The 45,130-nt window shown below is 38.2% G+C and carries 40 protein-coding genes, 2 rRNA genes and 1 riboswitch; of the genes, 10 read left to right on the top strand and 32 right to left on the bottom strand.

Going from position 1 to position 45,130, the window contains the following annotated elements:
* Positions 1-310 (top strand): IS3 family transposase (locus BM012_RS23735; protein WP_139210422.1); only part of this gene is annotated, 310 nt, incomplete at its 5' end.
* A 68-nt stretch (positions 311-378) separates the two neighbouring features.
* Here the strand turns inward: BM012_RS23735 and gdh are convergent.
* Together gdh and BM012_RS23745 are read right to left on the bottom strand one after the other, a co-directional pair.
* Entirely contained in the window at positions 379-1,164 is a 786-nt protein-coding gene (gdh, locus tag BM012_RS23740; RefSeq protein WP_040060818.1) for a glucose 1-dehydrogenase, read from the bottom strand.
* 52 nt (positions 1,165-1,216) lie between these two features.
* Entirely contained in the window at positions 1,217-2,068 is an 852-nt protein-coding gene (locus BM012_RS23745) for a GRP family sugar transporter (protein WP_019390783.1), read from the bottom strand.
* A gap of 549 nt (positions 2,069-2,617) precedes the next feature.
* Between BM012_RS23745 and BM012_RS23750 the strand changes: the two genes are divergently transcribed.
* Positions 2,618-3,253, top strand: coding sequence for an FMN-dependent NADH-azoreductase (locus tag BM012_RS23750; RefSeq protein ID WP_074842916.1), 636 nt, complete (start codon positions 2,618-2,620; stop codon positions 3,251-3,253).
* Positions 3,254-3,305: 52 nt separating this feature from the next.
* On the opposite strand, the gene BM012_RS23755 is transcribed toward BM012_RS23750, so the two are convergent.
* Entirely contained in the window at positions 3,306-3,953 is a 648-nt protein-coding gene (locus tag BM012_RS23755) for a Bax inhibitor-1/YccA family protein (protein WP_061803847.1), read from the bottom strand.
* 380 nt (positions 3,954-4,333) lie between these two features.
* Here BM012_RS23755 and BM012_RS23760 point away from each other — a divergent pair, with 380 nt between their 5' ends.
* Entirely contained in the window at positions 4,334-5,470 is a 1,137-nt protein-coding gene (locus BM012_RS23760) for an acyltransferase family protein (RefSeq protein ID WP_061803848.1), read from the top strand.
* A 65-nt stretch (positions 5,471-5,535) separates the two neighbouring features.
* Here the strand turns inward: BM012_RS23760 and BM012_RS23765 are convergent, their stop codons facing one another.
* A complete protein-coding gene (locus tag BM012_RS23765; protein ID WP_061803849.1) occupies positions 5,536-6,870 on the bottom strand; it encodes a gluconate:H+ symporter in 1,335 nt (444 codons plus the stop codon).
* Between the two features lie 275 nt (positions 6,871-7,145).
* Positions 7,146-7,442 (bottom strand): hypothetical protein, encoded by a 297-nt coding sequence (locus tag BM012_RS23770; protein WP_061803850.1) that lies wholly within the window; start codon positions 7,440-7,442, stop codon positions 7,146-7,148.
* A gap of 176 nt (positions 7,443-7,618) precedes the next feature.
* On the opposite strand from BM012_RS23770, the gene BM012_RS23775 reads away from it, so the two are divergent.
* From BM012_RS23775 to BM012_RS23795, 5 genes are all read left to right on the top strand, one after another.
* Positions 7,619-8,074, top strand: coding sequence for a DUF1517 domain-containing protein (locus BM012_RS23775; protein ID WP_061803851.1), 456 nt, complete (start codon positions 7,619-7,621; stop codon positions 8,072-8,074).
* 14 nt (positions 8,075-8,088) lie between these two features.
* Positions 8,089-8,406 (top strand): DUF2653 family protein, encoded by a 318-nt coding sequence (locus tag BM012_RS23780; RefSeq protein WP_061803852.1) that lies wholly within the window; start codon positions 8,089-8,091, stop codon positions 8,404-8,406.
* Between the two features lie 310 nt (positions 8,407-8,716).
* Entirely contained in the window at positions 8,717-9,448 is a 732-nt protein-coding gene (locus BM012_RS23785; protein ID WP_061803853.1) for a CPBP family intramembrane glutamic endopeptidase, read from the top strand.
* A 391-nt stretch (positions 9,449-9,839) separates the two neighbouring features.
* The gene (locus BM012_RS23790) at positions 9,840-11,330 is read left to right on the top strand and encodes an FAD-dependent oxidoreductase (protein ID WP_061803854.1); all 1,491 of its coding nucleotides are present in this window, start codon (positions 9,840-9,842) and stop codon (positions 11,328-11,330) included.
* 32 nt (positions 11,331-11,362) lie between these two features.
* Positions 11,363-11,962, top strand: a complete 600-nt coding sequence (locus BM012_RS23795; protein ID WP_061803855.1) for a TetR/AcrR family transcriptional regulator — start codon at positions 11,363-11,365, stop codon at positions 11,960-11,962.
* Positions 11,963-12,146: 184 nt separating this feature from the next.
* Here BM012_RS23795 and rlmD read toward each other — a convergent pair whose 3' ends face one another.
* The 9 genes from rlmD to pcrB all read right to left on the bottom strand — a co-directional run bounded on the left by rlmD (position 12,147) and on the right by pcrB (position 24,516).
* Positions 12,147-13,523, bottom strand: coding sequence for a 23S rRNA (uracil(1939)-C(5))-methyltransferase RlmD (gene rlmD, locus BM012_RS23800; RefSeq protein WP_061803856.1), 1,377 nt, complete (start codon positions 13,521-13,523; stop codon positions 12,147-12,149).
* Between the two features lie 3 nt (positions 13,524-13,526).
* Positions 13,527-14,489 (bottom strand): diacylglycerol kinase, encoded by a 963-nt coding sequence (locus BM012_RS23805; protein WP_019395173.1) that lies wholly within the window; start codon positions 14,487-14,489, stop codon positions 13,527-13,529.
* A 356-nt stretch (positions 14,490-14,845) separates the two neighbouring features.
* Positions 14,846-16,276, bottom strand: coding sequence for an Asp-tRNA(Asn)/Glu-tRNA(Gln) amidotransferase subunit GatB (gatB, locus tag BM012_RS23810; RefSeq protein ID WP_061803857.1), 1,431 nt, complete (start codon positions 16,274-16,276; stop codon positions 14,846-14,848).
* A 14-nt stretch (positions 16,277-16,290) separates the two neighbouring features.
* A complete protein-coding gene (gene gatA / locus BM012_RS23815) occupies positions 16,291-17,748 on the bottom strand; it encodes an Asp-tRNA(Asn)/Glu-tRNA(Gln) amidotransferase subunit GatA (RefSeq protein WP_061803858.1) in 1,458 nt (485 codons plus the stop codon).
* Positions 17,749-17,765: 17 nt separating this feature from the next.
* Positions 17,766-18,056, bottom strand: coding sequence for an Asp-tRNA(Asn)/Glu-tRNA(Gln) amidotransferase subunit GatC (gatC, locus tag BM012_RS23820; protein WP_061803859.1), 291 nt, complete (start codon positions 18,054-18,056; stop codon positions 17,766-17,768).
* A 244-nt stretch (positions 18,057-18,300) separates the two neighbouring features.
* The gene (locus tag BM012_RS23825; protein ID WP_061803860.1) at positions 18,301-19,485 is read right to left on the bottom strand and encodes a CamS family sex pheromone protein; all 1,185 of its coding nucleotides are present in this window, start codon (positions 19,483-19,485) and stop codon (positions 18,301-18,303) included.
* Positions 19,486-19,578: 93 nt separating this feature from the next.
* The gene (gene ligA, locus BM012_RS23830) at positions 19,579-21,588 is read right to left on the bottom strand and encodes an NAD-dependent DNA ligase LigA (RefSeq protein WP_061803861.1); all 2,010 of its coding nucleotides are present in this window, start codon (positions 21,586-21,588) and stop codon (positions 19,579-19,581) included.
* 15 nt (positions 21,589-21,603) lie between these two features.
* Positions 21,604-23,808 carry a DNA helicase PcrA gene (gene pcrA, locus BM012_RS23835; RefSeq protein WP_061803862.1) on the bottom strand — a complete coding sequence of 735 codons (2,205 nt, stop codon included), beginning with the start codon at positions 23,806-23,808 and terminating at the stop codon, positions 21,604-21,606.
* Positions 23,809-23,829: 21 nt separating this feature from the next.
* Positions 23,830-24,516, bottom strand: a complete 687-nt coding sequence (pcrB, locus tag BM012_RS23840) for a heptaprenylglyceryl phosphate synthase (RefSeq protein WP_040060841.1) — start codon at positions 24,514-24,516, stop codon at positions 23,830-23,832.
* Positions 24,517-24,955: 439 nt separating this feature from the next.
* Between pcrB and BM012_RS23845 the strand changes: the two genes are divergently transcribed.
* Complete coding sequence (locus BM012_RS23845; protein WP_019395165.1) at positions 24,956-26,338, top strand: glycine--tRNA ligase; 1,383 nt, start codon at positions 24,956-24,958, stop codon at positions 26,336-26,338.
* 36 nt (positions 26,339-26,374) lie between these two features.
* On the opposite strand, the gene BM012_RS23850 is transcribed toward BM012_RS23845, so the two are convergent.
* Entirely contained in the window at positions 26,375-26,674 is a 300-nt protein-coding gene (locus tag BM012_RS23850) for a YerC/YecD family TrpR-related protein (RefSeq protein ID WP_019395164.1), read from the bottom strand.
* 177 nt (positions 26,675-26,851) lie between these two features.
* On the bottom strand, positions 26,852-28,594 hold the full coding sequence (locus BM012_RS23855; protein WP_061803863.1) for an adenine deaminase C-terminal domain-containing protein: 1,743 nt from the start codon (positions 28,592-28,594) through the stop codon (positions 26,852-26,854).
* A 140-nt stretch (positions 28,595-28,734) separates the two neighbouring features.
* On the opposite strand from BM012_RS23855, the gene BM012_RS23860 reads away from it, so the two are divergent.
* Positions 28,735-28,992, top strand: a complete 258-nt coding sequence (locus BM012_RS23860; RefSeq protein WP_061803864.1) for a YgaP family membrane protein — start codon at positions 28,735-28,737, stop codon at positions 28,990-28,992.
* A 162-nt stretch (positions 28,993-29,154) separates the two neighbouring features.
* Here BM012_RS23860 and purD read toward each other — a convergent pair whose 3' ends face one another.
* The 16 genes from purD to BM012_RS23940 form a co-directional block, all read right to left on the bottom strand.
* Positions 29,155-30,402: a phosphoribosylamine--glycine ligase gene (gene purD, locus BM012_RS23865; protein ID WP_061803865.1), complete on the bottom strand. Its 1,248-nt coding sequence runs from the start codon at positions 30,400-30,402 to the stop codon at positions 29,155-29,157.
* Positions 30,403-30,432: 30 nt separating this feature from the next.
* Positions 30,433-31,971, bottom strand: coding sequence for a bifunctional phosphoribosylaminoimidazolecarboxamide formyltransferase/IMP cyclohydrolase (purH, locus tag BM012_RS23870; RefSeq protein WP_061803866.1), 1,539 nt, complete (start codon positions 31,969-31,971; stop codon positions 30,433-30,435).
* A gap of 51 nt (positions 31,972-32,022) precedes the next feature.
* On the bottom strand, positions 32,023-32,607 hold the full coding sequence (gene purN, locus BM012_RS23875) for a phosphoribosylglycinamide formyltransferase (protein WP_040060850.1): 585 nt from the start codon (positions 32,605-32,607) through the stop codon (positions 32,023-32,025).
* A complete protein-coding gene (gene purM, locus BM012_RS23880) occupies positions 32,604-33,641 on the bottom strand; it encodes a phosphoribosylformylglycinamidine cyclo-ligase (RefSeq protein ID WP_019395159.1) in 1,038 nt (345 codons plus the stop codon). Before purM ends, purN begins: the two co-directional genes overlap by 4 nt.
* Before the next feature lie 18 nt (positions 33,642-33,659).
* The gene (gene purF, locus BM012_RS23885; protein WP_061803867.1) at positions 33,660-35,072 is read right to left on the bottom strand and encodes an amidophosphoribosyltransferase; all 1,413 of its coding nucleotides are present in this window, start codon (positions 35,070-35,072) and stop codon (positions 33,660-33,662) included.
* Positions 35,048-37,276, bottom strand: a complete 2,229-nt coding sequence (gene purL / locus BM012_RS23890) for a phosphoribosylformylglycinamidine synthase subunit PurL (protein WP_061803868.1) — start codon at positions 37,274-37,276, stop codon at positions 35,048-35,050. The genes purF and purL overlap by 25 nt, the downstream gene beginning before the upstream one ends.
* Positions 37,260-37,943 carry a phosphoribosylformylglycinamidine synthase subunit PurQ gene (gene purQ, locus BM012_RS23895; RefSeq protein WP_019395156.1) on the bottom strand — a complete coding sequence of 228 codons (684 nt, stop codon included), beginning with the start codon at positions 37,941-37,943 and terminating at the stop codon, positions 37,260-37,262. Before purQ ends, purL begins: the two co-directional genes overlap by 17 nt.
* Positions 37,940-38,191, bottom strand: a complete 252-nt coding sequence (gene purS, locus BM012_RS23900; protein WP_061803869.1) for a phosphoribosylformylglycinamidine synthase subunit PurS — start codon at positions 38,189-38,191, stop codon at positions 37,940-37,942. Before purS ends, purQ begins: the two co-directional genes overlap by 4 nt.
* Positions 38,184-38,903 (bottom strand): phosphoribosylaminoimidazolesuccinocarboxamide synthase, encoded by a 720-nt coding sequence (gene purC / locus BM012_RS23905; protein WP_061803870.1) that lies wholly within the window; start codon positions 38,901-38,903, stop codon positions 38,184-38,186. The genes purS and purC overlap by 8 nt, the downstream gene beginning before the upstream one ends.
* A 70-nt stretch (positions 38,904-38,973) precedes the next feature.
* On the bottom strand, positions 38,974-40,266 hold the full coding sequence (gene purB / locus BM012_RS23910) for an adenylosuccinate lyase (RefSeq protein ID WP_061803871.1): 1,293 nt from the start codon (positions 40,264-40,266) through the stop codon (positions 38,974-38,976).
* 14 nt (positions 40,267-40,280) lie between these two features.
* Positions 40,281-41,405 carry a 5-(carboxyamino)imidazole ribonucleotide synthase gene (gene purK / locus BM012_RS23915; RefSeq protein WP_061803872.1) on the bottom strand — a complete coding sequence of 375 codons (1,125 nt, stop codon included), beginning with the start codon at positions 41,403-41,405 and terminating at the stop codon, positions 40,281-40,283.
* Positions 41,392-41,880, bottom strand: a complete 489-nt coding sequence (gene purE / locus BM012_RS23920; RefSeq protein WP_061803873.1) for a 5-(carboxyamino)imidazole ribonucleotide mutase — start codon at positions 41,878-41,880, stop codon at positions 41,392-41,394. Before purE ends, purK begins: the two co-directional genes overlap by 14 nt.
* 96 nt (positions 41,881-41,976) lie before the next feature.
* Positions 41,977-42,078: riboswitch (purine riboswitch) on the bottom strand.
* 84 nt (positions 42,079-42,162) lie between these two features.
* On the bottom strand, positions 42,163-42,360 hold the full coding sequence (locus tag BM012_RS23925; protein WP_019395150.1) for an NETI motif-containing protein: 198 nt from the start codon (positions 42,358-42,360) through the stop codon (positions 42,163-42,165).
* A 92-nt stretch (positions 42,361-42,452) separates the two neighbouring features.
* Positions 42,453-44,630, bottom strand: coding sequence for an S-layer homology domain-containing protein (locus BM012_RS23930; RefSeq protein ID WP_061803874.1), 2,178 nt, complete (start codon positions 44,628-44,630; stop codon positions 42,453-42,455).
* A 149-nt stretch (positions 44,631-44,779) separates the two neighbouring features.
* A 5S ribosomal RNA gene (gene rrf / locus BM012_RS23935) occupies positions 44,780-44,895 on the bottom strand.
* Between the two features lie 71 nt (positions 44,896-44,966).
* A 23S ribosomal RNA gene (locus BM012_RS23940) occupies positions 44,967-45,130 on the bottom strand; the annotation flags it as partial.

The following is a 45,130-nucleotide window of genomic DNA, read 5'->3' on the forward strand; positions in this document are numbered from 1 at the left end:
ATCGTCCAGTTGTACGCTGCATAGTGACCAAGGATCTGTGTATACTTCTTATGCTTATCAAAAACAAGTCAAAGAAAGAGGCATGACTATGAGTATGTCCCGAAAAGGGACGCCCGCAGACAATGCCTCCATTGAATCGTTTCACTCTTCTCTAAAGACTGAAACCTTCTACCTCGACAACTTAACCTGTACTACGACCGCCATCGTAAAACAGATTGTCGAAGACTACATCACTTATTATAACAATATCCGTATCCAAACGAAACTAAATAACCAGTCTCCGGTCCAATACCGAAAACTGGCTATTTAGATGGTGTTTTGATCCCTGTCTCAAAAACGGGGGGCAGTTCCTTTCACCTAAAGGGGATTTTTTATTTATTAACCTCTACCAGCTTGGAAAGAAGGATATTTTGTCATACCACCGTCAGCAAATAGCGTAATCCCTGTTACGTAGCTTGCTTGAGAAGAAGCTAAGAATGCTGCAACATTTGCTACTTCTTTAGGATCACCAATGTATCCCATTGGAATCATGCTTTCAACGTCTGCACGCTGCTCAGGATCTGCAAACTTCTCAGCATTAATTGGTGTGTTCATTGCACCTGGTCCAATGTTGTTGACACGAATGCCTTTTGGAGCATATTCAAGTGCTAGGGTTTCAGTCATTAGCTTCATACCACCTTTACTTGCTGCATAATGAACAAATAGTGGCCAAGGAATCATTTCATGAACGCTAGACATGTTGATTACGTTTCCTTTAATATCGTTTTCTACAAAGTATTTAAGAGCTTCACGGCTACCAAGGAATGCTCCTGTTAAGTTTGTATCAATAACTTTATTCCAGTTATCTAATGTAAGCTCATGAGATGGAACAGGGTTTTCAACACCTGCGTTGTTAATCATTACATCAAGTGTACCGAATTCTTTTACAGCTGTTTGAACAAGATTAATAACATCTTCTTCTTTTGTTACGTCACCTTGAACAATGATTGCTTTTCCGCCTGCTTCTTCAACTTCTTTTTTTGCTTCTAACGCTTCTTCTTCATTATTCCAATAGTTGATAACAACGCGAGCTTCTTCTTCTCCGAAACGAACAGCCATTGCTCGTCCTAATCCAGTAGAACCACCTGTAATAACGACAACTTTATCTTTTAAATCTGTATACATTATACTTCCTCCTTGAAATTGTTGAATTTAAAAATTAACTTTCACGTTAACGTTAACTCTTAGCCATTCCTAAGAATACGCCACCTAAAATAATGAGAATAATACCGATTGTAATGAATACAAGCTGGCGTTTTGATTTCTTTTCTCCTAAGAGGAAAATACCGCCTAGTGTTGAGATTACAATTCCCATTTGTGATAATGAGAAGCTTGTAGCAACTCCTACTTTTGGCTGTGAGATAAACAAGAACATATTTCCTGCAGCCCAAATGAGCCCTGGAATAATGTTGCGAATCGCATATTTATTAAATGGTTTATGTTTATACGTTAAAATGAGTCCACCAATAAACATCCCAATTGCTTGTGGAAATAGAGCTACCCATCCATCAACATTAAACAAACGTGCCACAACAACATAAATTAAATACCCGATGGTAGAAATAATAAGTGTAACAATCCCTTTTTTGAACTGAGCATTTTGATTGTCATCTTTCTTATCTTCCACTGATGTAAGCACAATCCCAATAACGATGAAAATTAATGCTAACACACCTAAAATAACGGTCGTTGTTGTTGACCACTCGTGAAATACAATAACGCCAAACAAAGCAGTTGATACAAGCTGCATACCTGTTGAAATTGGCATTGTTTTTGAAACACCAATATAGTCAATAGTTTTCAACTGGTTGCTTTGTCCAAGTGCCCAAAACAATCCTGAAACGATTCCAACTATGAAAATCGTTGGGGTCAACACTGGATGAACAACGAGATAGATAACAACAGAAAATAAAAGTGCACCGATTGTTGTTCCTAGTGTCTGACTATATGGACCTCCGCCTAATTTAACATTAAATAAGACGATACTCCCCCAAAAGATTGCTGGCAGAATAGCCAAGAGGATATCCATTGATCCTAACCTTCTTTCTTAAATAAAAAGATTTAAGTGCTTAACTTTTGTAAGCAACATCACGTTACTAATAGTAACTTAAATTAAATAAAGGAGTCAATCATTTTGTTTAACTTACTTAATTATTAACTTAGTTTGGAAACCTTTTCTTTCTTCTTCTCCCTTCATCTTAAACCTTTAGAAATAAGTATTGGTAGCGATTACGTATAAATGGTCATTTTCAGTGTAAATTTTTTTTATTTTATGACCTTAGAATCAACTAATATAGCGCTACCAGTGGATATATTGCAATGTTAAGAAAATTCCATTCTTTCACTTCACTTTCAAAACTATTCCTTATTTACAAAAGTGAAATGTTTCACAAATTAAAGTTTTCATTTTCTTTCATAACCTTCCTTATTCTTTCTATATATAGAATTATGTTACTGTAAATCAAAATAGTTGACTAAAATAAGTACACAGGTTACTATTAGTAACAAGGTTAACTTTTTGAAACTAACAATACTTTCGCGAGTATACATTTTAAAAATAGAAAGGTGTCGATTCATAATGACAAAAGTATTATATATTACTGCACATCCACATGATGAGCAAACCTCTTACAGCATGGCAGCAGGTCAAGCATTTCTTGAGAGCTATAAAGAAAATAACCCAAGTGATGAAATTGTTCATATTGACTTGTACAAAGAAAACATTCCACACATTGATGCTGACATTTTCAGCGGATGGGGCAAACTTCGTTCAGGAAGTGAATTCACTGAGCTTTCTGAAGTAGAACAACAAAAAGTAAGTCGTCTTGCAGAACTGAACGAACAGTTCATTTCAGCTGATAAATATGTATTTGTTACACCACTATGGAACTTCTCATTCCCACCAGTAATGAAAGCATACTTAGATTCTGTAGCTGTGGCAGGGAAATCATTCAAATATACAGAGCAAGGTCCTGTTGGCTTACTAACAGACAAAAAAGCCCTTCATATCCAAGCGCGTGGCGGCTACTATTCAGAAGGTCCTGCAGCAGACTTAGAAATGGGTCATCGTTATATTGGCATTATGATGAACTTCTTCGGTGTTCCGTCATTTGAAGGTCTATTTATTGAAGGCCATAATGCAGAGCCAAGCAAAGCTGAAGAGATTAAAGCAGATGGCATTAAACGTGCAAAAGAGTTAGGAAAACAATTCTAATCTTAAATTATAAAAAAGAGCGAGACTGTTCAAACAGTCTCGCTCTTTTTTCTTAATCATCGCTACCAAGAATACCGAAGAAGCGAAGTAAATTAATAAACAAGTTAATGAAATCTAAGTATAGAGATAAAGCAAGTAATGGTACGTCTGCTTCTGTAATCTGCATTCTCTTCATTTGGTTAAAATCATATAGAACGTAAAGAGAAAATACGATTGTTCCAATAACAGATAAAGCCATTAAAGAACCTGATGTAAGTCCTCCTGTAAATAAACCAAATAGACTTACAAAAAGCATTGATAGAACAGCAACTAATAAGAATGAAGATAAAAATGATAAATCTTTTTTCATTTTTGATCCAATCACAGCCATTACTAAGAAAATACCGAACGTAGAACCAAACGCCTGCAAAACAACGTTTGCTCCACTCATTGATACATAATAGCTTACAATTGGATATGTTGTAATCCCTGAAATAGCTGCAAAAGCATACACAAAGGCATAGCCAACACGGCTTTTTCGTCTTAACCAAAAAGCTGCAATCAGCATAACAACTTCAGCAACTGCAAGCGGCAGCATTAATGCAGTAGGCACGAATTGCCCTATGTATAATCCAACTGTTGCAATGAGCAGTGTTAATACAAATGTAGATAAGACCTTTTGAAATAGAGGTCTCTCTTGTACTGATACGTCTTTTAACACTCTAATCCCTCCTCTTTTTCCTATATTATATTTTCTATCCCATAATTTCCATCTTTTTTAAGAATTTAGTTCTATGTTTCTGATTAATACTTTTCTAAAAAAAGTTCTTACTATACGGGTAACTTTCAAGAAGAAGGATCAAAAAGCAAATATTTGAATTACCGTAGAAGGGATATTGTTCTCTCGAGAGCTATGTTATCGTAGTAACATATTGCTGTTCTATTTTCTGTTATAGTTTCTATCATATCTAAAGCTTATTTTAATCAAGTAGTATAAGCTAATCTCTCTCCAACACCCTATCCATATATATCCATTGCGAAGAAATCAGACAATGTTTATAATTCTAAGTGTTTTATAACAGAATCGCAAAGGAGGGCACTATGAATAAAAACGATAGGGATTTAGCCCTGGCATCAAATACATCAGTATCAAAAATAGAGCCAAGCTCTAAAAAGAAAAAGAAAGTTTTAAATGAAATTACGATTATAAGAGCCTTAGCATGTCTAAGCATTGTAATGCTCCATTCAACAACATTTACAGTCAACTATGCGCAAGAAGGAATACTTGTTACAACATTAGCAACAATACTTTGTTTTGGTACTCCAACTTTCGTTTTCATATCTGGATTAATTTTAGCTTATTCATATCCTAACAAGCTTCCGAAAGGATTCTATTGGAAAAGAATTAAATTAATTTTATTTCCATTCATTTTTATGGCAATCTTCTATGCTGTATTCTCAGGACGTGCTGTACCTGAACAAATTCCAAGCTTGATTTGGAACAACCTCACAGGTGGATATCACGGCTGGTTTGTATTAGTTATCTTTCAGTTTTATGTTTTACATCATTTATTTACAAAATTCTTTTACAAACTACCAGCTGCGCTTGTTTTAAGCATTTCGTTAATTATTAACGTAGCTTATTTGTCCATCTTCAACTTTATACAACCTACTTCTTACACACCTTTTACAAGTTATCTGTGGAGCGGCGGATACTATATCCCGTTTGTAGCTTGGTTATTTTATTTCTCTTTGTCATATTATTGTGGAAAAAACTTCATGACTTTTGTAGAAAGCTTAAAAAGATTCAAAGCGCTGATTTTCTTTTTCTTAATCGTTTCATTAGGTGTGCTTATATATAATAATGTGAATGAATATTTAGCAGTAGGATCAAAGCGGATTGATATTATTTTCTTTACCGTTATGATGATTCTGTTCCTACTCCTTGTATGCCAAAGCCTTAAGAAGACGCCGAAGATCCTAACGATTGTCAGCCAATATTCGTTCGGTATCTATCTTGCTCATTGGTTCTATCTTACAATTATTCGAGACTTCATTGCTTCACAAGGGTGGAAGCTCGGTTACATGCAAATTCCCGTCTTGTTCATTTCAGCTCTTCTAAGCTGTATTATTACGATTAATATCCTAAATCGTTTTCCATTTGGTAAATATATGATCGGGAAGATTAATCGTAAGAAACAAACTCCTGTAAAAAAAGAGACCGTTGTTACTGGGTAATGGTGTTTAATAAGAAAAGTTTGCTTTATCGAGTGATAAAGCAAGCTTTTTTGTTTGGGGATTTATTAAAGAAACATCCCAAGCAATAGAACACAGGCTAGACCTGTTACAGAAAGAACGGTTGTGAGTAAACTCCATGTTTGAAATGTCTCTTTCATGCTTAAGCCAAAGTACTCTTTTACCATCCAAAACCCTGCATCGTTCACATGACAAAAAATAACGCTTCCCGCTCCTGTTGCTAATACAATTAAAGCGGGATTGACCGTGCTTGCTACCATAAGAGGAGCTACTAATCCTGCTGTTGTTAAAGCTGCTACTGTTGCAGATCCTAAACATAGCCTCAAAAGAGCTGCAATCATCCAAGCAACTAAAAGAGGAGACAGGTTTGTATCTTGAAATAAAGAAGCTACATAGTCTCCGACTCCCCCGTCTACTAGAACTTGCTTGAATGCCCCTCCTCCCCCAATAATGAGAAGCATCATCGCAATTTGAGCAATAGATTTTGATAAAGAATCTCCGATATCTGCCATCGGGATTTTCCTTGCATATCCCATTGTATAAATTGCAAGTAATAGAGAGATCAACATGGCTGTTCCAGGCATCCCAATAAATTCAACCATCTCTTTTATTTTGGATTCTTCGCGAAACAATAGAGACATAACGGTCGCAATTGCCATAAAAATAACCGGAAATAAAGAAGTTAAAACACTAATGCCAAATCCAGGAGTATCCCCAAGCTTAAACTCTTTACGAGGGCCTAATGCTGTTAAATTTCCGCTTCTTTTATAAGCATTTGGAAATACCTTCATCGCAAATTTATTAAACAATGGGCCTGCTACAATCGTGGTTGGGATACCAATAATGATACCTAACAAAAGAACTTGCCCAATGTTTGCTTCATATGCGAGTGAGATAGCTGTTGGAGCTGGATGTGGAGGTAAAAATCCATGTGTCACGTTCAATGCCGCTGCCATTGGAATCCCAAGGTATAAGAAAGGAACCTTCAACTCTTTTGCAATCGCATAAATGATGGGAATCAACAAAACAAGACCAACTTCAAAAAATAGAGCAATTCCAATAATGAAAGAAGAGACTACAACTGCAAACTGAATTCTCTTTCGCCCACACGTATTGATAAGTGTAATCGCAATACGATAACCACCACCTGCGTCTGACACAAGCTTACCAAGCATTGCCCCTAATCCAAATACTAATGCTAAATGCCCTAGCTGACCGCCAATTCCCGCTTCAATTGAAAGCACAATCTTATTGAGTTCCATTCCAAGACCAATCGCAACTAAAAAGGAAACAACAACAAGTGAAACAAAAGTATTTAGCTTTACTTTCATAATTAAAAATAAAAGAATAAGAACTCCTATTGCTACAATCAAAATCGGCATCTTCTTCTCCCCCTAATTATTATTATGTTTTATAAAACCTCAGAAATTTGAAATCACCTCCCTTCTAGATAAGAATATAAATGAATGCGCTTTCATTTATATTCTCTTTTCTTCCTTTTATCGGAAAATGACCAATAAAATAATATAAAGTATTATAGCATCTTTTGGTTAATTTATGATTATTTTTTGATAATATGTTTCTTGTTTATTTTTATATGCAAACAACAAAAAAGCAAGATAGACATGCTACCTTGCTTTCCTTTACACTTTTTATCTTACTTTTTCTGACTTTCTAGCTCTTCCAATTCCATATGTGTTTGCGGGAACCCGTTTGCTACCCAATCTGATTTTAAAACTGAATCATATTGAGTAAGCCCTTCTTCATCTCTTGCTTTATCCGCATCAACGCTCTCTACTTGATCGATTTTTTTACTGTTTCTCATATCTGTATCTGGACGTACTTTAAAAGATGCTTTTCTTTTCTTTTTATATGCAGCAACCGCTAGTGCTGCACCACCTGTTGAAATGAGTGTACCAAGTACCACTTTCTTTTTCTTCGATTTCGTCATCATATTTATTCCCTCCAGTTTTGATATTTTCTCTCTTATTATTTGTTGTACCCGTTTTTTGAATTTTAAAAAGTTTCATTTGTGTAACAAATGAGTTTCCTCTTAAAAGCATTAGACGAGCATTTTATTATTTCATATAGTAAAATATATATATTACTAACAAAGAGGTGCAAAGCATTTTGAAAAAAGTTTTATCAATCTTTACGCTTATGATGGTGGTAGCTGCTATGGTGCTTCCACATGCAGCAGAAGCAAGAGGTTACAGCAGTGGGGCACGAAGCCATTCATATAGCACACCAAGCTCTAGCTATTCATCTAAGAGTACGAGCGGCTACTCTTCTAATAAAAGCTATTCTGGCGGAACATCTACGAGGAAAGACAACTCACAAACATCTACAAACTCAACTCAAAAAAATTCAAACACAACAGCTAACAACAAAAAACCTTCAACAGCTAAGAAAATTGCTTCTTATGCCGGTGCATTTGGGATCGGTGCTTTATTAGGAAGTATGTTCCATCCATTTGGCGGAGCAGGAGCTGGATTCTCGATGTTCGGTCTGCTATTAGATATCGTAGTCATCCTTGTTATCGTATGGCTCATTAAAAAAATCTTCACAAGAAGGAAGTCATCCTAGAAAGAGGTTAAATGATGGAGATTAAATTTAACGAACAAAACGTACACGACAGTGTTTGCGAATATATAGCGTATCATGAAAAAAATGTTTCTCCTTACGAAGTGTCTGTTGAATTATGTACAGACGACTTTGAAGAATTCTATGCTCGTGTAGAATTTGGAGGATATGAAAAAACAATTTATACAAAAGAATTAATTGAAGCCATTCACTTGAACCTTGTTGATAAACATAACTTTGACCACAATATGTTAAAAACAGAAGTTACGTTTGCAGAAGGTGAAGGAATTATTGCTTTTGTGAAGGTTGAGAGAGGGCTTAGTTTAGTAAAATAATAGATAAAAAGCATTGAGTGTAACTCAATGCTTTTTTGTTTTGATATGAATGTTTCCTGATGAAGTATATAAATTTTAAATATTTAACTCCTCTACTACTGTCATAAAATCATATACTCTCTTTATGTTTTGCTTAACACTCCCTTCTACAAACGTATACAGGAAATTAAAAGGTAACAGACACCTTAACAAACGTTTAATTCCACCTATAATAACCCAATTTAGAAATGAAAAGGTATATAATGTTTCAGTATTCGGCTTATAACTTCTATATAGAAGACACAATTAATGTTTGATTGGAGAGAAGGAAGTGACGTTAAGAAATATAATTCGTAACCCCTATATTTGGATGTTCATAGGGTTTTTACTAAGCTATTTAGTTTTAGGAAAATGGGTAGGATATCTATTATTTTATCTAGGAGTTAGTTTACACGGACAGACTTACAACAGTTATTCGCAATTTCGAGCAAATGAGGAAACACTTTTAATTTATCTTTCGTTTATAATAAATATTTTACGATTTGTCGTCATCTTATTTATTGTTTATAAGACAAAATGGTTTACTCATCGCAAACTTATATTAAAGAAGAAAGATTTTCGTTATGCAATCTATGCTTTTTTCATCAAAGCATTCATAAGTATTATACTCGGTATCTTAGCCTCTATCCCTAAAATAGGTGTGTATTTCAATTCAGGTTCACCTAACCAAGACAAAGTAGAACATCTAATACAAAACTATATTTGGGTAGGCATCCTATTTTCAGTTATCATAGCTCCTCTCACTGAAGAATTTATCTTCCGGAAGCTTTTAATTGGAAAACTATTTAAAGATAAGGAATATAGCGGTTTAATCGTTAGTTCTGTACTGTTCGGATCCCTGCATTTAATGGCAGGATTCACTTTACCAGGCTTGATTCTATATATTTCATTAGGTTTTATATTAGGGTGGTTATATATTAGAAATAAACGAATAGAAACCTCTATTATTGCTCATATGTTCAACAATTTTATAGGTACAGTAGCTGTTATATTTAAGCCTTAAATTTACATAATAAACATGTAAAAGGCATGGACTCTTTTTTAAAAGAGTTCACGCCTTTTCCTCATTTTCCTTACTCTTTATTTTTTCTATTCGTGAGTTTAGTTAGGAGGAAAAATAGAATAGAAGTAAGGATAAATGTGATTCTGAAATCACTGAAGAAGAGGATAGAGAATAACTCTTGTTTTTTATCAAGAGCAGCAACTACGACTTGACCAGTAAAGGATGCTTATACCAAAGAGAAGTACCACAATCTAATTAAGTTTTTGTTGACATTTTATATAGTGCCATTTATTCTTTTATTGAATGAATCATTCATTCTAAAATTGTTTTTTCATTACAATCTAATTTATTATTAACAGTTTTACAAATGAGTATATTGGGGGCTATAATGATGATCAAAACAGGGGTATCATTTAAAAAAGGCAATTGGGAAAAAGCAATTGTAATTGGTGGAGGAATGGCTGGATTACTCTCTGCAAGAGTACTTTCTGATTATTATGCAGAAGTCCTTATCATAGAAAAAGATGATCTACCTGTGAAACCGGAAATTCGTGCAGGTACTCCTCAAGCTTTTCACCCACATCGATTTACACCTCGAGGTAAAATGATAATAGAACGACTCTTCCCTGGATTTAATGATGAATTATTAACTTGCGGCGCTCCATCTACACAGAATAAAATGATTCACCAGACTAATCAATATGGATCCCTTGTAATGTCCAATACAGAAAATGATGCAACATTCAGCAGAGCTCTGCTTGAGTGGGTATGTCGTCAGCGTGTGAAAAAGATTTCAAATGTTCAGTTTCTTACAAAGGTTGACGTAATCGGCTTACTAATGACATCAGATCAAACAGTTGTAACAGGTGTCCATATACGAGAGCGAGAACAACTAGGGCAGCAGAAAACACTTGGTGCTGACCTAGTAATTGATACTAGTGGCCGTTCCTCTAAATTGGGAAAATGGCTACAACACCTCGGATTTGATGTACCAAATCCTGATATCCTCAAAGTCTCGCTTGGTTACAGCACTCGCCATTACAAGATTCCCTCTCATTTGTCAGTAAAATGGGATGTCATTCGAATTGCAGGAGATCCTTCCAATAGGACTTTAACTGGGGTATTTTCCACAATTGAGAATAATATAGCTGAAACAGTACTTTATAGTCCTGGCGGGCATTATCCAACCACGAATGTCGATGAGTATGAACAAGAGATTGCAAAGCTGGCTGATCCATTAATAGCAGAAGTGTTGCAAGAGCTTGAACCAATTACAGTTCCTAGAGGTTATAGAGTTACTGAATTATTCCGTCAACACTTTGAAGAAATGGAGCAATGGCCATCAGGATTATTGGTTTTAGGAGATGCTTTCTGCAATTTTGATCCGATTTTCGGTCAAGGAATTACAATGGCTGCAATAGAAGTAGAAATGTTAGAATCGTGCTTGCGTGAACAACGAAATTATCCCTTGCCTTATTTTGAACGTAACCTGCTTCAAAAAATGAATGAAATTGTTGAACCTGCCTGGTGGTTGAATTGTGTTGCTGATCTACCATGGAAAGGAGTATCATATGTAGGAACACCGCTGAAGGGGATTGAATTTGCCCAAAAATACTTTGAATTATATATTAAACATGCCACTACCAAACGTAATTTTGAACTATATGGTTTGTATTGGGCGGTGAATACTTTACTTTTACCGCTAGATAAAATAATAAATTCGCAAATGCTAGCAGCCATTCTTGCTTCTGAAGAAACATCTTCTGAAAGTAAAGAATTGCTCTGTGAACTCTCAAAGGCATCTGGTCAGACACTTGATGAACAATTGTCTCAGCTTATATCCCCCTTTCCCTCAACAGCTTATGAACATTTGAATGCTTAATAATAATGAAAATAATCTAGGAGTGAAACATCATTGCACCTTTAAACGAAGAACAATTGCAGCAAATTCGTGATGAAAGAAAAGAACAAATTATAGAAGCAGCCCTTAAGGTCTTTGCTCGACGAGGAATTATTGGCACGAAAATGAGCATGATCGCTAGTGAAGCTGGAATAAGTGCTGGGCTTCTCTACCGCTATTTTAATTCCAAAGACGAACTATTTACTACACTCGTTCAGCAAGCAATAGACGAATCTATTGCCGGAATCAAGAGCATCTATCAACTACCTGGAACTCCATTAGATAAAATAAAAAATTTAACCGCTGAGATACTCAATGAAGGTTCTCAACTTTATTTCATGTTGATGCATCACGCTCGTACGTCAGATGAAGTACCCATAACTGCCCAAAAGCTTATTGAGGAAAATACAATGAAGACTTACATCGACATATTGGAACCCCTATTCATTGAAGGTCAGGAGAAAGGGGAAATTGCAGAAGATAATCCTAGTGAACTGATATCATGCTATTTATCGCTTCTTTCCGGACTAATGACGTTGAATATTCAGGGAGATGAAAATTATCAGATACCAAAAGTCGATTTATTATTAAGATTTATAGTAAGGCCTTCTTAACAATGAAAAGCTCAAGGTGCTAGTCTTTGGGCGACAAGCATATGCCGATGCGACTAGATGAATTTTTATCCTTTCGGTTTATTACCCAAGGTTCTATTGCCTTGGGAGCTGACAACAAAATCTCTATTTAAAAAGAGCCTTCCGACTCAGGAAAGGCTCTCTATTCACTGTTATATCCTTTAATCTAATCTTTCCTTACAAGTAGTGCACAGCACTCCACATGCGTCGTATGCGGGAACATATCAACAGGTTGAACCTCAACTGTCTTGTATCCGCCTTCCTCTAGCACCTGCAAGTCTCTCGCAAGCGTTCCAGGGTTACAAGATACATAGACAACGCGGTTTGGCTTCATGTCGATGATTGTGTTTAATAACGCCTCATCACAGCCTTTACGCGGTGGATCCACAACAAGTGTGTCAGCGCTAATTCCTTTTTTGTACCATGCAGGAATAACTTCTTCTGCTTTTCCTGCTTCAAATTCTGCGTTTGTAATGTCATTTAATTCAGCATTGCGCTTCGCATCTTCAATTGCTTCTGGAATGATTTCAACACCATACACTTTCTTTGCCTTTTGTGCAAGGAATAGAGAGATTGTTCCGATACCACAGTAAGCATCAATAACTTCTTCTTCTCCTTGTAGGTCAGCGTACTCTAATGCTTTGTCATAGAGCACTTTCGTTTGTGTTGGGTTCACTTGATAAAATGAACGAGCTGAGATGGCAAACTTAATGTCGCCAATGTTGTCGTAAATATATTCTTCGCCCCATAGCACAGTTGTTTCGTCACCCATAATGACGTTTGTTTTCTTCGAGTTCACGTTTTGAACAATTGATTTTAGCTGCGGCAGACGCGCTCTTAGTTCTTCGATGACTTTATTTTTGTTTGGAAGCTCTTTTGTACGAGTGACAAGCACAACCATTTGTTCCCCAGTAGTCGCCCCGTAGCGGACCATAACATGGCGAAGTGTCCCTTTATGCTTTGTTTCGTCATAAGCACGAATACCGTACTTTGAGCAGATTTCACGGACAGCTTGAACAACGTCATCATTTTGTTCTTGCTGGATCATACATCGTTCAATATCAATAATGTCGTGACTGCGCTGTTTGTAAAACCCTGCAACAAGTCCGCCTTCACTTTCACCTACAGGTACTTGTGCTTTATTTCGGTAATTCCATGGATCTTCCATTCCAAGTGTTGGATGTACCGTAACGTCTTTAATATTGCCAAGGCGAGCAAGCACTTCTTTTACTTGCTTTGTTTTGTAGTCAAGCTGTGCTTCATATTTCAAATGCTGAAGCTGACAGCCGCCACACTGTTTGTATACTGGGCAAGGCGGCTCTGTACGGAAGCGGCTTTCTTTTGTTGTTTCCATCATTCTGCCGATTGCAAAGCCTTTTTTCACTTTGATAATCTTCACGTTTCCTTCTTCTTCTGGAAGCGCATTTTGAACAAAAATAGGGAAGCCGTCCACTTTTGCGACGCCTGCTCCTTCATGTGTTAAGTCTTCAAACTTAACCGTAACATATTGATTTTTCTCAACAGGTGGTGTTAGCTTAGCCATTTATTAAACATCCTTCAGTTCATTTTCCATGTTCAATTCTTTTTCTTTATCTCGAATTTCCTGCGCTTTCTCTTTTGGCATATACACATTAATATGACGATACATATTCACAAACTCTCCTGGAAGCAGTCCGCCAAATTCGCCGTCTAAGTTAAGCTGCATTTTCTCTTCTGTACTAATTTTTACTCTGTTCGCTTTTGTATAAATCACGTGGGAATCATGCATATGCTCACCTCGTAGTGCAAGGGTCGCAACGCGAATGAACTCCGCTAAGTTTGCTTTCTTTAAAATAAGCAAGTCAAATAAGCCATCATTTAAAGAGGAATCTGGTGCTAATTTTTCAAATCCACCAACCGAGTTTGTAAGTGATACGAGAAAAAGCATAACTTCTCCATCGTAAACACGTCCATCATATTCAATTCTTACATTTGTTGGTTTGATGAACGGAAGCATCTCCATTCCTTTTAAGTAATAAGCAAGCTGACCAAGCATTGTTTTTGTTTTGCTTGGTACTTCATATGTTAGCTCTGTTAGCTTACCTCCGCCTGCAATGTTAATAAAATAATGGGTGTTTCCTTCATTTGTTACACAGCCAAGGTCAATTGGCATTGCTTCACCATCTGTAATGGCTTGGCATGCGCCCATAATTGTTCTTGGGATATTTAAAGCACGAGCAAAGTCATTTGTTGTGCCAACAGGAATTACGCCAAGGTTTGGACGGTTCTCTTTTCCAGCCATACCGTTTACAACTTCATTAATTGTTCCATCTCCACCAGCTGCAACGATGAGATCATAGCCGCGTTCAACCGCAACCTCAGCTGCAACAGTTGCATCTCCTGCACATGTTGTTGCATGACAAGATGTCTCATACCCGGCTTGTTCGAAATGCTGAAGCACTTCTGCTAGATTTTTTTTAATTAATTCACGCCCAGATGTTGGGTTATAAATAATTCTTGCACGTTTCATCATACATCATCCCACTAATTAGATTTTTCGTTCTTCTATATACAAAGAGATCTGTTTATGATCGTGTTACTACTATTGTCTCCAATATATCGTAAGTAAAACTTCTCTTCTAAAAGCGCCCTAAATCCCCAAAAGCTTAGTTTAAGCTCTTACTGCCCGTTGACCTTACAATATAAGCCTCAACCGGCAGTAAGATGGGGATGCTCGCCTGTTTAGTTTCCAAACGTTAGTATATCGCGAAAAACTGAACCCTTCAACTCACAAGACATAGTAAAGGATAGAATGTTTCCCAAAAAAAGAAACACAACGGCCACGAGATGGTCGTGACCGTTGCTTTCATTTAAACAAACGTTTGACTAACGTTTTTTAATTTCTTCAAGTAAAATTTTGTTAACCATCGGAGGGTTTGCTTGCCCTTTTGATGCTTTCATAATTTGACCAACAAGGAAGCCGATTGCACGATCTTTCCCATTTTTGAAGTCATCGATGGATTGCGGATTGCTATCAAGCGCGTCTGTTACAAATTTACGAAGTGTTTCTTCGTCTGAAATCTGAACAAGACCTTGCTTTTTCACAAACTCGTGTGGATCTCCACCGTCTTTGATAATGTGCTGGAATACTTTTTTCGCAATTTTAGAGGAAATAGTTCCTTCTTCAATAAGTTTGATCATACCAGCTAGATTCTTTGGTGTTAGAGCCGTTTCACCAAGCTCTTGGTTGTTTTTGTTAAGGTATGCTGATACTTCACCCATTAGCCAGTTTGACACTTGTTTTGCATCTGCTTCTTGTGCGATTGTCTCTTCAAAGAAATCGGACATTTCTTTTGTAAGAGTTAACACGTGAGCATCATATGATGGAAGACCAAGCTCTTTGACATAGCGCTCTTGGCGTGCGTCTGGAAGCTCTGGAATGCTTGCGCGAATGCTCTCTTTCCACTCATCATCGATATAAAGCTCAACAAGGTCTGGTTCTGGGAAGTAGCGATAGTCGTCAGATCCTTCTTTTACACGCATAAGAATTGTTTTCTTTGTTGCTTCATCATAGCGGCGTGTTTCTTGTTCAATTAAGCCACCTGAAAGAAGTACTTGCGCTTGACGCTTTTCTTCGTATTCAAGTCCTTTTTGCACATACGTGAAAGAGTTTAAGTTTTTAAGCTCTGACTTTGTTCCGAACTTCTCTTGACCGTACGGACGAAGGGAAATGTTCGCATCACAGCGAAGAGAACCTTCTTCCATTTTACAGTCTGAAACGCCTGTATATTGGATAATCGATTTTAACTTTTCAAGGTATGCGTATGCTTCTTCTGGTGAACGCATATCTGCTTCAGATACAATTTCAACAAGTGGTGTACCTTGACGGTTAAAGTCAACTAAAGAATAACCGTTGCCTGAGTGAGTTAACTTACCAGCATCTTCTTCAAGGTGAAGACGGTTGATGCGGATACGTTTCTTCTCACCTTTTACTTCAATATCAATCCAGCCGTTCTCACCGATTGGCTTATCAAATTGTGAAATTTGGTATGCTTTTGGGTTATCTGGATAAAAGTAGTTTTTACGATCAAACTTTGTGTCAGTAGCAATTTCACAGTTTAGTGCCATTGCTGCTTTCATCGCAAATTCTACCGCTCTTTTATTTAAAACAGGTAAAACACCTGGATATCCTAAATCAATTACGCTCGTGTTTGCATTTGGCTCAGAGCCGAATGCATTCGGGCTTGCGGAAAAGATTTTAGAATCTGTTTTTAACTCAACGTGTACTTCAAGACCGATAATCGTTTCAAAATTCATCTCTTTTTCACCCCTTACAATGCTGGTTTTTGTTTATGATGATCTGTTGCTTGCTCAAACGCATGGGCAACACGATAAACAGTGCTTTCATCAAAGTGTTTTCCAATAATTTGTAATCCTAGTGGAAGACCGTTAGAAAATCCGCATGGAACAGAGATTCCTGGTACACCTGCAAGGTTCACCGGAATTGTTAAAATATCGTTTGCGTACATTGTTAATGGATCATTTACGTTTTCACCAATTTTGAATGCTGGTGTTGGCGTTGTTGGTCCAACAATAACATCGTACTTTTCAAAAACATCTTCAAAGTCTTTTTTAATTAATGTACGAACTTGCTGTGCTTTTTTGTAATATGCATCATAATAACCAGAGCTTAAGGCAAATGTTCCAAGCATAATACGGCGTTTCACTTCATCTCCGAAGCCTTCGCTACGCGTTTGCTTGTACATTTCAATTAAGTTCTCTGCATTGTCTGTACGGTGACCATAGCGAACACCATCAAAGCGTGCAAGGTTTGCAGACGCTTCAGAAGACGAAAGCAGGTAGTATGTTGCAAGAGCATATTTAGAATGTGGAAGAGATACTTCTTCCCATGTTGCGCCTTGTGCTTCTAATACTTTTAGAGCATCAAGTACAGATTGACGTACTTCTTCATTTACACCTTCTGCAAGGTATTCTTTTGGTACCGCGATTTTAAGACCTTTTACATCTCCTGTTAGAGAAGAAAGGAAATCAGGTACTTCAACATTTGCAGATGTTGCGTCCATCTTATCAACGCCGGAAATGGCTTGAAGAAGGAAGGCATTATCTTCTACATTACGTGTAATTGGTCCAATTTGGTCAAGAGATGATGCAAACGCAACAAGACCATAACGAGAAACGCGACCATATGTTGGTTTTAATCCTACAACACCACAAAATGCAGCTGGTTGACGGATAGAACCACCTGTGTCAGAACCAAGTGCAAATGGAACTTCACCAGCTGCAACAGCCGCTGCTGAACCACCGCTTGATCCACCAGGTACGCGATCTAAATCCCAAGGGTTACGCGTAACTTTTAATGCAGAGTTTTCGTTTGAAGACCCCATTGCAAACTCATCCATATTAATTTTCCCGATTGTAACAGACTCAGCTGCGCGCAGACGCTCCACAACTGTTGCGTCATAAATCGGATCAAAGTTATCAAGCATTTTACTTCCGCAAGTTGTGCGCAAGCCTTTTGTTACGATATTATCCTTTACTCCAATTGGCATACCAAATAAAAGACCAAACTCGTTTTTTGTGCCAATTGCTTCATCTAATTCTTTTGCATATGCATGTGCTTTTTCTTTATCTAATGTTAGAAATGCCCCAACTTTTTCATCTACTTCGCCAATTCGCTTGTAAGACTCATTAACAAGCTCTTCAACGCGAACTTCTTTCTTATGTAGTAAGCCGTGTAATTCAGACATTTTATGGTCAAACAATGACATAAAAAAAGCCTCCTTCCCTATTCTAAAATTGATGGAACGCGAACTTGTCCATCTTGATAATCTGGTGCATTTTTTAACACTTCTTCACGTGGTAATCCTTTTGTTGGTTTATCTTCACGCATTACATTCTTCACTTCAAGAACGTGTGTTGTTGGTTTAACACCTGTTGTATCTAACTCATTTAACTGTTCTGCATATGTAATAATTGCATCCAATTGCTTTGTAAACATTTCTGTTTCCTCTTCAGTAATCGCTAAACGTGCAAGATGTGCAACGTGCTCTACTTGTTCTTTTGAAATTCGTGACATACCTTTCACCTCCACATATTCGAACCGTAACAATATACTGATAATATCAGATTTTATTGTTCTTAAGCAACTAACGTTATAATCCATTTTCCATTTTACCAAAAGGGAAGGAATATTTCTCGTTTTGAGAAAAAAAACATCAAGCTCTTCTTATTTTAAGAGAACGCCTTTTATTCCATCATGATGGCAAAATATAAAGCTTTTAAACATATAAAAAAGCATCCACACAGTGGATGCCTTTCTATTACTTGTAAATGTGAACGAATGGTTTCTTCTCATCTGGCTCGCGAGAAATAAGAGCTTCAGGTCCTTGAACAGTACTAATGTTAACATTTACTTTCAAATATGAAGGGAAATGTTCCATAACAAGCCCTGCTATATACTGTGTAAAGCCTGTAATCTCTTGTTCACCGAAAAATTGAATTGGAATATCAATTGTCATTTCTTGAAGCTCACCATTTTGGTAGAATCCTCGTCCAATAATGTTTGTGTAATTCGGGAAATAGTCTTGAATTTCCGCTTTAAAGTTTCCAAACATGTCGCTATCGCTTCGCTCATCTGCTGCTACTGCATTTGATGGGAAAAGATAATATCCTTCATCAACTTTATCCCAACTGCCAAGTTCACTGCTGCCTTTTTTCGCTGTTGCTTTCGCAAAGTAGCTTCCAGGCACAAGTGATGATTTTTCTTCCTGTTCAAAAAGTCCAACTGTAATTGGAACATTTTCTAATCCTTTGATTTTTCTCATCCGCTGAACGATCTCAGCCGCCATTTTTTCTCCTTCTTCCTGAAGTTTCTCACGGCTAATTTTCTTTTCACGCGGATAGCCTTTTTCTTGTGTATAGTAATAAACAGAGTTCATCGCAAGGCCAATTGAAACGCCGCCAAGCTTTAATTCATCTCCATCTTTCACCAGATAATCTTGCTCTAGAATATGAGCTAGATAGATTGGACTTTTTTCACTTTGTTCTGCTGCAGTTCCTTCTCCCGTATTAATTGGGTTTAAACCAACATTTTTCACTTTATCTCGCTCTTCTTTATCGTAATCTTTCAGAACATCTTTGTACTGATTTTCTGTCCATTTACGACGAAGCCAAGAGCTGATTGTATCTTCATCAAGATACTGCCCTTCTTGATAATAGTAATCGTCTGTTGAAAACTCATCTTTAGAAAGACGAGTCAAACCTGATTCAAACTCTTTCACGTCAAGACGTGTGTTTAAGTTCGATACGGTTAATCCTCTTGATTTACTTTCTTTGAATGGTAGAACACTTTGATATGTGTCATCTGAAATACTATATTTCGAAATGACCGCTTTTTGTTTGTTATCGTCTGTTTTCTGAACCACTTCTTCTTCTTTCGAAAAATCAGGTGCACACGCTGTTGTCACAAGCATGACAGAAAGAGCAAGGAAAACAATTTTCTTCAAACCTTATACACCTCACAAGTCGTATCCTGTACGCTTTTTATCCATGGAAAGAAGAATAAGCATAATGCCTATCCTTCTTCCTTTTTCCTAACTTTACTGCTTTTTAAGCTCTTTAATAAACTGTTGTTCACTCCATACTTCGATGCCTAAATCTTCAGCTTTTGTAAGCTTAGATCCTGCATCTTCTCCAGCTATAAGCAAGTCCGTCTTCTTACTTACGCTCCCTGTTACCTTTGCACCAAGTGCTTCAAGCTTTTCTTTTGCTTCATTGCGTGACAATACTTCAAGCTTTCCTGTAAGCACAACCGTTTTGCCTGCAAAAGTTGAATCACTATCAGCAGCTTGTACAAGTTTTGGTCCTTTGTATTCCATATTCACTCCGTATGAACGCAGCTCTTCTAAAAGCTCAACTACTTCAGGCTGCTCAAAGTACGTCATAACGGCGTCAGACATTCTCTCTCCTACTTCATCAATAGCCAATAGCTCTTCTTTTGTTGCTTTTTGTAAGCCTTCCATTGAATGAAAAACGCTTGCTAATGTTTTAGCTGCTTTGGCTCCAACATGACGAATACCAAGTCCAAAAAGGAGGCGCTCAAGTGAATTCTCCTTTGAAGCTTCAATTGCTTGAAGAAGCTTTGTGACCGATCTCTCTCCCATACGCTCAAGCTCTAGAAGCTGTTCTTTTTGCAGCTGATATAAATCTGCTACGTCCTCAATAAGCTTCTCTTTAAAGAGCTGTGTCACGACTTTTTCTCCAAGACCATCAATATTCATTGCATTTCTTGATACAAAGTGGATAAATCCTTCACGAATTTGTGCAGGACATTTCGGATTTAAGCATCTTAACGCAACTTCTCCTTCTAAACGAACAAGCTCACTTTCACATTCAGGACAATGAGTTGGCATTGTAAACTCTTTTTCCTCTCCTGTGCGCCGTTCTTCAAGCACGTTTACAACTTCAGGGATAATATCTCCCGCTTTTTTCACTACAACATTGTCTCCAATTCGGATATCTTTCTCACGAATTAAGTCTTCGTTATGTAATGAAGCACGGCTTACCGTTGTCCCTGCTACTTGAACAGGTTCTAACAGCGCAGTTGGTGTAATAACTCCTGTGCGCCCCACATTTAGCTCAATATCGAGCAGCTTTGTCACAACTTCCTCAGCCGGAAACTTATAAGCGATAGCCCAGCGTGGACTTTTAGCTGTTGTGCCAAGCTCTTCTTGCTGAAAGAATTCGTCTACTTTTATGACGATTCCATCGATATCATATGGAAGCTCTGTCCGTTGTTCTGTCCAATGTTTAATATAGCTGTAAACTTCTTCTATCGTATCACATTTCTGTCGATTTGGATTCGTCTTAAAGCCCAATTGTTCTAGCTTGTCTAACGCCTCACTATGGGACGTTATACCTGTATTTCCAACGTCCGCTATAGAATAGACGAATATATCGAGGTTTCGTTTCGCTGCTAATTTAGAATCAAGCTGACGAAGAGAGCCTGCAGCTGCATTTCTTGGGTTTGCAAAAGGCTCTTCACCTCGCTCAAGCTTTTCTTCATTAAGTTTCTCAAATGACTTCTTCGGCATATAAGCCTCACCGCGTACTTCCATTGAAAGAGGCTCATTTGCTCTTAATGGGATTGAACGAATCGTTTTTAAGTTATTGCTAATATCTTCTCCAATTGTTCCGTCCCCGCGCGTTGCTCCTTGAGCAAATGCTCCGTCTTCATAACGAAGTGAAACAGCAAGTCCATCAATCTTTAATTCACAGACGTATGAAACATTATCTCCAACACCTTGGCGAACACGGCGGTCGAAATCAGCCAAATCTTCTTCGTTAAAAGCATTTCCTAAGCTTAACATTGGTGTTTTATGCTCAACTTTTTCAAAGGAAGAGAGCGGATCTCCGCCAACGCGAACGGTTGGCGAATCCGGTGTTTTTAACTCTTCATATTCTTCTTCAAGCCTAATGAGTTCATGAAGCAAACGATCATACTCGCTATCTGGAACGCTCGGCTTATCTAACACATGATATTCATAGCTGTACTGATGTAAAAGATTATGAAGCTCTTTAACGCGTTCTTTCGCTTGTGAAAACTCCATCTCATCCGCTCCTTTTTATGATTCTTTCGTTACAGGCGCAAATTTGGCTAACAAACGCTTAATTCCTATTGGGCTTGGGAAAGCAATATCAAGCTCTTTGTTATCTCCTTCGCCTTTTACGCTTACAACGGTTCCAACTCCCCATTTTTTATGTGAAGCTTTATCTCCGACGTTCCAATCAATATCTCCTCCACCTGTACTCTGAAGGACTGTTCGTTTCACAGATGGACGGCGCGGCCCTGGTCTTGAGAATGGGCTTTTCTCTTTAGATTGCCCAATGCTTTCAATTAATTCACTCGGAATTTCACCAATGAATCGTGAAGCAGGATTCACATTTGTTTTCCCAAACAGCGTACGCATAATGGCATTCAGTAAGTAAAGCTCTTCTTCTGCTCTCGTAATTCCAACATATGCAAGACGGCGCTCTTCTTCCATCTCATCATCTTCAAAAAGAGAACGGCTATGCGGGAACACGCCTTCTTCCATTCCGATTAAGAATACAACAGGAAACTCAAGACCTTTTGCTGAGTGAAGCGTCATAAGGACAACTTGATCGTTTGTATCTTCTTCTTCATCATCAAGACGATCGATGTCTGCTACAAGAGCTAAGTCAGTTAAAAAGGCTACAAGACTTTTATCTTCGCTCCCTTTTTCGAATTCTTGTGTAACAGATAAAAACTCGTCAATGTTTTCAAGACGGCTTTGAGATTCAATCGTTTTCTCTGTTTTCAACATATCGCGGTAGCCGCTTCGATCTAAGATTTCTTCTACAAGTTCTGTAATGGATAAGTAGTCTTGCATATTTGTTAAATGATCAATCATCTCGCGGAATTCTAACAAACTTTTTTGCACGCGGGCGCTTACCCCAATTTGCTCTACTTCGGCAATTGCTCTAAACATAGAGATGTCTTGTGAAACAGCATAGTTTGCAATTTTATCGACAGATGTTGCTCCAACGCCACGTTTTGGTACATTTACAATACGCGTTAAGCTAATATCATCATCAGGATTCGCAATTAAACGAAGATAAGCAAGCAAATCTTTAATTTCTTTGCGATCGTAGAACTTAATACCGCCAACGATACTGTAATTAATATTGGATTTTAACAGCACTTCCTCCATCACACGAGATTGAGCATTTGTACGATAAAGAATGGCAAAGTCACTATACTTACGCTTTCCTTCATTAACAAGCTCACGGATTTTACCAGCGACAAACTGGGCTTCTTCATGTTCACTTGATGCTTGATAATGCGAGACTTTCGGGCCTTCATTATTGTCTGTCCATAAATTTTTTGGTTTGCGCCCTGTATTATGCTGAATCACTCTATTAGCCGCTTCTAAAATGTTTTTTGTTGAGCGATAGTTTTGCTCAAGCAAAATAACGTTAGCATTTGGATAATCTTGCTCAAAGGAAAGAATATTTGTAATATCCGCTCCGCGCCAGCGATAAATTGACTGATCGGAATCCCCTACAACACAGACATTTTTAAAACGTTCTCCAAGCAGTTTAACGAGCATATACTGCGCATGGTTTGTATCTTGGTACTCATCAACATGGATGTATTGAAACTTACGCTGATAAAACTCAAGCACTTCAGGCACTTGCTGAAACAGCTGAATTGTTATCATGATGAGATCATCAAAATCAAGTGCTTGGTTTTTACGCAAACGTTTTTGGTATTCTGTATAAACTTCTGCTGCTACTTCCTCTAGAAGAGAACCGCCTTTTGCCGCATATTGTTTTGGTGTTAACAGCTCATTTTTCGCTGAGCTAATTTTGCCAAGCAAACCGCGGGGGTCAAACTTTTTCGGATCTAAGTTTTTCTCTTTTAAAATTTGCTTAATCACCGAAAGCTGATCTGTTGAATCTAAAATCGTAAAGTTACGATTATAGCCAATACGATCAATATCACGTCGCAAAATACGCACACACATGGAGTGGAAGGTTGAGATCCAGATATCTTCCCCAGATCCTCCTAAAATGTTCATAATACGCTCTTTCATCTCTCGCGCTGCTTTATTTGTGAACGTAATCGCTAAAATGTTCCATGGCGCTACTTCTTTTTCAACCATAAGATACGCAATGCGGTGTGTTAAAACACGCGTCTTTCCACTTCCCGCTCCTGCCATAATTAAAAGCGCTCCGTCCGTTGTTTGGACTGCTTTTTTTTGCTCCGGGTTTAATCCTGTTAGTAATTTCTCACTTAAGTATTGCACACTTTCACCGCCCTATTGTAATTAACCTTTTACAGCACCTACCGTTTGAAGAGCTGCTTTCAAGTCTTCATAAATTACGTTGCCAACCACAACTGTATCAGCTGCATGTGCCATCTCTACTGCTTGCTCTGAGGAAGCAATGCCGCCACCGTAAAATAGCTTTGTTGTAGACAGTGCGTTTTTTACGTTTTTAACGAGTGAAACGTCACCATAAACTCCGCTATATTCTAAATAAAAAATCGGTAAACGAAACATGCGTTCTGCCATTTGGGCATACGCAATAACATCCTCTTCGTCTAATTCTGTTTTCGCCTCTGTTACGTGAGCCGCTTTACAGTCACTGTTTACTATACAATATCCTTCAACAAAGATTTCATTCCAATCCATAATCTCGCCAAACTCTTTCATTGCTTGATGATGAAGTCCTGTAATGAAATCTGTATTGGAACTGTTCAAAACCGTTGGGATAAAATAAAAATCAAACCCAGGCGTTACAGAATCAATTGAGGAAACTTCCAGTGCGCATGGAACAGTATAGCGGCGAATACGAGCTAAAAGCTGAAGGACATTATCAAGCGTTACGCCATCTGTCCCGCCTACAATAATCGCATCTGTTCCAGATTCGCAAACCTGTTCTAAATGTTCATCTGAAATGTCTTTATTTGGGTCAAGTTTAAACACATGTTTCCACCCATTTATATCATACATATTTCTGTTCCTCCAGTCTATTTTCCATCTAATCATTATAGCAGAAAAAGCCTTCATTTTTGATAGAGAATACAAACTACCGAAAGTGGAAAAATATAAAAAAGGAACATGCCCTTATCTTGTTTTGCCTGTATGAATGTGCTAAGATAAAAACAGTTTTACACTACTATATTTTAAAAAATGTTCAATCATATAAAAGTACGATGAAGGATTTATAGTATCTTATCTTCCTCTTCCACAAGCGAGCTAGGAATGGTGAAAGCCTAGTGAATGAAGTAAGAGAAACGGCAATCTGGAGTACATCTTTCCAAAGAGGATGCTAACATTAGCATCAATCAGGGTGGAACCGCGGGAGTCAAACTCTCGTCCCTGAGCTTATATAAGCTCAGGGACGAGAGTTTTTTTATGGATTGAACCTTAATTATAAGGAGGAACAAACATGGCTGTAACTATGGATCAGCTCGTTTCACACGGTAAACATCGTGGCTTTATCTTTCAAGGATCTGAAATTTACGGAGGTCTTGCAAACACTTGGGATTATGGCCCATTAGGTGTTGAGCTTAAAAACAACGTAAAACGTGCATGGTGGAAAAAATTCGTTCAACAATCTCCGTACAATGTTGGACTTGATGCTGCTATCTTAATGAACCCAAAAACATGGGAAGCATCAGGCCACCTTGGCAACTTCAACGACCCTATGATTGACTGTAAAGATTGTAAATCTCGTCATCGTGCTGATAAGCTTATCGAACAAAAGCTTGAAGAAGAAGGAAACGAAATGGTTGTAGACGGTCTTCCATTCTCTGAAATGGAACGTTTAATTAAAGACCATAACATCGTTTGCCCTGACTGTGGTTCAAGCAACTTTACAGAAATTCGTCAGTTCAACTTAATGTTCAAAACACACCAAGGTGTGACAGAATCATCAACAAATGAAATTCACCTTCGCCCTGAAACAGCACAAGGAATTTTCGTAAACTTTAAAAATGTTCAACGTTCAATGCGTAAAAAGCTTCCATTCGGAATTGCGCAAATCGGAAAAAGCTTCCGTAATGAAATTACACCAGGAAACTTCACATTCCGTACGCGTGAGTTTGAACAAATGGAACTTGAATTCTTCTGCAAACCTGGTGAAGAATTAGAATGGTTTGACTACTGGAAAGAACAGTGTCACACATGGCTAAAAGCTCTAAACTTAACAGATGAAAACATCCGTCTTCGCGATCACTCTGACGATGAGCTTTCACACTATAGTAATGCAACAACGGACTTTGAATATAAATTCCCATTCGGCTGGGGCGAACTATGGGGCGTTGCTTCTCGTACAGACTATGATTTAAAACAACATGCAGAGCACTCTGGTGAAGATTTCCAATATATTGACCAAGAAACAAATGAACGCTACATCCCTTACTGCATTGAGCCATCTCTTGGTGCTGATCGTGTAACACTTGCATTCTTAGTTGATGCATACCAAGAAGAAGAACTTGAAGATGGATCAAGCCGTACAGTGATGCGTTTCCATCCTGCTCTTGCACCATATAAAGCAGCAATTTTCCCACTTTCTAAAAAGCTTTCTAAAGAAGCACAAGAAGTGTTTGCAGATCTAGCTGAAGACTTTATGGTCGACTATGATGAAGCAGGTTCAATTGGTAAACGTTACCGTCGTCATGATGAAATTGGTACACCATTCTGCATCACATATGACTTTGATTCTGTAGAAGACAAACAAGTAACAGTTCGTGACCGTGATACAATGGAGCAACATCGTATGCCAATTAGCGAACTTAAATCATTCTTAGCTGAAAAAGTTAAATTTTAATATAAAAAAGCTGGAGACATTGCATCTCCAGCTTTTTTATTCTTCCTCTTTATCAACTCTGTCTAACACCATTTGATAAGCGTCACTTCCATAATTTAAACAACGCTTCACACGTGAAATCGTTGCTGTACTTGCTCCTGTTTCAGTTTCAATTTTATGATAGGTAAACCCTTTGCGAAGCATTCTAGCTACCTCTAGACGTTGAGCTAATGATTGAATTTCATTAATTGTGCAAAGGTCATCAAAAAATTGATAACATTCTTCAATATTTTGTAGTGAAAGAACAGCTTCACAAAGCTGATCAAGCTCTTTTCCTCTTAATTTATCAATTTGCACTGCAACAGCACTCCTTTAAGCTTAAATATCAATTCTTTACCATATATCGTAAAGCTACTCTTTTGATTATTATACACACAAAACGCTTCAATGTCCTACTGCGTTAAAGTAGAATATTCCCATATACTAAATCTGTACAAAAGAAGCTGATAACTTATAGAACGTTATCAGCTCATATTATCTCATAACTGTCGGAAAAAGAATATTTTTATTCATCACATCGTAAAGTCCTCTTGGTGTAAGACGGATGTATGGTAGATGTGTTGATGATAAGAAAAGAAGCGTATAAATAGGATCACAGTGTTCGTAGCCACGCTCTACTAAAGCTTCTCTCATCTTTTTTTCCTCTTCTTGTAGAGCGCTAAGAGGCTTCTCTGACATAAGACCATTCAGCTTAAGCGGAATTTCTGTCACGATCTCTCCATCTTCTGCAAGAACAATTCCACCACCGATTTCTTTCATTCTGTTAAATGCGGCAATCATATCAAGCTTATTTTTACCAAGAAGTACAATATCTCCAGTACTCGAAAATGAGCTTGCAAACCCGGAAACGTGAGTTGAGAATCCTTTTATAAGTGTATTGATTCGCCATTTTCCTTCACGGTCCATAAGCATAAGGAAGCTTTCATCATTTTCTGTTGAAATTTCATCACGTGATACATCAAACGTAATCGAATACGGCTTCATAATAACGGCATTTTCAAGTTTTAAACCAAGCGGCATCGAAAACTGCAAATCATCCATTGTAAGATTCCAATCAAGAGAGAGAGGCTGAAATCCATAGTCTGACCATTCAATATCTTTAAAGTTTGATGTTTGCTCTTCATCTCTTAAAATCCATTTTCCTTTAGCAAGAACAGAAACTGGGGTTGGTTCATCTTTTGCTTTTAAGAAATTAATATTCGCTACTCTACCTGTCATAATGTTACCGTGAAGATATTCAATATTATAAAAGCGAGCAACGTTTACAGTCACCATATTATAAGCATCAACAAGTGGGACACCACTCTCAATCGCAAGTTTAATTAATTTATCACTTACTCCATCTTCATAAAAGGCAGGTGGAGAACCGTCTGTTGTCATCATCATTTTATCAAAACAAGTAATGTCCATTTCCGCTAATTCTCTAACAATACGTGGCAAATCAGGTCTTATTGAAGAATAGCGAAGCGTCACCGTATAACCATGAAGAAGACGTTCATATACGTCCCTTCCTGACATTGATTCATGATCACTATCTGCACCAAGCAGCATGAGCTTTGCAAGTGTTTTTGGGGAAGCTCCAGGAAAATGCCCTTCAACTTGTTTTCGCATCCGTTTAGCTTCTTGAATCCAGTGAAGCATTAAGTCATCTCCATCAAGAAGCTTTGGCCAGCCTGTGAGCTCTCCTGCTTGTAAAACTGCATCATGTTCAAGCCATGCTTTTACATTGCCATGTGAAAAAGCAACTTCTTCATTGATAATTTCTGTTTGTGGATCTAATCGACACCACCAGTACATTGTCGATGGAATCGTTCGCATCTCTCGAAGTAAAGAAAACGCTTTCTTTTTATCAAGTTGTAAAGCAAGTAGCATATTGTCATTTACAAGTGTTGTTGTTCCACGTTCTCCCGCATACTTTGCAAAGCTGTGGGGATTATATAACTGAAAAGGGTGAACATGTGGCTCAATATAGCCTGGAACAAGGAAGTAGTCCTCACAGTTCACAACTTCTGTTTCTTTCAAATTGGAAGGTAAGGCTTCACCAACATATACAATGCGGTCACCATAAATCCATATATTAGCCTTCATCCACTTGCGAAATGTTTGATTTAAATAAGTTGCATTTTTTAATAACATAGTTGGTGCTTTTGCTCCATCAATAACAGCGACGTGTTCCCGCAACTGCTTGTTTTTCCATCGATAGCGCTGTTCAAGCATGGAAATCCCTCCAATTCATCGTTACTTTCATCGTTACTTTCATCGTTACTTTCATCGTTACTTTCATCGTATCATACCTTCTGTGCGAGAAACGTAAAGAAATTGTGAATTTTGTACAAAAACGTGAAAGGTGATAGTATATGAAACCTAATATTAGTTTAGTAAATGCTTTAATCCGTATTGCATGTGGTCTAACTTTAATCTCATGGTCCACAGCACGACTAGCTCGAAGACCACATCATAGCTCTTATCTCTTTATGACAATGATGGGTGCCCTCAAAGTAGCAGAAGGTATTACCCGTTTTTGTCCTCTTACATTACTTATGCAGAACTATACAGGTGATGAATTAGATTCTCAGGATGAAAAGAAAGAGCTTACAATGTTGAATCAATCTTAACGCGAAACATTGAGAATGTGAAGGAAAACGCTTAAATTTTCTGAAAAAGTTTCTAAATGAGGAAGATTCCTCTTTATTATCCTGTCTTTCCTTCTTTTTTCTACTAATGTGTAAGATTTTTTAACAAAAAAGCGAGAGCTCATAAAGAGTTCTCGCTTTTTATTATTTTTTAGCACTTAACGCCTTGTGACCGATATCTCGACGGTAGAAAAGTCCATTAAACGTTTCTTTTTCAAGACTTTCATAGACTGACTTCTGAGCTGCCTCTATATCTTCTCCAAGAGCCATCACAAGACTTACACGTCCGCCATCTGAAAGAAACTTCCCATCCTCTTCTTTTACTCCTGCATGAAAAACAGTGTTGTCTCCAAGATGGTGAAAACCAGGAAGTGCATGTCCTTTTTCATATGAACCTGGATATCCTTCAGAAGCGATAACAACACCAACGGCCGCTTTTTCAGACCACTGAAGTTCAACAGGCTCGTCTTTCAATAAAGCAATAATAACTTCTACAATATCTGTCTTTAAGCGTGGTAACACAACTTGTGCTTCAGGATCACCAAATCGAGCATTAAACTCAATAACTTTCACTCCTGAAGCTGTTGTCATAAGGCCACCGTACAATACTCCAGTAAAGGCGCACCCTTCTTCAACCATTGCTTTTGCAGTTGGCTCCATAACTTTTCTTACCGTTTCAGCCACAATTTCATCTGAAATTTGTGGAACAGGTGAATAGGCGCCCATTCCGCCTGTGTTTGGACCTTTATCACCGTCAAACGCACGCTTGTGGTCTTGAGCAATAACCATTGGATACACTTTCTCCTCATTAACAAAAGCTAATAGAGAAAATTCTTCTCCCTCAAGATATTCTTCAATTACAACGCTTGCGCCTTCTTGTTGGAATAATGAATCCAATGCTTCATTTGCTTCTTGAAGCGTCATCGCAACAGTAACCCCTTTGCCAGCTGCTAATCCGTCTGCTTTTACAACAATTGGCGCCCCTTGCTTCTCTACGTATGCTTTTGCATCCTGAAGTGTTGTAAATGCTTCATACTCAGCTGTTGGAATACTGTACTTTTTCATTAAATCTTTTGCGAACTGTTTGCTTCCTTCAATTTGAGCCGCTTTCTGATTTGGACCGAAAACAAGGAGGTCCTGTGCTTTGAAGTAATCGACAATTCCTTCTGTAAGAGGTGCTTCAGGCCCTACGATTGTGAGCTCTACATTTTCTTTCTTAGCGAATGCTGCAAGCTCCTCATGATTTCCCTCTTCAATTGAAACAAGCGTTGCTACATCTTTCATGCCAGCATTTCCTGGTGCCACAAATACTTCTTCTACCTTCGAACTTTGTGCAACTTTCCATGCTAAAACATGTTCACGACCGCCTCGGCCAATGATCAAAACCTTCACAGCTTTTCCTCCCTGTTGTTTCTCCGTTTTTTAATGTTTGAAATGTCTTACACCTGTAAAGACCATCGCAATTCCGTACTCATCTGCTTTTTGAATGGACTCTTCATCACGTACAGAGCCACCTGGTTGAATAATTGCAGTAATTCCTGCTTTGGCTGCTGCTTCAACCGTATCTCCCATTGGGAAAAAGGCATCTGAGCCAAGTGCAGAACCTTTTGCTTTCTCACCAGCTTGGTTAATCGCAATGTTAGCAGAACCAACACGATTCATTTGACCTGCCCCAACACCAACTGTCATTTCATCTTTTGCTAGAACAATAGCGTTTGATTTAACATGTTTTACAACTTTCCAAGCAAGCTTCAAGTTCTTCCACTCATCTTCTGTTGGCTCGCGTTTAGTAGCTACTTTTACTTCTACATCATCAAGGCTAAGTAGATCTTCATCTTGAAGAAGTAAACCACCTTTTACAGATGTAAGCTTTACACCTTGTGCATCATTTGTATTGAAATCAACTGTTAATAACCGAAGGTTTTTCTTCTGTTTTAACACTTCTAATGCGTCCTCATCAAATGAAGGGGCAATAATGATTTCAAGGAAAATTTCTTTCATTTTACGTGCTGTGTGCACATCAACTGGGCGGTTTGCCGCAATGATACCACCAAAGATTGATGTTGAATCAGCTTCATAAGCACGATCATATGCTACTTCAATGTTTTCGCCAACGCCAACACCACATGGGTTCATATGTTTAACAGCTACAACAGCCGGTTCTGTGAATTCTTGAACAATTTCAAAAGCAGCGTTAGCATCATTGATATTGTTATAAGAAAGTTCTTTTCCATGCAGCTGTGTTGCTGTTGCAATTGAAGCATTTGATGCTAGTGGTTTTTTATAGAAAGCTGCTTTTTGATGAGGATTTTCTCCGTATCGTAACCCTTGTACTTTCTCAAATGTTACCGTTAATTTTTCCGGTGCTTCTTCACCTGTACGCTTTGTTAAGTATTCAGCAATCAAAGCATCATATGAAGCTGTATGACGGAACACTTTCGCTGCAAGATATTCGTTTGTTTCAAGAGATACGTTGCCGTTTTCTTTTAGCTCTTCTACAACTTTGCTATAGTCCGTAGGATCAACAAGAACAGAAATAGATTCATAGTTTTTCGCTGCTGAACGAAGCATTGTTGGTCCACCAATATCAATATTTTCAATTGCATCTTGAAGAGTTACATTCTCTTTTGCAATTGTTTCTTGGAAAGGATATAAGTTAACAATCACAAGATCGATTGGAGTAATGTTATGCTCTTTTAATTGAGCAATGTGATTTTCATCATTACGACGAGCAAGTAAACCACCATGAACGTAAGGGTTTAACGTTTTTACACGTCCGTCTAAAATTTCTGGAAACCCTGTTACATCCGATACGCTCATAACATCAACACCATTTTCTTCTAACGTACGTTTTGTACCACCTGTTGAGATAATTTCAAAATCAAGCTCTACTAAATTTTGTGCTAGTTCTACAACGTTGTTTTTATCTGACACACTAATAAGTGCACGTTTCTTTGCCATTGTTTCTCCCCCTGATGAAGTTTCTATAATGAATTATACGATAATTTTTTATTAATTCAAAATTGACAGATGACGATGAATAACCTTTTGCAAGATTTTCGGGTATATAGCATGCTCAACTTCATGAATCCGTTTTGTAACAGCTTCAATGCTTTCTCCCTCACGAATTGAAACGCTTTGTTGAGCAATAATTGGCCCTGTATCAACACCTTCATCAACATAGTGAACAGTAACTCCTGTAACTTTCACTCCTGCTGCTACGGCTTGTTCAACCGCATCTTTTCCAGGGAATGAAGGAAGAAGTGAAGGATGAATGTTCACGATACCACCAGGAAAAGCTTCTAAAAGCGTCTCTCCTACAATACGCATATAACCTGCAAGGACTACAAGCTGTACGCGATGCTCGCGAAGCTTTATAAGAAGATCTTCTTCATATGCGGATTTTGATTCGTAGTCTTTTGCTGAAAATGAAAAAACGGGAATTCCTACTTTTTCCGCTCGAGCAATTACTTGTGCTCCAGGGCGGTCACAGACAACAAGTGAAATGTTTGCATCCAAGCGCTGATGTTTTACAGCTTCATAAATCGCTTGAAAATTGCTGCCATTTCCAGAAGCAAAAACAGCAATATTAATCATGAAAGAGCGCCTCCACCGAACTCGATACCTTCTTTATTTGTAACACGTCCGATGATGTATGCTTTCTCGTTCTCGCCTTCAACTGCTTCAATTGTCTTATGAAGGTCTTCTTCAGCAACAACTAATACAAATCCAATTCCCATATTAAATACTTCGAACATTTCACGACGATCTAAGTTACCTTTTTCCTTTAAAAACTCAAAAATAGTCGGAATCGGCCATGAACCATAATCAATTTCAGCTCCACATCCTGCTGGAAGCATACGTGGAATATTCTCAACAAATCCCCCGCCTGTTACATGAGCCATACCAAGAATATTCACATTCTCTGCTGCTTTTTTCACTGCTTTTACATAAAGCTTTGTTGGTGTTAAAAGTTCCATACCAAGAGACTTATCGAATTCCTCATATGTTGTTTGAAGATCAAGACCTGCTTCATCTACAATATGACGAACAAGTGAATAACCATTGCTATGAATTCCGCTTGATGAAATTCCAATTAAAACATTGCCAGCTTTGATGTTTTCACCTGTAATAAGTTTTGATTTTTCAACGGCTCCAACAGCAAATCCTGCAAGGTCATATTCTTCTGGATCATACATACCAGGCATTTCAGCTGTTTCTCCTCCGATGAGGGCACACTCTGATTGCTCACAGCCGTCTGCAATTCCTTTTACAATGGCTTCAATTTTTTCTGGCTCGTTTTTTCCACACGCAATATAATCTAAGAAATAAAGAGGCTCAGCTCCTTGTGTAACAATGTCATTTACACACATTGCAACAGCATCTTGACCAATTGTTTCATGGTAATTCATCGTAAACGCAAGCTTTAGCTTTGTTCCGACTCCGTCTGTTCCAGATACTAAAACAGGTTCTTTTAAATTGAGCTGAGATAAATCAAACATCGCACCAAATGATCCGATGCCACCCATTACTTCTCGACGCTCAGTACGTTTTACGTGTTTTTTCATCCGTTCAACTGCTTCGTACCCAGCATGGATATCGACCCCTGCTTCTTTATATGTGTTCGACATATAAATCCTCCTCTTTCTTTAGCACGTCACTTTTTCGTGAGGATGTGCTGTATCTGGATAAATTTCTGTTGGATATTTACCTGTGAAACATGCCATACACTGCCCACCATTTTCAAAAGGTCTACCAATTGCATTTACAAGACCTTCTTCACTTATAAAGTAAAGTGAGTCAGCACCGATAATTTCACGCATTTCTTCTATTGAATGTTTAGATGCCATAAGCTCTTCTGTTGTTGACGTATCAATTCCATAGAAACATGGATTTTTAATTGGTGGCGCACTAATACGAACATGAACTTCTGTCGCGCCTGCTTCCCGAAGCATATTTACGATACGACGACTTGTTGTTCCACGAACAATTGAGTCATCAACCATGACAACACGTTTTCCTTCTACAATTTTTCGAACAGCAGAAAGTTTCATTTTGACCCCTTGCTCACGCAGTTCTTGAGAAGGTTGGATAAATGTTCTACCAACGTATCGGTTCTTAATTAAACCAAGCTCATATGGAATTTGTGACTGTTCTGCATACCCGATAGCTGCTGAAATACTTGAATCAGGTACACCTGTTACAACGTCTGCCTCAATAGGAGCTTCTGATGCAAGCTGTTTCCCCATACTTTTACGTGCAGAGTGAACATTAATGCCGTCAATGTTGCTGTCAGGACGAGAGAAATAGATATATTCCATACTGCACATAGCACGATTTGCGTTATAAGCAAAGCGCTCTGACGTTATGCCATCATTGTTGATTACAAGAAGTTCACCAGGCTGTACATCTCGCTCATGTTTTGCTCCAACAATGTCTAGAGCACATGTTTCACTTGCAATTACATACGCATCACCTAGGAGACCAATAGAAAGCGGACGAAGACCGTGTGGATCAAGAGCAACCATTAGAGCATCTTCTGTTAAAAGAAGAAAAGCGTATGCTCCTTTTACCATTGAAAGAGCATTTTTTAGCTGATCTTTTAATGTCGAAAAACCGCTTCTTTTAATAAGATGTGCTAATACTTCTGTATCTGATGTTGTTTGAAAAATACTTCCTTGATTTTCAAGCTGATGTTTAAGAGCCGTAGCATTTACTAAGTTTCCGTTATGAGCAAGTGCCATGCTTCCAGTTTGAGAACGGAAGTGAAGAGGCTGAACGTTCTCGTAGCCTCCACCTCCTGCTGTTGCATAACGAACATGCCCAATTGCAGCGGTTCCTTTTAAATCCTTAAGCTGACCGTTTTGAAACACTTCAGAAACAAGACCTGTGTCTTTATGAATGTTCACTGTCTCTTGATCACTTACTGCAATTCCCGCTCCTTCTTGACCGCGATGCTGTAAACTGTGTAGCCCGTAGTATGTTAACTCTGCTGCTTTTTCATGACCCCAAACCCCAAACACGCCGCATTCTTCGTTTAAGCCTTTGATTTCAGCAAGCATGAGATAGCCCCTTTCCAAGCTTCTTGTAATTGTGCTGTTGTTTCATCAATAATTACGTTTCCTTGCTCATTCTTCACAACAAAACGTTGGTTATCTGTCACAGTACCAATTTTCTTCGCATTTACGATATTTTCGAATGCTTCTTGGTTTTCAGGGCTTACTGTTACAACAAAGCGAGATTGTGTTTCACTAAATAGTTCAGCTACTACATCTTCACCAACTGTCATTTCAGCACCAAGCTTCTCACTGTTCATTAATTTTTCTGCTACAGCTACTGCTAATCCACCTTCAGCAATGTCATGAGCAGACGCAACAACACCGCTTTGAATTGCTTTTAAAAGCTGTGCTTGACGTTCTTTCTCTGTCGCTAAATCTAAAGTAGGTGCTGCTCCAAAGATTTTTCCTTCAAGAAGTTTTTGAAGCTCACTTCCACCAAACTCCACATCTGCTTCTCCCATCACATAGATGAAGTCTCCTTCTTTTTTCGCACTCTGTGTTGTAATATGTTCAAGTTCATGAATCAAACCAACCATACCAACAACTGGTGTTGGATAAACTGCTTCACCATTTGTCTCGTTGTATAATGAAACGTTCCCGCCGATAACAGGAGTTGATAGTGTACGACATGCTTCACTCATTCCGTCTGCTGCTTTTTCGATTTGCCAGAAGATTTCAGGCTTCTCTGGGTTACCGAAGTTCAAGCAATCTGTAATAGCAAGTGGCTCTCCACCTGAGCAAACGATATTACGTGCAGCCTCTGCTACCGCAATTTGACCGCCAACTTCAGGATTTAAATAAAGATAGCGAGAGTTACAGTCCGTTGTCATTGCAAGAGCTTTGTTTGTTTCACGAATACGGATAACTGCAGCATCTGATCCAGGTGCAACAACTGTGTTTGTACGTACCATGTAATCATATTGACGATAAACCCATTCTTTGCTTGCCACTGTCGGCTGCTTTAAAAGGGAAAGAAGCGTTTCTTTGTAATCAGTTACACGTGGAACATAATTTTCCATTTCTTCAAACTCTTCAATATATTCAGGTTTCTTAGAAGGCTTATGGTATACTGGTGCATCTTCTGCAAGTGCATCAACAGGTACGTCTGCCACTACTTCCCCTTTATGAAGAAGACGAAGCTTTTTGTCTTCTGTTACTTTACCAATTGCAACGCCTTCAAGACCATACTTTGTGAAAAGATCAATGATCTCTTGCTCTTGGCCTTTTTTCACAACAACAAGCATGCGCTCTTGAGATTCAGAAAGCATCATTTCATATGCTGTCATTCCTGTTTCACGTTGTGGTACAAGGTCAAGGTTCATTTCAAGTCCCATACCTGCTTTACTTGCCATTTCTGCTGAAGAACTTGTAAGACCTGCAGCCCCCATATCTTGAATTCCAACAAGTGCTTCACATTGAACAAGCTCAATACAAGCTTCAAGTAATAGTTTTTCCATAAATGGATCGCCAACTTGAACTGCTGGGCGTTTCTCATCTGATGAATCGGAAAGTTCTTCAGAAGCAAACGTTGCTCCGTGAATACCGTCGCGACCTGTTTTCGCGCCAACGTACATTACTGTGTTTCCAACGCCAGATGCAACGCCTTTTTGAATATCTTTATGATCAATTAATCCAACGCACATTGCATTTACAAGTGGGTTTCCTTCATAGCAAGGATCAAACGCAATTTCTCCTCCAACGGTTGGGATACCGATACAGTTACCATATCCAGCAATCCCTGCAACTACTTCTTCAAACAAGTAGCGGACGCGCGGACTTAACAGCTCACCAAAGCGTAAAGAGTTTAAGATTGCGACAGGACGAGCTCCCATTGAGAAAACGTCACGAATAATTCCACCTACTCCTGTTGCAGCTCCTTGATAAGGCTCAATTGCTGATGGGTGGTTATGACTTTCGATTTTAAATACAACCGCTTGATCATCGCCAATATCGACAATTCCAGCTCCTTCTCCAGGACCTTGTAAGACTCTCTCACCTGTTACTGGGAATTTCTTTAGAATTGGTTTAGAATTTTTATAGCTACAATGCTCTGACCACATAACAGCGAAAAGACCTGTTTCCGTGTAGTTCGGCAAACGACCTAATAATTCTTCAACTTTTTGAAACTCCTCATCTGTTAAACCCATTTCTTGATAAATCTTTTGCGCTTTAATTTCTTCGGTACTTGGCTCAAGAAGTAATGACATGATTTTCCCTCCATTGGCGAACAATTGATTGAAAAAGTTGTAATCCATCAGCGCTACCTAAAAGCTCTGATACAGCACGTTCTGGGTGTGGCATCATTCCAAGGACATTTCCTTCCTTGTTTGTGATTCCAGCAATATCTGATACACTTCCGTTTGGATTATCTTTATAACGGAAAGCAATTTGATTATTCTCTTCAAGCTCTTCTAAAAGCTCTTCACTGCAATAGTAGTTTCCTTCACCATGTGCAACTGGAATAGTGATTTCTTGTTTTTCTTTATATGCATTTGTAAACATTGTTTTATTGTTTTCTACAACGAGCGTTAATGGCTCACAAATGAATTTCAAGTTTTCATTACGCTGCATTGCACCTGGAAGCAAACCAGATTCTAGAAGAATTTGAAATCCATTACAAACACCAAGCACTGGTTTTCCAGCTTTTGCTGCTTTTTGAACTTCTTCCATTACATTTGCAAACCTTGAAATTGCTCCACATCGTAAGTAGTCACCGTATGAGAATCCACCAGGAAGTAAGATTCCATCAAAGCGACTTAAATCTTTTTCAGTATGACGAACATATTCTACTTCTTCGCCAAGTTCATCTTTAATTGCATGATACATATCAACATCACAGTTTGACCCTGGGAATACAATTACTGCGAATTTCATACTTTTGCCACCTCTTCAATTTCGAAACGGTAGTCTTCAATAACTGTGTTAGCTAAAAGTTTTTCACACATCTCTTTCACACGTGTTTCAACGTTTTCTGTTTCTTCTACCGTAAGTTCGATAAATTTTCCGATACGTACTTCGCTTGCTTCTTTGTAACCTAAATGATGAAGAGATTGCTCAACTGCTGTTCCTTGTGGATCTAAAACACTTTCACGTAATGTAACAAATACCTTTACTTTATACATGTGATTTTCCCCCGATTCGTTTTAAAATTTCTTCATATGCATCTGTAAGACCGCCAAGATCACGACGAAATACGTCTTTATCAAGCTTTTCATTCGTATGAACATCCCAGAAACGACATGTGTCTGGTGACACTTCATCAGCTAAAATAATTGTGCCATCTTCTGTTTTTCCAAATTCCAACTTAAAATCAACAAGCGTAATGTCACGCTCAAGGAAGTATGGTAAAAGAATTTCATTTACTCGACGTGCTAAGAACTTAATGTAAGCAAGTTCATCCCAGCCTGCCGCTTTTAGGAATAGCGCATGCTCATCTGTAATAAGCGGATCTCCAAGTGCATCATCTTTATAATAAAGTTCAACAATTGGCTGCTCAGTTTTCGTGCCTTCCTCAACGCCAAGGCGTTTTGCAAGACTTCCTGCGATAACATTGCGAACCACAACTTCTAGAGGAATAATGCTTACTTTCTTTACAAGTTGCTCATAGTTTGAAAGTCTTTCAACAAAGTGTGTTGGTATATTCTCTTTATGAAGCACTTCAAATAGTAAGCTACTAATCTCGTTATTTAATACTTTTTTACCAGCGATAGATGACTTCTTCTCACCGTTAAATGCTGTTGCATCATCTTTATATTCAAGCCATAAAATATTTTCTTGATCTGTAGCATATATTTTCTTTGCTTTTCCTTCGTACAACAATTCTTGTTTTTCCATCTGTTCCTCACCTCATCTGAAGTATCAGCACTATTTTAGAAAGAAGGCGCAATGCCTTCTTTCTATGAAATTAAAGTCCTAGACGATTAAAGATCATGTCTACATTTTTCAAATGGTGCTTGTAGTCAAAGCATTCTTCAATCTGCTCTGCTGTTAAGCGACTTGTAATGCGCTCATCACTTTCAATTAGTGAGCGGAACGGAACTTGCTCTTCCCATGCTTGCATTGCTTTTGGTTGAACAAGGTCATATGCTTCCTCACGAACCATGCCTGTATCAATAAGTGTAAGAAGGACACGCTGAGAGAAAATAAGACCAAATGTTTTCTCCATGTTACGCTGCATGTTTTCTGGGAAGACTGTTAGATTTTTTACGATATTGCCAAATCTGTTTAACATGTAGTTTAAAGCAATTGTTGCATCTGGTAAGATAACGCGTTCTGCTGAAGAGTGAGAAATATCACGCTCATGCCATAAAGCAACGTTTTCGTAAGCTGTTACCATATAGCCACGAATTAAACGAGCTAAGCCTGTCATATTTTCAGAACCGATTGGGTTACGTTTATGAGGCATTGCAGATGAACCTTTTTGACCTTTTGCGAAAAACTCTTCAACTTCACGAGTTTCTGTTTTTTGTAAGCCGCGTACTTCTACTGCAAATTTTTCAATAGACGCTGCTACAAGTGCAAGTGCTGACATATAGTGAGCATGACGATCACGCTGAAGCGTTTGTGTGGAAATTGGTGCCGGTTTTAAACCAAGCTTCTCACATACAAATTTCTCAACAAATGGATCAATATTTGCGAACGTTCCAACTGCTCCAGACATTTTACCAACTGCAATGTTCTCTGCTGCATTTTTGAAACGCTCAACATTGCGCTTCATTTCTTCGTGCCAAAGAGCCATCTTTAATCCGAATGTTGTTGGCTCAGCATGAACACCATGTGTACGCCCCATCATTACTGTATATTTATGTTCTTGTGCTTTCTCTTTTAAAATGTCAACAAAACGCTCAAGGTCTCCAATTAAGATGTCGTTTGCTTGTTTTAAAAGGTAAGAAAGAGCTGTGTCCACAACGTCTGTTGATGTTAAGCCATAGTGTACCCATTTACGTTCTTCACCAAGTGTTTCTGATACGGCACGTGTGAAAGCAACAACGTCGTGACGTGTTTCTTCTTCAATCTCTTTAATACGATTGATATCAAAAGAAGCATTCTCACGCAGTTTTTTTACATCTTCCTTTGGAATAACGCCAAGCTCTGACCATGCTTCACAAGCTAAAATTTCAACTTCTAGCCATGCTTTAAAGCGATTTTCCTCTGTCCAAATTGCTCCCATTTCTTCACGTGTATAACGTTCAATCATTTTAGTTCCTCCGTTTAACTCCAAATTTTTAAGGCGTTGATTTTTTCTAGCGCCATCTCTATGTTATCAGCAATAACCGTCATATGTCCCATTTTTCGTCCATCTTTTACTTCCTTTTTTCCGTACAAATGAAGGTGGCAGTCTGAAAATTGTTCGACTTTATCAAGTGCCTTGTTCATTTCGTCTCCTAAAAGGTTTGCCATTACTGCTGGCTTTAGCAGCGAAGAATCTCCTAATGGCCAGTTACAGATAGCTCGGATATGCTGACCAAATTGTGAAACAGCACAGGCATTCATAGAATAATGGCCAGAGTTATGCGGACGAGGAGCGAGTTCATTAACAAATAGCTCTCCGTCTCTTGTTATAAACATCTCTACAGCTAGTGTGCCCACAAGATTTAAATGATTCGCGATTTTCAAAGCAATCTGGGTTGCTTTTTCTTTTGTTTCTTCACTCACGCGTGCTGGTACGATTGTTTGATATAAAATGTGATGTTTATGAATGTTTTCACCAATTGGCAAGCATGTTACATCACCATTTTCGTTACGATGAACAATGACAGACACTTCCTTTTGAAGATCGATCCAGCTTTCCAGTACGCAAGTTCCCGCATTTAGAAGCTTTACGGCTTCATCAATATCTCCTTTGCGTTCAATTAGATGTTGACCTTTCCCATCATAGCCACCTTGACATGTTTTTAAGACGCATGGATATCCGATACTTTCAACTGCCTCTTCCATTTCCTCAGCTTTTTCAATAATGCGATAAGGAGCAATTGGAAGTTCTGCTTTTGTAATTTCTTCTTTTTCGAACTGACGATTTTGTGTGATTTTGAGTAAGTGACTTCCTTGTGGTACATAAGAATGTTCCTCAAGCCACTTGACCATCTCTACATTCACATTTTCAAACTCATACGTAATGACATCTGAACATTGAGCAAGCTTTTTAATTCCTTCAAAGTCATCATAACCTGCTACAATCTTGATATCAGCTACTTGCCCACATGGAGAATCCTCAGCAGGTTCTAAAACCGCTATATTGTACCCCATTTCTTTTGCTGACATGGCCATCATTCGTCCAAGCTGGCCACCACCGATGATTCCAATTGTTTGTCCTGGTAAAATTCTATTCAAGTTCATCACTACTTTGCATCGCTTTTTGTTTTGTAGACTCACGGCGCTCATGTAAACGAGCTTCAAGCTGATCGTCCCGAGTCGCTAATATTTGGGCTGCTAACAATCCTGCATTTGTAGCCCCTGCTTTTCCAATTGCAACGGTCGCCACAGGTACACCACCTGGCATTTGTACGATAGAAAGAAGTGAGTCTAATCCTTGCAAATGACTAGAGCGAACCGGAACTCCGATAACTGGAAGTAACGTTTTAGCTGCTACCATACCTGGCAAATGTGCTGCACCCCCAGCGCCTGCAATAATTACTTCAATTCCTCGTTCTTTTGCTTCTTCTGCATATTGAAACATTAAATCAGGAGTACGATGTGCTGAAACAACTTTTTTTTCATATGCTACATGCAGTTCATCTAAAATATCACAAGCATGCTTCATCGTTTCCCAATCAGAAGTACTTCCCATAATTACAGCTACTTTTGCATTCATGTATAAGCTCTCCTTTTGAAAATAAAAATGCCTAGAGTAGTTGGAGACAAGAGAAAGTCACCACCTACTCTAGGCATTCTTCGAATACATAACCTAGTGTAAGATACTTTCTCTCATAGTCCGACAATTTACGGTCGTCGGGTAGAAACTTGTGGGCCATATCCCCACTATTATACGAGAGTTCGCTTCTTAAAATTTCTATAATCATAGTAACAGCTTAACAAACCTTATGTCAATCAAAAATCGAATATTTTATATTGTTTTTTATCTATTGTTCGTGTTTTACAGTTTCTTTCCTTCGAAAGTGATTTTTCGTTCTGTTGGAATGTACTCTTTTTTTCCGTTTACTACTTTCTCAGTGAACACTGGTTTCTCAAAGCGACGTACAGGAGTATATCCTTCCTTTTTCATACGATCAAGACAATCAGAAATCGTCTCGCCTTGTTGGACTTCAAATGTTTTCTTATTCTTACTAGCCAATATAAATCCTCCTTAGGAATTTTCATGGTTCTTATTATAAACGGAATTGAGCAAAGAAAAAACGAGAGAAATAAAATTTCTCTCGTTTTTTCTTACTTATCTAATAAAAACAGCGATACAACTTTAGCCATTTGTTCACGTGTTGCTCCATTATATGGTTTAAATTTATCACCATATCCCTCTATATACCCAAGTTCTTCAGCTGCCGCCACAGCTTTCTTCATTTCACTATCTAATGTTTTAAGATCCGTAAATTTCGTAGACGTTTCTCCTTCATAAGGTGCTCCATGTTTCACTTCATAGGCTCTCATCATCATTGTAACCATTTGAGAACGTGAAATAGGTTCCCATGGTTCAAATGTCGTATCACTTGTTCCTTTAATTAATCCCGCTTTATAAGCTGCTGTAATTTCATCTTTTGTTTCTTTATCCATTTTATCTAAATCTTTAAACGGAGATGTGCCTTCTGCTTTTAAATCAAGAGCACGTACAAGCATTGAGGCAAACTGAGCACGATTTAATGGACTAAACGGAGCAAAGACTTCAGGACTTTTCCCCTTTACAACACCTTCATTTGCTAAATATGAAACATAAGGATTTGACCAACTGTTTAAAGGAACATCTTTAAAAATAGAAGATACTTCTTGAATACGTCCTTCTGCTTTAAAATGAACAGGACTTTCTAATGAGCGTACATAATTAGATGTCGCATCAATATCAACAGGGCCTGTTTCAGGTTGATCTAGTGCATTATCTATAATAGCTTGATCTGCTCCAAACATATAGTTATTCACAACAACAGTATACTTCTCACTAGGATTGATTTTCTTGCCGTTTGGTAAGAAGATATCTACTACCTTCCCTCGCTTAGCATTATGATCATACGTGTACGTATAACGAAGACCTGAGATAGAATAATCAAGTCCATAACTTGTGATTTGACCATCTAATATTTCTCGAAGACCTGCGCCTGTTACAGTAAACTTGTTTAGGACATTCCCAAACGGTTGAATAGTGTACAATTCACCAAACGTGATATCGCCTTTATCGATTCCAGCCCGGACTCCTCCACCGTTCATAAGAGCAATATCAGCATCCATTGTCTCTCTCATACCATCTGCAATCATATTTCCAACAGGATGATCTCCAACTGGCCCAAATCCTGGATAGCGTTGAGAAGGATAATCTACAGCACTCTTGCTAATAACCTCTTCTTTTACAGGCTTCACTTTTTCATTGTACTTTTCCAAGATAGATTTTACTTTTTCATCAGGCTTGATGCCCTCTTGAGTTACCCACTCTGTTGTAGCACTCTTTTTTACAATATCACCTGTAGATGGATCTATCTCAATATCAACATCCCCGAAAGCTTGTCCATATTCAAAAGATTGCACAATGAGTTTATTATCTACAACACCATTTGTAAATTGATGATTATGACCAGCGAAAATAATATCTACCTCGTCGTCAATCTTCTTAGCAAATTCAGCTGTTTGTCCTGAGACAGCTCCATTAGCTTCTTGAATCGAAGGATTATGAGCAAGCACAACAATTGATTTTACTCCTTGTTCTTTTAATTCTTTCGCATACTTATTAATTGCTTTTACTTCATCTGTAATTTGAAGATTTTCATTTCCTTTTTTAATAACCATGCCTGGAGTTTCCGTTGTAACAACACCAATGAATCCTATTTTTGCTCCGTCCACTTCTTTTACAGCATATGGAGGAAGAATAAGTTTACCATCGCTTTTATCGTACGCATTAGCTGCTACAACGGGAAAGTTCATTCCATCATAACCTTTTGTGCCTTTCCCTTCAGGATGATCTCCCCCTTTAACCATGCGACGAAGCTCCTCAATTCCTTCATCAAATTCATGATTTCCAACCGTACCAACATCAAAGCCCATCTCTTTCATAATCTCTACAACTGGCTCGTCTTGAAATGCGCCTGAAACAAGTGGGCTTCCTCCAATAATATCACCTGCATGTACATAGAACGTGTTTTCATTATCAGCTTCATGTTCCTTCATATGAGCTGATAAGTATTCAGCTCCTCCCACAATCTCTTCTTTTTTTCCGTCCCCGTTTACATCAGCCTTTGAAGAATAGTCAATTTGCCCGTGAAGATCATTAATACTTAAAAGTTGAACTTTAATATTTTCTGTCTCAGCTTTCACATATGTTGAACTAAATGGGATAAGGTATGTACTTACTGCTAGGGCAGATAAAAGAGAATAGGTCCCTAATATTCTAAATTTCTTTAATTTCATTTCTTTTCCCCCTTATATTATATGATTTTTCACACTATTATTATATCAAGGTGAAGGAAGCTCGTTTGTAAACTTTCTGTAAAATCATCCCTTAAATACAAGATAAACAAAAAAGGCTAATCTTTTAAAGATTAGCCTTTTTCTATGGTGCCTGGCAACGTCCTACTCTCACAGGGACAAAGTCCCAACTACCATCGGCGTTCAAGAGCTTAACTTCTGTGTTCGGCATGGGAACAGGTGTGACCTCTTGGCTATGGTTACCAGACTATATAGAGTTGTTCACTCAAAACTAAATAACAAGGCAAGGAAAAACATATCCGATTATGATCAAATTCTTAGGTTAAGTCCTCGATCGATTAGTATTAGTCAGCTCCACATGTCGCCATGCTTCCACCTCTAACCTATCTACCTGATCGTCTCTCAGGGATCTTACTTCCGAAGAATGGGAAGTCTCATCTTGAGGGGGGCTTCATGCTTAGATGCTTTCAGCACTTATCCCG

This window comes from Priestia endophytica DSM 13796, from assembly GCF_900115845.1.
In the GTDB taxonomy this organism is placed as follows: Bacteria; Bacillota; Bacilli; order Bacillales; family Bacillaceae_H; genus Bacillus_I; species Bacillus_I endophytica.

Excerpts from the sequence above, each read along its gene's own strand:
- BM012_RS23790 (WP_061803854.1), top strand. The coding sequence starts at position 9,840 with ATGATCAAAACAGGGGTATCATTTAAAAAAGGCAATTGGGAAAAAGCA.
- BM012_RS23760 (WP_061803848.1), top strand. The coding sequence starts at position 4,334 with ATGAATAAAAACGATAGGGATTTAGCCCTGGCATCAAATACATCAGTA.
- BM012_RS23765 (WP_061803849.1), bottom strand. The coding sequence starts at position 6,870 with ATGCCGATTTTGATTGTAGCAATAGGAGTTCTTATTCTTTTATTTTTA.
- purM (WP_019395159.1), bottom strand. The coding sequence starts at position 33,641 with ATGTCGAACACATATAAAGAAGCAGGGGTCGATATCCATGCTGGGTAC.
- purH (WP_061803866.1), bottom strand. The coding sequence starts at position 31,971 with ATGGCAAAGAAACGTGCACTTATTAGTGTGTCAGATAAAAACAACGTT.
- purQ (WP_019395156.1), bottom strand. The coding sequence starts at position 37,943 with ATGAAATTCGCAGTAATTGTATTCCCAGGGTCAAACTGTGATGTTGAT.
- BM012_RS23745 (WP_019390783.1), bottom strand. The coding sequence starts at position 2,068 with ATGGATATCCTCTTGGCTATTCTGCCAGCAATCTTTTGGGGGAGTATC.
- purN (WP_040060850.1), bottom strand. The coding sequence starts at position 32,607 with ATGATTAATATTGCTGTTTTTGCTTCTGGAAATGGCAGCAATTTTCAA.
- BM012_RS23780 (WP_061803852.1), top strand. The coding sequence starts at position 8,089 with ATGGAGATTAAATTTAACGAACAAAACGTACACGACAGTGTTTGCGAA.
- gdh (WP_040060818.1), bottom strand. The coding sequence starts at position 1,164 with ATGTATACAGATTTAAAAGATAAAGTTGTCGTTATTACAGGTGGTTCT.
- BM012_RS23770 (WP_061803850.1), bottom strand. The coding sequence starts at position 7,442 with ATGATGACGAAATCGAAGAAAAAGAAAGTGGTACTTGGTACACTCATT.
- purB (WP_061803871.1), bottom strand. The coding sequence starts at position 40,266 with ATGATTGAACGTTATACACGTGAAGAAATGGGAGCAATTTGGACAGAG.
- purK (WP_061803872.1), bottom strand. The coding sequence starts at position 41,405 with ATGAACTTGAATAGAATTTTACCAGGACAAACAATTGGAATCATCGGT.
- gatC (WP_061803859.1), bottom strand. The coding sequence starts at position 18,056 with ATGTCACGAATTTCAAAAGAACAAGTAGAGCACGTTGCACATCTTGCA.
- BM012_RS23750 (WP_074842916.1), top strand. The coding sequence starts at position 2,618 with ATGACAAAAGTATTATATATTACTGCACATCCACATGATGAGCAAACC.
- purS (WP_061803869.1), bottom strand. The coding sequence starts at position 38,191 with ATGTATAAAGTAAAGGTATTTGTTACATTACGTGAAAGTGTTTTAGAT.
- purC (WP_061803870.1), bottom strand. The coding sequence starts at position 38,903 with ATGGAAAAACAAGAATTGTTGTACGAAGGAAAAGCAAAGAAAATATAT.
- BM012_RS23845 (WP_019395165.1), top strand. The coding sequence starts at position 24,956 with ATGGCTGTAACTATGGATCAGCTCGTTTCACACGGTAAACATCGTGGC.
- purE (WP_061803873.1), bottom strand. The coding sequence starts at position 41,880 with ATGAATGCAAAAGTAGCTGTAATTATGGGAAGTACTTCTGATTGGGAA.
- BM012_RS23860 (WP_061803864.1), top strand. The coding sequence starts at position 28,735 with ATGAAACCTAATATTAGTTTAGTAAATGCTTTAATCCGTATTGCATGT.
- BM012_RS23930 (WP_061803874.1), bottom strand. The coding sequence starts at position 44,630 with ATGAAATTAAAGAAATTTAGAATATTAGGGACCTATTCTCTTTTATCT.
- BM012_RS23805 (WP_019395173.1), bottom strand. The coding sequence starts at position 14,489 with ATGAAACGTGCAAGAATTATTTATAACCCAACATCTGGGCGTGAATTA.
- pcrB (WP_040060841.1), bottom strand. The coding sequence starts at position 24,516 with ATGTATGATATAAATGGGTGGAAACATGTGTTTAAACTTGACCCAAAT.
- rlmD (WP_061803856.1), bottom strand. The coding sequence starts at position 13,523 with ATGGCTAAGCTAACACCACCTGTTGAGAAAAATCAATATGTTACGGTT.
- ligA (WP_061803861.1), bottom strand. The coding sequence starts at position 21,588 with ATGGAGTTTTCACAAGCGAAAGAACGCGTTAAAGAGCTTCATAATCTT.
- purL (WP_061803868.1), bottom strand. The coding sequence starts at position 37,276 with ATGTCATTACTTCTTGAGCCAAGTACCGAAGAAATTAAAGCGCAAAAG.
- purF (WP_061803867.1), bottom strand. The coding sequence starts at position 35,072 with ATGCTTGCTGAAATCAAAGGCTTAAACGAAGAATGCGGCGTGTTTGGG.
- gatB (WP_061803857.1), bottom strand. The coding sequence starts at position 16,276 with ATGAATTTTGAAACGATTATCGGTCTTGAAGTACACGTTGAGTTAAAA.
- gatA (WP_061803858.1), bottom strand. The coding sequence starts at position 17,748 with ATGTCATTGTTTGACCATAAAATGTCTGAATTACACGGCTTACTACAT.
- BM012_RS23855 (WP_061803863.1), bottom strand. The coding sequence starts at position 28,594 with ATGCTTGAACAGCGCTATCGATGGAAAAACAAGCAGTTGCGGGAACAC.